The sequence below is a fragment of the Halomonas sp. SpR8 genome, assembly GCF_031010195.1.
Taxonomy (GTDB): Bacteria; Pseudomonadota; Gammaproteobacteria; order Pseudomonadales; family Halomonadaceae; genus Vreelandella.
Map to the genome: position 1 here is coordinate 56,989 of NZ_JAUAMC010000008.1, position 56,744 is coordinate 113,732.

Annotated in this window: 56 protein-coding genes and 4 tRNA genes (2 of these 60 only partly in view); 43 read left to right on the forward strand and 17 right to left on the reverse strand. The window is 53.5% G+C overall.

Annotation, left to right across the window (positions count from 1 at the left end; all coding sequences use genetic code 11):
* Positions 1-208, reverse strand: the 5' portion of a protein-coding gene (gene gcvH / locus QT230_RS15790) for a glycine cleavage system protein GcvH (protein ID WP_308322959.1). It extends 182 nt beyond the left edge of the window; the window shows 208 of its 390 coding nt (coding positions 1-208); it begins with the start codon at positions 206-208; its stop codon lies off the left edge, out of view.
* Between the two features lie 349 nt (positions 209-557).
* On the opposite strand from gcvH, the gene QT230_RS15795 reads away from it, so the two are divergent.
* Both QT230_RS15795 and gcvT read left to right on the forward strand, forming a co-directional pair.
* Positions 558-1,967: a sodium:alanine symporter family protein gene (locus QT230_RS15795; protein WP_308322961.1), complete on the forward strand. Its 1,410-nt coding sequence runs from the start codon at positions 558-560 to the stop codon at positions 1,965-1,967.
* A 159-nt stretch (positions 1,968-2,126) separates the two neighbouring features.
* Entirely contained in the window at positions 2,127-3,239 is a 1,113-nt protein-coding gene (gene gcvT, locus QT230_RS15800) for a glycine cleavage system aminomethyltransferase GcvT (protein ID WP_308322963.1), read from the forward strand.
* A gap of 116 nt (positions 3,240-3,355) precedes the next feature.
* On the opposite strand, the gene QT230_RS15805 is transcribed toward gcvT, so the two are convergent.
* The 3 genes from QT230_RS15805 to QT230_RS15815 all read right to left on the reverse strand — a co-directional run bounded on the left by QT230_RS15805 (position 3,356) and on the right by QT230_RS15815 (position 6,136).
* Positions 3,356-4,132, reverse strand: a complete 777-nt coding sequence (locus QT230_RS15805) for a LysM peptidoglycan-binding domain-containing protein (protein WP_308323224.1) — start codon at positions 4,130-4,132, stop codon at positions 3,356-3,358.
* A gap of 119 nt (positions 4,133-4,251) precedes the next feature.
* Positions 4,252-5,133: an acyltransferase gene (locus QT230_RS15810; protein WP_308322964.1), complete on the reverse strand. Its 882-nt coding sequence runs from the start codon at positions 5,131-5,133 to the stop codon at positions 4,252-4,254.
* Positions 5,134-5,239: 106 nt separating this feature from the next.
* Complete coding sequence (locus QT230_RS15815; protein WP_308322965.1) at positions 5,240-6,136, reverse strand: LysR family transcriptional regulator; 897 nt, start codon at positions 6,134-6,136, stop codon at positions 5,240-5,242.
* A 196-nt stretch (positions 6,137-6,332) separates the two neighbouring features.
* On the opposite strand from QT230_RS15815, the gene QT230_RS15820 reads away from it, so the two are divergent.
* Positions 6,333-7,031, forward strand: coding sequence for a CoA transferase subunit A (locus tag QT230_RS15820; protein ID WP_308322966.1), 699 nt, complete (start codon positions 6,333-6,335; stop codon positions 7,029-7,031).
* 60 nt (positions 7,032-7,091) lie between these two features.
* Positions 7,092-7,757: a CoA transferase subunit B gene (locus QT230_RS15825; protein ID WP_308322967.1), complete on the forward strand. Its 666-nt coding sequence runs from the start codon at positions 7,092-7,094 to the stop codon at positions 7,755-7,757.
* A 69-nt stretch (positions 7,758-7,826) separates the two neighbouring features.
* Here the strand turns inward: QT230_RS15825 and QT230_RS15830 are convergent, their stop codons facing one another.
* Together QT230_RS15830 and QT230_RS15835 are read right to left on the reverse strand one after the other, a co-directional pair.
* The gene (locus QT230_RS15830; RefSeq protein WP_308322968.1) at positions 7,827-8,594 is read right to left on the reverse strand and encodes a DUF1338 domain-containing protein; all 768 of its coding nucleotides are present in this window, start codon (positions 8,592-8,594) and stop codon (positions 7,827-7,829) included.
* A 140-nt stretch (positions 8,595-8,734) separates the two neighbouring features.
* Positions 8,735-8,998, reverse strand: a complete 264-nt coding sequence (locus QT230_RS15835; protein ID WP_308322970.1) for a GrxA family glutaredoxin — start codon at positions 8,996-8,998, stop codon at positions 8,735-8,737.
* Positions 8,999-9,232: 234 nt separating this feature from the next.
* Here QT230_RS15835 and hybE point away from each other — a divergent pair, with 234 nt between their 5' ends.
* Together hybE and QT230_RS15845 are read left to right on the forward strand one after the other, a co-directional pair.
* The gene (gene hybE, locus QT230_RS15840) at positions 9,233-9,658 is read left to right on the forward strand and encodes a [NiFe]-hydrogenase assembly chaperone HybE (protein ID WP_308322971.1); all 426 of its coding nucleotides are present in this window, start codon (positions 9,233-9,235) and stop codon (positions 9,656-9,658) included.
* 52 nt (positions 9,659-9,710) lie between these two features.
* Positions 9,711-10,484, forward strand: coding sequence for a 3-hydroxybutyrate dehydrogenase (locus QT230_RS15845; RefSeq protein ID WP_308322972.1), 774 nt, complete (start codon positions 9,711-9,713; stop codon positions 10,482-10,484).
* Between the two features lie 53 nt (positions 10,485-10,537).
* Here the strand turns inward: QT230_RS15845 and QT230_RS15850 are convergent, their stop codons facing one another.
* Genes QT230_RS15850 through QT230_RS15860 form a run of 3 tightly spaced genes read right to left on the reverse strand, consistent with a single transcriptional unit; the run spans position 10,538 to position 12,830 of the window.
* On the reverse strand, positions 10,538-11,077 hold the full coding sequence (locus QT230_RS15850) for a response regulator transcription factor (RefSeq protein WP_308323225.1): 540 nt from the start codon (positions 11,075-11,077) through the stop codon (positions 10,538-10,540).
* 57 nt (positions 11,078-11,134) lie between these two features.
* Positions 11,135-12,406: an ATP-binding protein gene (locus tag QT230_RS15855; protein WP_308322973.1), complete on the reverse strand. Its 1,272-nt coding sequence runs from the start codon at positions 12,404-12,406 to the stop codon at positions 11,135-11,137.
* A 7-nt stretch (positions 12,407-12,413) separates the two neighbouring features.
* Positions 12,414-12,830, reverse strand: coding sequence for a hypothetical protein (locus QT230_RS15860; RefSeq protein WP_308322974.1), 417 nt, complete (start codon positions 12,828-12,830; stop codon positions 12,414-12,416).
* A gap of 201 nt (positions 12,831-13,031) precedes the next feature.
* Here QT230_RS15860 and pyrC point away from each other — a divergent pair, with 201 nt between their 5' ends.
* Positions 13,032-14,069 (forward strand): dihydroorotase, encoded by a 1,038-nt coding sequence (pyrC, locus tag QT230_RS15865; protein WP_308322975.1) that lies wholly within the window; start codon positions 13,032-13,034, stop codon positions 14,067-14,069.
* A gap of 82 nt (positions 14,070-14,151) precedes the next feature.
* Here the strand turns inward: pyrC and mtnN are convergent, their stop codons facing one another.
* Both mtnN and folD read right to left on the reverse strand, forming a co-directional pair.
* Positions 14,152-14,859, reverse strand: coding sequence for a 5'-methylthioadenosine/S-adenosylhomocysteine nucleosidase (gene mtnN / locus QT230_RS15870; RefSeq protein WP_308322977.1), 708 nt, complete (start codon positions 14,857-14,859; stop codon positions 14,152-14,154).
* A 40-nt stretch (positions 14,860-14,899) separates the two neighbouring features.
* Complete coding sequence (folD, locus tag QT230_RS15875; RefSeq protein WP_308322978.1) at positions 14,900-15,766, reverse strand: bifunctional methylenetetrahydrofolate dehydrogenase/methenyltetrahydrofolate cyclohydrolase FolD; 867 nt, start codon at positions 15,764-15,766, stop codon at positions 14,900-14,902.
* A 215-nt stretch (positions 15,767-15,981) separates the two neighbouring features.
* Here folD and QT230_RS15880 point away from each other — a divergent pair.
* The 7 genes from QT230_RS15880 to QT230_RS15910 all read left to right on the forward strand — a co-directional run bounded on the left by QT230_RS15880 (position 15,982) and on the right by QT230_RS15910 (position 20,616).
* A tRNA-Pro gene (locus tag QT230_RS15880) sits at positions 15,982-16,058 on the forward strand.
* 89 nt (positions 16,059-16,147) lie between these two features.
* Positions 16,148-16,224 (forward strand) — tRNA-Arg (locus tag QT230_RS15885).
* 65 nt (positions 16,225-16,289) lie between these two features.
* A tRNA-His gene (locus QT230_RS15890) sits at positions 16,290-16,364 on the forward strand.
* 34 nt (positions 16,365-16,398) lie between these two features.
* Positions 16,399-16,473 (forward strand) — tRNA-His (locus QT230_RS15895).
* 326 nt (positions 16,474-16,799) lie between these two features.
* On the forward strand, positions 16,800-18,041 hold the full coding sequence (locus tag QT230_RS15900) for an FAD-dependent oxidoreductase (protein WP_308322979.1): 1,242 nt from the start codon (positions 16,800-16,802) through the stop codon (positions 18,039-18,041).
* A 197-nt stretch (positions 18,042-18,238) separates the two neighbouring features.
* Positions 18,239-19,828, forward strand: a complete 1,590-nt coding sequence (locus QT230_RS15905) for a peptide chain release factor 3 (RefSeq protein WP_308322980.1) — start codon at positions 18,239-18,241, stop codon at positions 19,826-19,828.
* 20 nt (positions 19,829-19,848) lie between these two features.
* Positions 19,849-20,616, forward strand: coding sequence for a TatD family hydrolase (locus tag QT230_RS15910; RefSeq protein ID WP_308322981.1), 768 nt, complete (start codon positions 19,849-19,851; stop codon positions 20,614-20,616).
* Between the two features lie 5 nt (positions 20,617-20,621).
* Here QT230_RS15910 and QT230_RS15915 read toward each other — a convergent pair whose 3' ends face one another.
* Positions 20,622-21,593: a folate-binding protein gene (locus QT230_RS15915; RefSeq protein WP_308322982.1), complete on the reverse strand. Its 972-nt coding sequence runs from the start codon at positions 21,591-21,593 to the stop codon at positions 20,622-20,624.
* Positions 21,594-21,770: 177 nt separating this feature from the next.
* Here QT230_RS15915 and QT230_RS15920 point away from each other — a divergent pair, with 177 nt between their 5' ends.
* From QT230_RS15920 to QT230_RS15945, 6 genes are all read left to right on the forward strand, one after another.
* Positions 21,771-21,968: a hypothetical protein gene (locus QT230_RS15920; RefSeq protein WP_007114205.1), complete on the forward strand. Its 198-nt coding sequence runs from the start codon at positions 21,771-21,773 to the stop codon at positions 21,966-21,968.
* Positions 21,968-22,375, forward strand: coding sequence for an OsmC family protein (locus QT230_RS15925; protein ID WP_308322992.1), 408 nt, complete (start codon positions 21,968-21,970; stop codon positions 22,373-22,375). Before QT230_RS15920 ends, QT230_RS15925 begins: the two co-directional genes overlap by 1 nt.
* Before the next feature lie 22 nt (positions 22,376-22,397).
* The gene (gene uvrB, locus QT230_RS15930; RefSeq protein WP_308322993.1) at positions 22,398-24,422 is read left to right on the forward strand and encodes an excinuclease ABC subunit UvrB; all 2,025 of its coding nucleotides are present in this window, start codon (positions 22,398-22,400) and stop codon (positions 24,420-24,422) included.
* Positions 24,423-24,653: 231 nt separating this feature from the next.
* Positions 24,654-26,159: a fumarate hydratase gene (locus tag QT230_RS15935; RefSeq protein ID WP_308322995.1), complete on the forward strand. Its 1,506-nt coding sequence runs from the start codon at positions 24,654-24,656 to the stop codon at positions 26,157-26,159.
* 109 nt (positions 26,160-26,268) lie between these two features.
* Positions 26,269-27,687, forward strand: a complete 1,419-nt coding sequence (gene cls / locus QT230_RS15940; protein WP_308322997.1) for a cardiolipin synthase — start codon at positions 26,269-26,271, stop codon at positions 27,685-27,687.
* 61 nt (positions 27,688-27,748) lie between these two features.
* Complete coding sequence (locus QT230_RS15945) at positions 27,749-28,666, forward strand: LysR substrate-binding domain-containing protein (RefSeq protein ID WP_308322998.1); 918 nt, start codon at positions 27,749-27,751, stop codon at positions 28,664-28,666.
* Positions 28,667-28,705: 39 nt separating this feature from the next.
* On the opposite strand, the gene QT230_RS15950 is transcribed toward QT230_RS15945, so the two are convergent.
* Positions 28,706-29,800 (reverse strand): bifunctional nicotinamide-nucleotide adenylyltransferase/Nudix hydroxylase, encoded by a 1,095-nt coding sequence (locus QT230_RS15950; RefSeq protein ID WP_308323000.1) that lies wholly within the window; start codon positions 29,798-29,800, stop codon positions 28,706-28,708.
* A 168-nt stretch (positions 29,801-29,968) separates the two neighbouring features.
* Between QT230_RS15950 and QT230_RS15955 the strand changes: the two genes are divergently transcribed.
* Entirely contained in the window at positions 29,969-30,868 is a 900-nt protein-coding gene (locus QT230_RS15955) for a YihY/virulence factor BrkB family protein (protein ID WP_308323001.1), read from the forward strand.
* A gap of 45 nt (positions 30,869-30,913) precedes the next feature.
* Positions 30,914-31,189: an acylphosphatase gene (locus tag QT230_RS15960; protein WP_308323002.1), complete on the forward strand. Its 276-nt coding sequence runs from the start codon at positions 30,914-30,916 to the stop codon at positions 31,187-31,189.
* Positions 31,190-31,199: 10 nt separating this feature from the next.
* Here the strand turns inward: QT230_RS15960 and QT230_RS15965 are convergent, their stop codons facing one another.
* Positions 31,200-32,138 carry a D-2-hydroxyacid dehydrogenase gene (locus QT230_RS15965; protein ID WP_308323004.1) on the reverse strand — a complete coding sequence of 313 codons (939 nt, stop codon included), beginning with the start codon at positions 32,136-32,138 and terminating at the stop codon, positions 31,200-31,202.
* Between the two features lie 235 nt (positions 32,139-32,373).
* Between QT230_RS15965 and QT230_RS15970 the strand changes: the two genes are divergently transcribed.
* From QT230_RS15970 to QT230_RS16030, 13 genes are all read left to right on the forward strand, one after another.
* The gene (locus QT230_RS15970) at positions 32,374-32,673 is read left to right on the forward strand and encodes an FmdB family zinc ribbon protein (protein ID WP_064232825.1); all 300 of its coding nucleotides are present in this window, start codon (positions 32,374-32,376) and stop codon (positions 32,671-32,673) included.
* Positions 32,674-32,738: 65 nt separating this feature from the next.
* The gene (gene aspS, locus QT230_RS15975) at positions 32,739-34,520 is read left to right on the forward strand and encodes an aspartate--tRNA ligase (RefSeq protein ID WP_308323007.1); all 1,782 of its coding nucleotides are present in this window, start codon (positions 32,739-32,741) and stop codon (positions 34,518-34,520) included.
* Between the two features lie 74 nt (positions 34,521-34,594).
* A complete protein-coding gene (ruvC, locus tag QT230_RS15980) occupies positions 34,595-35,158 on the forward strand; it encodes a crossover junction endodeoxyribonuclease RuvC (protein ID WP_308323009.1) in 564 nt (187 codons plus the stop codon).
* Between the two features lie 113 nt (positions 35,159-35,271).
* Positions 35,272-35,892 (forward strand): Holliday junction branch migration protein RuvA, encoded by a 621-nt coding sequence (ruvA, locus tag QT230_RS15985; RefSeq protein ID WP_308323011.1) that lies wholly within the window; start codon positions 35,272-35,274, stop codon positions 35,890-35,892.
* A 70-nt stretch (positions 35,893-35,962) separates the two neighbouring features.
* Positions 35,963-37,000, forward strand: a complete 1,038-nt coding sequence (ruvB, locus tag QT230_RS15990; protein WP_308323013.1) for a Holliday junction branch migration DNA helicase RuvB — start codon at positions 35,963-35,965, stop codon at positions 36,998-37,000.
* A gap of 32 nt (positions 37,001-37,032) precedes the next feature.
* The gene (ybgC, locus tag QT230_RS15995) at positions 37,033-37,446 is read left to right on the forward strand and encodes a tol-pal system-associated acyl-CoA thioesterase (protein ID WP_308323227.1); all 414 of its coding nucleotides are present in this window, start codon (positions 37,033-37,035) and stop codon (positions 37,444-37,446) included.
* A 58-nt stretch (positions 37,447-37,504) separates the two neighbouring features.
* Complete coding sequence (gene tolQ / locus QT230_RS16000) at positions 37,505-38,200, forward strand: protein TolQ (protein ID WP_308323015.1); 696 nt, start codon at positions 37,505-37,507, stop codon at positions 38,198-38,200.
* A gap of 11 nt (positions 38,201-38,211) precedes the next feature.
* A complete protein-coding gene (gene tolR / locus QT230_RS16005) occupies positions 38,212-38,655 on the forward strand; it encodes a protein TolR (protein WP_308323016.1) in 444 nt (147 codons plus the stop codon).
* Between the two features lie 7 nt (positions 38,656-38,662).
* Positions 38,663-39,835: a cell envelope integrity protein TolA gene (gene tolA / locus QT230_RS16010; RefSeq protein WP_374694476.1), complete on the forward strand. Its 1,173-nt coding sequence runs from the start codon at positions 38,663-38,665 to the stop codon at positions 39,833-39,835.
* Complete coding sequence (gene tolB, locus QT230_RS16015; protein WP_308323020.1) at positions 39,835-41,121, forward strand: Tol-Pal system beta propeller repeat protein TolB; 1,287 nt, start codon at positions 39,835-39,837, stop codon at positions 41,119-41,121. Before tolA ends, tolB begins: the two co-directional genes overlap by 1 nt.
* Before the next feature lie 40 nt (positions 41,122-41,161).
* Positions 41,162-41,701 (forward strand): peptidoglycan-associated lipoprotein Pal, encoded by a 540-nt coding sequence (gene pal, locus QT230_RS16020; protein ID WP_308323022.1) that lies wholly within the window; start codon positions 41,162-41,164, stop codon positions 41,699-41,701.
* Between the two features lie 81 nt (positions 41,702-41,782).
* Positions 41,783-42,580 (forward strand): tol-pal system protein YbgF, encoded by a 798-nt coding sequence (gene ybgF / locus QT230_RS16025; RefSeq protein WP_308323024.1) that lies wholly within the window; start codon positions 41,783-41,785, stop codon positions 42,578-42,580.
* Between the two features lie 33 nt (positions 42,581-42,613).
* Positions 42,614-43,375 (forward strand): YciK family oxidoreductase, encoded by a 762-nt coding sequence (locus tag QT230_RS16030; RefSeq protein WP_308323026.1) that lies wholly within the window; start codon positions 42,614-42,616, stop codon positions 43,373-43,375.
* Between the two features lie 61 nt (positions 43,376-43,436).
* Here QT230_RS16030 and QT230_RS16035 read toward each other — a convergent pair whose 3' ends face one another.
* Complete coding sequence (locus QT230_RS16035; RefSeq protein WP_308323028.1) at positions 43,437-44,105, reverse strand: HAD-IA family hydrolase; 669 nt, start codon at positions 44,103-44,105, stop codon at positions 43,437-43,439.
* Complete coding sequence (gene ubiG / locus QT230_RS16040; RefSeq protein WP_308323029.1) at positions 44,106-44,849, reverse strand: bifunctional 2-polyprenyl-6-hydroxyphenol methylase/3-demethylubiquinol 3-O-methyltransferase UbiG; 744 nt, start codon at positions 44,847-44,849, stop codon at positions 44,106-44,108.
* Between the two features lie 151 nt (positions 44,850-45,000).
* Between ubiG and QT230_RS16045 the strand changes: the two genes are divergently transcribed.
* The 7 genes from QT230_RS16045 (at position 45,001) to QT230_RS16075 (ending at position 54,558) form a co-directional block, all read left to right on the forward strand.
* Entirely contained in the window at positions 45,001-45,177 is a 177-nt protein-coding gene (locus QT230_RS16045) for a hypothetical protein (RefSeq protein ID WP_308323030.1), read from the forward strand.
* Between the two features lie 12 nt (positions 45,178-45,189).
* Complete coding sequence (locus QT230_RS16050; RefSeq protein ID WP_308323031.1) at positions 45,190-46,482, forward strand: nucleotide sugar dehydrogenase; 1,293 nt, start codon at positions 45,190-45,192, stop codon at positions 46,480-46,482.
* 9 nt (positions 46,483-46,491) lie between these two features.
* Positions 46,492-47,325, forward strand: a complete 834-nt coding sequence (locus QT230_RS16055) for a hypothetical protein (protein WP_308323033.1) — start codon at positions 46,492-46,494, stop codon at positions 47,323-47,325.
* A gap of 59 nt (positions 47,326-47,384) precedes the next feature.
* Positions 47,385-49,238: an autotransporter assembly complex family protein gene (locus QT230_RS16060; protein WP_308323035.1), complete on the forward strand. Its 1,854-nt coding sequence runs from the start codon at positions 47,385-47,387 to the stop codon at positions 49,236-49,238.
* A 93-nt stretch (positions 49,239-49,331) separates the two neighbouring features.
* Positions 49,332-53,333, forward strand: coding sequence for a translocation/assembly module TamB domain-containing protein (locus QT230_RS16065; protein WP_308323228.1), 4,002 nt, complete (start codon positions 49,332-49,334; stop codon positions 53,331-53,333).
* An 11-nt stretch (positions 53,334-53,344) separates the two neighbouring features.
* Positions 53,345-53,989 (forward strand): peptide-methionine (S)-S-oxide reductase MsrA, encoded by a 645-nt coding sequence (gene msrA / locus QT230_RS16070; protein WP_308323037.1) that lies wholly within the window; start codon positions 53,345-53,347, stop codon positions 53,987-53,989.
* A gap of 41 nt (positions 53,990-54,030) precedes the next feature.
* The gene (locus tag QT230_RS16075; protein ID WP_308323039.1) at positions 54,031-54,558 is read left to right on the forward strand and encodes a cytochrome c; all 528 of its coding nucleotides are present in this window, start codon (positions 54,031-54,033) and stop codon (positions 54,556-54,558) included.
* A 26-nt stretch (positions 54,559-54,584) separates the two neighbouring features.
* On the opposite strand, the gene can is transcribed toward QT230_RS16075, so the two are convergent.
* A complete protein-coding gene (can, locus tag QT230_RS16080; protein WP_308323041.1) occupies positions 54,585-55,232 on the reverse strand; it encodes a carbonate dehydratase in 648 nt (215 codons plus the stop codon).
* A 186-nt stretch (positions 55,233-55,418) separates the two neighbouring features.
* Here can and gorA point away from each other — a divergent pair, with 186 nt between their 5' ends.
* On the forward strand, positions 55,419-56,744 hold the 5' portion of the coding sequence (gene gorA, locus QT230_RS16085; protein ID WP_308323043.1) for a glutathione-disulfide reductase. Its footprint extends 57 nt past the window's final position; only the first 1,326 of its 1,383 coding nucleotides appear in the window; the start codon lies at positions 55,419-55,421; its stop codon lies beyond the right edge, outside the window.

Sequence of the window (56,744 nt, forward strand, 5' to 3'; positions counted from 1 at the left end):
GGTCTGACGCGGCTTTGACCGATTCGATCACGCCAAACTCTTGGCCTTTGCTCAAGGTGGAACCCACTTCAGGCAGCTCAACAAACACAACATCACCGAGCGCCTGCTGAGCGTGATCGGTAATACCGACGGTAACGGTGCCATCTTTGTTGTCAAGCACCCACTCGTGGCTTTCAGCGTAACGAAGATTGGCAGGAAGGTTGCTCATGATATTTTCCTATATGAAACAGTTTTCTGGATTTGAGCATACTAGCGGTTGTCGCTCGCCTTGGCGATCATCGACTAGTGCTCAGGAAGAGATTAATGCTGCATGTTAACGTGTTTCCTATCGGAAACAAATTTCTTCAACGTGACCTGGCTATCGGAAGCATTTAACCCTTCTGATGCTATCGAGGCTGTTAGATTATAAAAAAGGCGGCATCCTCTATGCGCAAGCGACATTACCCTAGATGCTTGCTAAGTTCATGGTGTAAAACATGCTAATCGTGGGCTAATCAACGCTAACGACGCTATGAATAACCAATAACGGCAATACAAAATCCAGTAAGGAGAAGCGCGTGGAAACATTAACTAGCCTGTTAGGGGCGATCAATGGCGTGGTCTGGGGCCCCGTCATGTTGGTTCTGCTGCTTGGTGTGGGGATTTACCTGCAGCTTGGCTTGAAACTGATGCCGATTAGAAAGCTCGGTATGGGTTTCAAGCTAATGTGGGCGGGACGTGACGCTAAGCCGGGTGTGGGGAAAGCGGCGCCAACTAAAGAGGGAGATGAAGGAGAGATATCACCCTTTGACGCTTTGATGACCGCACTCTCTGCGACCATCGGCACCGGCAATATTGCCGGTGTTGCCACGGCGATTGCGTTAGGTGGCCCCGGCGCTGTGTTTTGGATGTGGATTACCGCGTTGGTTGGGATGGCGACCAAGTTTGCTGAAGCGGTGCTGGCGGTACGTTATCGTGAAACCGATAGCACCGGTTTCCATGTGGGCGGCCCAATGTTCTATATCAAAAACGGCCTGGGCAAAAAATGGCTGTGGCTGGGCGGGTTGTTCGCTTTCTTTGGCGCCGTAGCGGCGTTCGGTATTGGTAATACCGTTCAGTCCAACTCCGTTGCGGATGCCATGGATGCCACCTTCGGCGTGCCGCACTGGTTGACGGGCGTCATTATTATGGTGTTGGCGGGCGCGGTGATTCTGGGCGGTATCAAGCGCATCGCTAAAGTAGCGGGCAAGCTGGTGCCCATCATGGGCATTGCCTACGTAGTGGCTGGTCTGCTGGTCTTGATTGTTAATGCCGGGCAGATCGGTGAAGCCTTTGGTTTGATCTTCTACTACGCCTTTAATCCCATGGCGGCGGCCGGTGGTTTTGCCGGGGCGGCGGTGATGGCTGCAATTCGTTTTGGTGTGGCACGCGGTATATTTTCCAATGAGGCGGGCTTGGGTAGTGCACCTATCGCACACGCGGCGGCCAAAACCAAAAACCCGGTACGCCAGGGCTTAATCGCTATGCTGGGTACCTTTATCGATACCATCGTTGTGTGCACGATTACCGCCCTGGTGATTTTGACTTCCACGGTATGGATCGAAGGTGAAGCCGGGGCGTCGCTCACAGCGCTCTCGTTTGATGCAGCGCTACCCGGCTTTGGTAATCAGATCGTTGCGGTCGCGTTGGCCATTTTTGCCTTTACCACCATCCTGGGCTGGTCATTTTACGGTGAGAAGTGCTGCCAATTCCTGTTTGGCACCCGCTCAATTATGATCTATCGCGTGCTGTTTGTATTGGCTATCCCGCTAGGGGCCATCGCACAGCTGGGCTTCATTTGGCTAATGGCGGATACCTTCAATGCCATGATGGCTATTCCTAACTTGATTGCCTTGGCACTGCTTTCGCCGGTAGTCTTTAAACTAACCAAGGACTATTTCGACGGCAAAGACGTATTGCCGGGTGAAGAGCTGGATCACGACCAATAATGCCTGTGGCGCGCTGATAAGCGCTGGAGGTGAAGTTAGTACGTGAATAGCAGTAGAGTCGGGAAGGCACTTAACCAGTGGCTTCCCGTCTTATTTTTAAATGAACAGTTTTTAAGTAAGCATTTTTTAAGTAAGCAATTTTAAGTGAGGAAAGCCTCCATGTCCGAATTAAAGCAAACGCCGCTTCACGCCTTACACCTTAAGCTCGGGGCCAAAATGGTGCCCTTTGCAGGCTATGATATGCCGGTGCAGTATCCGTTGGGGGTTAAAAAAGAGCACGAGCACACTCGTCAAAAGTGCGGCCTGTTTGATGTCTCCCATATGGGGCAAATTAACGTTTCTGGGGACAATGTGGCCGAAGCCCTAGAGACTCTGATACCCGCTGATTTGGTGGGGCTGGAAAAGGGCGCGCAGCGTTACGGACTTTTCACCAGCAACGAAGGGGGTATTATTGACGATCTGATGGTCGTGAACGCGGGCGATCACTTTTATTTGGTGGTCAACGCCGCCTGTAAAGACCAGGATTTGGCACACCTGCGTCTTAATTTGGCATCAACTCATACAATCGAGCCGTTAGATCGCGGTTTGCTGGCGCTGCAGGGGCCTAAGGCGCGGGATGTTATGCAGCGGCTGTGTCCGGAAGCTTGCGAGCTAGTGTTTATGCAGCATGGCCGTTTTACCATTGCCGGGCAGGAAGTGTGGGTGAGCCGCAGCGGCTATACTGGTGAAGACGGTTTTGAGATTTCCGTCGCCGCCGACGGCTGTGAAGCCTTTGCTGAGCAGTTGCTTGCCGAGCCCGAAGTAGAAGCCATTGGCCTCGGCGCACGAGATTCGCTGCGGCTAGAGGCCGGTTTATGCCTCTACGGCCACGATATGGATGAGCAAACCACCCCGATAGAAGCAGGCCTAATCTGGGCGATTGGTAAGCCGCGTCGCTATGGTGGAGAGCGTCCCGGTGGTTTTCCAGGCGCCGACGTTATTCTTCATCAGATCGATGCGAAAGATCACACCCGCAAGCGCGTTGGGCTGTTAGCCGAAGGCCGTGCGCCGGTGCGTGAAGGCGCCACGTTAGTTGATGAGGCCGGCAATGAGGTCGGTGTGGTGACTTCTGGCAGCTTTGGTCCAAGCATTGGTAAGCCGGTGGCGATGGGGTATGTAACCCGCGAGCTAGAGGCTCCTCAAAACGCTGTGTTTGCCGTGGTGCGCGGTAAGCAGTTGCCCATGGCGGTTGCCCCCACCCCGTTTGTAAAGCCGGGCTACTATCGAGGCTAACATCGTGGTTAACATAACTAGCTAGCCTCTGTTGTTTTAACTCGATTTTTTGACTGGCGGCCCCTGCAAAAGCAGGGGCCGCGCCGTTTAAGCACAAAGTGAGTTTTTTAACGTAGTTAGCGCAGCACCTGCCTGGGGTCGACAGGTTTACCGCCTTGGCGCAGATCAAACAGCAAGTCGTAACGCTGAGTTGCGTCGCTTTGGCCTACCTCGCAAAGCGCGTCCCCTGTGCTCACCTGCTGCCCTACGTCGACCAGGATTTGCTCGCATAGGGCGTACACGGTTTGTAGATTATCGGCATGATGCACGATAACGACTTCGCCAAGCTGGCGCATACCATCGGCAAAGCGTACCTCGCCAGGGGCGACGGATTTTGCCTGAGCGCCGGCTTGCGTGGCGAGCAGCATCGGTTGAAGGGTGCCGCGGCTATCCGGTCCGAAGCGGCGCACTACGCGATAATCCTCCAGCGGCCATGGCCAGCGGCGCGCAGAGGCGGGTAGGGCCTGACTCGGTGTGCTTGCTGTGGGAGCGGCAGTTGGTCGTGGTGAGCCGCCACTGCTAGCGGTGCTGCGGGCTGCTGAGCTGCTTAGGGGTACACTGATGACTTGGCCGACCTTCAAGTTCGTGGGCGAGGCGCTGGTGTTGGCGCTCTGAATACGTCCACTGGTGGTGCCAAAATGCCGGGCGATACTTGAGAAGGTATCGCCAGGGCGGATTTGGTAGCGATAAGGGCCGCCTGAAGGTGCGCGCTCTTGCTGGGTGGGAATCAACAGGCGTTGGCCGACTTCAAGACGGCGTGCATCCACACTGGGATTAAAGCGCTGCAAACGCTCTAACGGCACATTGGCCCTAGCTGCCAGCTTACCCAACGTGTCGCCGCGCTGAACCTGCACCCAATCCCCGCTAATTTGGCTAGCACCGCTAGGCGTCGCTGCCTGCTGGGAAGACGACCCAGGGCTGCTGGCACAGCCTGAGAGTATTCCGGCGAACAGGCAGGCGCCGAACAACGCTATTAGTCGTGATCGGTGCGGGCGTCCAGCAGGCCATCTTTTTCCAGCCAGAGTGAGTTGATCCATGTGTGGAAACGTTCCTTATGCTGCTGTTCTTCGGGGTTATCTGGCGCATACATCCAAACAGGAATGTCGAGTTGTCGCACGTGCAACCTGACGGGTGCTTCTTTGCCACACAAGAATCCCCAAAAAGTAGGCGAGGGGTTGGTGTAGCTAATTGTCACATCCAGGATACCATCTAGTTGATTTCCCAGTAGGTTAAGTACCTGGGCAATGCCGCCCGCTTTTGGGCGCAGCAAATGGCAGTAGGGGCTCTGCTGCGCATCGCGCTTAGCGACGGTAAAACGCGTACCCTCAACAAAATTGAAAATCGCAATGGGTGTACTGCGCGCCTGGCGACACATTCGTTCAGTGGCGGTGCGATCAATGCTGGCTAATTTAGGGTTGTTAGCAATTTGCTCACGACTGAAGCGGCGCATGAAAGGAAACTCTAACGCCCAAAAAGCCAGACCGACAATCGGAATCCAGATTAGCTGATGCTTAATAAAAAAGCGCGGCATGGGGATACGCCGATGCAACGCCATTAACAGCATGAAGATATCGGTCCAACTGCGGTGATTGGATATTACCAGCCACCACTGCTGCGGGCTCAAATTATCGGGCACGCTGGCATCTAGCACCGGCTTAAGCCAGTGCCGCATCCACCAAAGGTTAACACCTATCCAGTTCAGCGCGACCCAGTTTAGGCTTTGTAACACAAGCTGTTTCAGCCGCCGCCCAGGGGCAATGACTTTCAAGAGGGTCAGCAGTATAAGTGGTACGCCCCAGAATAGCGTGTTGAGCGTCAGCATCAGTGCGCTAACCAGCCCTTTTACAATCGGCATACCGCGGTTCCTTAGCGTTAGACCAATAGCTTAATACTGAATGCTAAAGGATCGTAGTCATGCTGCCCAGTATAAACCTAATACTGATAGTCTTGATGACAGGGTTTTAGTGCTCAGGTAACGAGGGCGCTTGGACGGTTTTGAGGAGTACGGTTCGCAGCGCATGAGCGGCAACGGAAAGCTCTTGCTGGGTCAAAATACCCACCCGACAAGAGATTGAAGGCGCGGTTAAGGGTATACAGTGTGCACCCAGTTCATGCATTTGCCGAATACACATGGAAGGCACTGCGCTGACCCCCAGACCATCGGCGACCATCCGGCCTACCGTTGAAAGCTGGTGGCTTTCAAACGCTACCGGCAGCTCCATTTGCTGTTTGCTCAGTTCCTGCTCTAATAAGCGGCGTACCATTGAAGGGCGTTGCAAGGTGATAAAATCGTGCTTCAAAAGTGTTGCCCAGGCTAATTGTGTGGCCTGGGTTAATGGCGAGCCTGGCGGCACAACGGCCACATAATGATCTTCGAACAGCGGTGTAAATAGCAGGCTGCCGGTGCCTTCAGGAGAGAAGGCAATGCCCATTTCAACCTGGCGTGAGCGCACCATCTCGGTGACTTCTTCATTAATCACATCGTGCACAGTGATGTTGATTTTGGGGTGCTGCTGACGAAATTTCACCAGCGCGGCAGGGAGCAGGCTACAGGCGAACGCAGGCATAGCGGCGACGCTGAGTCGCCCAAGCTGCAGTGTGAAGCGCTGACGCAAACGCTCTTCGGTATTATCCCACTGAGCCAGCAGATGCTTGGCGAGTGGTAGCAGCGACTCACCTTCAGGGGTTAACCTGACGCTGCGGGTACTGCGAATTAATAATTTGCCGCCCAGCGACTCTTCTAGGCCTTTAATGGCTAAGCTGAGTGCGGGTTGGGATAAATGTAGCCGTTCGCAGGCCTGGGTAAAGCTGAGGGTTTGAGCGACCGTAAGAAAGGCGCGTAGCTGTTTAACGGTCATAATAAACCTTTTATAATTTTTTTAAATAAATTGATAAGAAAAACAAACTTAACAAATATATCATCTCGCACAACACTAACACTAGCGTAAAATCCAGTTCATCTAGCAGTGACAGTTCATATCACTGCCAGCCCAGTTCACAGACAGCTTATATGACAACCAACGCATATTAATGACAACAAGGTGAGGCATAACAATGGCAGGATTCGATAAGCGAGTAGCTTCCTACGAAGAAGCAATGGAAGGTATCGAAAGCGGCATGACCGTCATTGCCGGTGGTTTCGGCCTGTGCGGCATACCCGAGAACTTGATTGCCGAAATCAAGCGGCGGGGCGTTAATGACCTCACCGTCGTTTCCAACAACTGCGGCGTTGATGGTTTCGGACTGGGAATACTGCTTGAAGATCGTCAAATCAGTAAGATATTGGCCTCTTACGTAGGTGAAAATGCCCTGTTTGAGAAGCAAATGCTCAACGATGAAATCGAGGTGGTATTAACCCCTCAAGGTACTCTGGCTGAAAAAATGCGCGCTGGCGGAGCGGGTATTCCAGCATTTTATACCGCGACTGGTTATGGCACGCCGATTGGTGACGGCAAAGAAGTGCGTGAGTTTAATGGCCGCCATTATATTTTAGAAGAAGCGATCATTGGCGATTTTGCCATTGTAAAAGGCTGGAAAGCGGATCGCTATGGCAACGTTATGTACCGTCATACGGCCCAGAATTTTAACCCCATGGCCGCTACTGCGGGGAAAATTACCGTGGTTGAAGTTGAAGAAATCGTTGAGCCGGGTGAGCTTGAGCCTAGCCAAATTCACACACCAGGTATTTATGTGGATCGCATTATCCAGGGCACGTTTGAAAAGCGTATAGAAAAGCGCACGGTGCGTAGCTGAAGCAGCGCCACTGTTAAAAACGCCTCACTCGCCTATTAACGATTACAAGAGGAAGTCACCATGGCTTTAACACGAGAACAGATGGCTCAACGCGTCGCCCGCGAACTGCAAGATGGTTTTTACGTCAACCTCGGGATTGGTATTCCTACACTGGTTGCTAACTACATTCCTGATGGCATCGATGTCATGCTGCAGTCCGAAAACGGGCTATTGGGGATGGGCCGTTACCCTACCGAAGACGAACTTGATTCGGATATGATCAATGCGGGTAAAGAGACGGTCACCGCTCGCCCCGGCGCGGCGATTTTTTCGTCAGCGGAATCGTTTGCCATGATCCGCGGCGGTCATGTCGATCTCACCGTGCTGGGGGCTTTTGAGGTGGATCAACAGGGCAACATCGCCTCATGGATGATTCCCGGCAAATTGATCAAAGGTATGGGCGGTGCCATGGACCTGGTTGCCGGTGCTGAAAACATTATTTGCACCATGACCCACGCCTCTAAACATGGCGAGTCCAAGTTGCTAGAAAAATGTGAGCTGCCGCTGACCGGCGCTGGTTGTATTAACCGCGTTTTGACAGATTTGGCTTATCTCGAAATCAAGGATGGGGCTTTTGTTCTCAAAGAGCGTGCACCGGGCGTTAGCGTTGAGGAGATCGTCGAGAAAACGGCGGGTAAGCTGATTGTTCCCGACCATGTTCCCGAGATGACCTTTGATGCTGAGTAAGGGCATTTTGATTGCCTGATTCATGTAATGGCGTTGGTACGGCTTAGGTGGGTAACTGCCTAATGCGTATCACGCCATTTCACAGCGGGTGTGGTGAGGCAAAAGAGCTTCAGCAACTCGGTCATGGTCATCCTCAACGTGCTTTTGGACCAGTGCTAGGCCGCCCAGACAGAGGCGATGTTCGTCACCATCGCTGAATACGATTTTTTGCGGCATGGCCGGATAAAAGCGATGATCCAGCAACGATGACACCGTGAAGACGCCGTTTTGCTGGCCGTGAAGGCTGGGCATGCCGACTTCATCGAGTCGCTGATCCAGTGTAGCTAAAGGCTCGCCTAACTGACCACAGTCAAAACCAGCGTGATGTAAGCGCGGTCCCATCACGGCTATCCATGCGGCAAGCGGGTGAGCATGCTGCAACTGTTGGTGAAGCGCCCATGAAGGCATGGGCCATGGCCGCCCCCGGCAAAGTAAATTATGTCCTTTGCAGTCTTGCGGGTGTGATTGCTGAACCAGCTCTTCAATGGCTTCCCGTGGCGCTTTTGGCAATGTGCCCATTTGCAGTTCAGCCAGCACTAACCAGCTACTATCGTCGCTGGGCGCTAAAAGATGTATGAGCAGCCCTTTATCCGCCATGGCGAAATGACCGTTTGTACGATATCCCATGTGCGCTAAATTACTGGTGAGGGCGGTGGCGGCAAAAGGGCCATAATTGAGGGTTACCAGGGTTAAATATTCGGCGGCCGTTGCAAGTGGCCAAAGTCGAAGTGATCCGATATCTGGGTGCATGTGTATATAGTCAAGCCACAGTTGTTGAACAAACTCCTGACGCTGCATGGTGAACTCCTTGCCCAAAAGTGGCACACCCTAGCGTGAGCCATTGAGTAGTTCCTTAGTATAGGCATACGCAGCAGGCAAGGGTTCAACGGCGACTAACGCGCTTTTTAACGGCGTGTGTGTTGCAATGTTCTAGGCACTTAAACGGCGAGTAGCTGCTTGTCGCGGATAAATTGATCGAACTCAGTAAAACCGCCGACATGGGTTTGATCGACAAATACCTGAGGCACGGTATGGATAGGTTTACCGGCTGTTTGGGCGATATCTTCTTTTGTCACGCCTTCAGAAGGCATGTCGACATAGCGGTAACCATCAATCCTGCCAGTTTTTTCTAAATGCTCGGCAAGGTGCTTTGCACGTACGCAGAAAGGGCATGACATTCGGCCAAAAATAACCACAAACATAGCTGATGCTCCTATAGATTAATCAGGGTAAGTAAAATAGTAAGTGAAAATAGTGAGATAAAGTGGTGTGCCATCGAAAGTAGATAGCGAGCTGGCAAATAGTCTATTGCTAGGTGCTAATTTTGCGCTCATTGTGGCTGAGCAGAATACATTTCGCCAATAGCGACCCACTACGTTGGCCATTAATACCTGTTATCAATAGCTGTTATCGCCTGGAGAGAACGAAAAACGTCTATGCAAACGCTTACAGCTAACGAGTATGCTTTTCTTGCTGAGCTGGCGAAAGCTTACCGAGATACTTATCTGCCAGCCATTAAGCAGATTGACTGCTGGAACCCGCGTTTAGGAGTAGATGCAATCTGTTTTCAACCGCAAGGGGGTGAGTGCATGGTGGGGGCATTGATTACGCCCTGTGAGCTTTGGCTAGTAGCAGTGCCTGACCAAACTCGCCTAACTGAGCCCTTGGCTGATGCGTTGACGTTGTCACTGCCTTCCGGCGCTTATCAATTGACTCTTGACCGCCTGCTAGGCGGCTATAACCTTTATAAGCGTGCCATTTTGTTTGATTTAAGCGAACTCGACAGTATGCAGGAAGCTGCAAGATTGGCGCAGCAAATGATGGCGCGTTTAATGCAGCCGGTTGAAGAGCTCCACCAGTAGGTGCGTGTGACTACACTGATTAAATTTTTCCTCTCACATAAAGGAAATGTCTATGACTTCTCAAATCGCTTCAACGCCGCGTATTGCGCTGGTAACAGGTACTAGCAGTGGTATCGGAGCCGCCGTGGTTAAGCACTTCTGTGAACTAGGTCATCAAGTTCTCGCGGTTGATTTTAATCCTGCTGGAAAAGCCGTTGCTGAGCAGTCGGGCGCTGCCTTTTTTGAAGCCGATCTGACCGATCCTGACGCCTGCCGAGCGGCAGTGACCGATGCAATCAGTCGTTTTGGTGGTATCGATATATTGGTCAATAACGCCGGTATTCAGCATGTTGCTTCAATTGAGACCTTTTCCGAAGAGAAGTGGCGTCAAATTATAGATCTGATGCTGACGGCGCCGTTCTTGCTCACCCAAGCGGCATGGCCGCATATGCGTAAAAATGGCTGGGGACGGATTGTTAACGTGGCATCAATCCATGCTCAGGTCGCCTCGCCGGGTAAAGCCGCTTACATCAGCGCTAAGCACGGCATGATTGGTTTAACCAAAACCGCGGCTTTGGAAGGTGGTGAGCAGGGCATTACCGCTAATGCGGTCTGCCCGGCCTATGTGAAAACGCCGCTGGTGGATAATCAGATTGCTGATCAAGCGAAGCTGAATAATATGGATGAGAAGGAGGTAATCGAAAAAGTGATGCTCAAGCAGGCAGCGATTAAACGCTTAATCGAGCCTGAAGAGGTTGCACAGTTGGTCGCCTACTTAGCATCCGACGCTGCTGGCGCAGTGACAGGATCAAGCTTCAATATTGATCTAGGTTGGACAGCGCATTAAGTGCTTAAGCCCCCTACAAAAATGTTTCGCACCTGCTTGGGGGCTTAAATAAACTATCGACGCACAGGACGCTTTTGTAATTTGCGCTGCAGGGTGCGGCGATGCATGCCCAGCGCTCGCGCGGTGGCGGATATATTGCCATCGTGCTCCTGCAGCACTTTCTGAATATGCTCCCAAGTAATACGGTTTATCGATGGTGGGTTGTCAGCCAACTCAATATCCGGGTCACCACCTTGTTGTTCAAAGGCGCTCAAGACGTCATCCGCATCCACTGGCTTGCAGAGGTAATTAACGGCGCCAAGTTTAATGGCTTCAACCGCCGTGGCAATGCTGGAGTAGCCGGTAAGTACCACGATGCGACACTGGGGCGCGGTGGCAAGCAACTCAGGAAGCAGTTTTAATCCTGAGCTGTTTTCCAGCTTAAGGTCGAGAGTTGCCATTGTGGGCATGAACTGGGCGGCCATGGATAGCGCTTGCTCAGCATCGTGGGCGACAATGATCTCATAGCCACGCCGTGTCAGCGCGCGATTAAGCACATGACAAAACATTTCATCGTCATCAATGATCAGCAGGCGTTGCTCTCGGGTTTGCATCATGTCCTCAATCCCATTTACTCAATCTATTGCCGGAAGTGCTTGGGGCGTCTGTGTTTAATTAGGTGGCGCACAGCGGGGTAGCGTTACTTCTGTCAACGTACCTCCTTCTTGATGATTATACAGGCTTACGCCGCCACCAAAGCGATTGATAGTCGCGTGTGTTAAGAACAAACCGATGCCCATGCCTTTGCTTTTGGTTGAAATAAACGTCTCCCCCAACTGGTCGGCAATTGACATGGCGACTCCAGGGCCGTGATCACGAATATCAATCACCACGCTTTCGCCCTGCCAGTCTAAGCGGATGGCAATCTGTTCAGGGTTGGCGTCCGCGGCGTTATTCAGCAAGTTCGTTAACGCTTGATCAAGAGTAGCATCGACAGCAAGCCAGGGGCGGCCACGTTTTTCGGCTACATCAAATTGATGGCTAACATCCGGACGTAACACCAGCCAGCGCTGGACAACGCCGGCCAGCCAAACCTGAGCGTCGAGCACTTCGGGCTCAGCCATACGGCGCCGGTCAGCATTAGAGACTAAATTTTGCAGGCGTGATTTGCACACGTCTACCTGCTGGCGTAATAGGCTTATGTCCTGTCCCAGCGCAGAGTCCGTTGGCGCGTCTGCCTGCATCTCTTTTAGCAGCACTGCCATGGTAGACAGCGGTGTCCCCAGTTCGTGGGCAGTACCTGCGGCTTGCGTAGCCACCGCCAACACCTGCTCGTTACGTAGCGCAGCTTCACGGGTCCGAGATAGCGCCTGGTCTCGGCTACGTAGCGCGTGAGCCATTTTGTAGATAAAAAACGTGACGAGTCCCGCCGAGAGACCAAAGTTAAGCCACATGCCTAATATGTGCAGGCTCAGGGGGCTATCGCTGTTGATATGACCCAACTGAGCAATCGGGTAGTAGGAGAACATTAAAAAGGTATAACCCGCCATTGAGCAGGCGGCGATGACCCAGGCGTGGCGCCATGGCAAGGTGGCAGCGGCAATCGTTACGGGCACAAGGTAATAAGTAATAAAGGGGTTGGTGGAGCCGCCCGAGAAGTAAAACAGTAGTGTTAAACCGCTAATGTCTGCGAGCAAGTGCAGCAGGTACTCCAAGTGGGTAACGGCGCGAGGGCGACCCAGCCGCCACCAGGTGGCGATATTGAGAACGCCCATGGCAATGATGACGATCAATACCGCCGTGACCGGTAAGTCAAAAGCGAGTAGTTCAACACCGACAATGATGGCCAGTAAAAAACCTGTCCAGGTGATCCCTCGCACTATGGTTAGGCGAACCAAGTTGCGATTGGGTGTTGAGAGCGGTAGTGGAAGGGCTGTGGGCATGATGAGCTTACTTCGCTTTAGCTTTAAAGCCGTGAATGACAAACTTAATAAATAACGTCATGACATAGGTGGTCCAGCCTGCTGTCGCCAGTATGTTGAACAGCAGCATTTTCGGCGGTAGCCAGGCGCTGCCTAGTAAAGCGTCAAGCATGATATGGAAAAACATCGCCAGTAGCAGCGGCAGAGCAAGGGTGTGTATCCACATATCCGTGCGTCGTTTGCGGATATGGTACCGGCGCAGTAAATAGCGTAGTGGCCGATGCGCCCAGCTAAAGAACACCAAAGCGCCAATCGCCAATAGGCTGGCAAGGGTGGGTTCAGTGCTGCCGATATGAACGGAGAGCGAAATGGACCAAGCAAGGCTTAGCCACATCACACCTTCCAGGCTGGCAATGATATCCGCGTAACGTCGCACATTCTGCATAAACAACTTGTTCCTTTCCGCTGAAACTTGCCAGTAAAAAAGCCCCGTCATGATACGACACTTGGGCAAAGCTGTGGGGGCTTAGACGGCGGATTTATCCAATCGCCCAATGGCGTATACTGTACACACCTTTTTTATTGATTTGACGTCAACACAACGACGTAACCCATCACAGAACCTACCGTGGTTAAAGGACATAATGTGGATATAGTAACACTGACCCGCCCCGATGATTGGCACCTGCATTTGCGCGACGATGAGGCGTTAAAAGCGGTAGTAGGCCATACCGCTGCTCAAATGGGGCGCGCTATTATCATGCCTAATTTAACGCCCCCGGTGACCACCACGACCCATGCGTTGGCGTACCGCCAGCGTATCTTAGATGCGTTGCCAGCGGGCAGTGCTTTTGAACCTTTAATGGTGCTTTATCTCACCGATACCACGCCGCCTGAAGAAATTGAGCGTGCCGCACAAAGTGGCATTGTCAAAGCGGTCAAGCTTTATCCTGCAGGGGCAACTACAAACTCTGATTCGGGGGTCACCGACTTGACCCTGTGCGATGCCACAATCGCGATGATGGTTAAAGTGGGTATGCCGCTCTTGGTGCACGGTGAAGTCACCGATGCAGAGATTGATATTTTTGACCGTGAAGCGGTGTTTATTGAAAAAGTCATGAAGCCACTGCTGGAGCGCCACCCGACGTTAAAAGTGGTGTTTGAACATATCACCACCCAGCAGGCGGCAGAGTTTGTGGCCCAGGCCCCCGATACCATTGCGGCAACGATTACCGCACACCACTTGCTGTTTAATCGCAACAAAATGCTGGTAGGTGGAATTCGTCCGCACTATTACTGCCTGCCGATCTTAAAGCGCGAGCAGCATCGTCAAGCGTTGCTAAAAGCAGCTACCAGCGGTAGCCATAAGTTCTTTTTGGGCACCGATAGCGCGCCCCACTCCCAGGGGGCCAAAGAGTCAAGCTGTGGTTGTGCCGGTGCCTACACGGCTCCTGCGGCTATTGAGCTTTACGCGATGGCCTTCGATGAAATGAACGCGTTGGATAAGCTTGAAGCGTTTGCTAGCCTAAACGGCCCGCGTTTTTATGGGCTGGCGCCTAATGCGGACACCGTAACGCTTGAGCGACGCGAATGGACGCTGCCCGATAGCTACGCCTATGCCCAGGGAGAGAAAATTATCCCCCTCCTGGCGGGTGAAACGCTTAGCTGGGCGCTGAAAAGCTAGTTTATAAGATCGTTAATAAGATCGTTTATTGATGCCGTCGACGCTTTACTGGTCGGCGGCATCAAACGTTTAGCCAAGCCTATTAAGTGTTGCCAAGCTGCTTCAGCATTTGATCAACCATACGCGATGAGTGATCGGCGGCTATTTCAAGGAACTGATCAAACGAGAGGTGATTGTCGCCATTGCCGGGGATGTCGGAGAGCGCGCGAATGACGACGAAAGGGCAGCCATAGAGATAGCAGGTTTGGGCTATCGCAGCGCCCTCCATCTCAACGGCGAGCATGGTGGGGAACTGGGCGCGGGTCGCTTCTACGCGGGCAGGGTCTGCCATAAAGGCGTCTCCTGTTGCGATCATGCCTTCGCGTACCTGGACTTCGCCAAGCGAGGCGATGGCATTACGCGCGACATTGCGTAGCTGTGTATCCGCCAGGTACGCGGCGGGCATGCCCGGGACTTGCCCCATTTCGTAGCCGAAGACCACGGCGTCAACATCGTGATGGCGCAACTCATCTGAAATGACTACGTCACCAATATTTAAGTCGGTGGCAAATCCGCCTGCTGAGCCGGTGTTGATAATGGCATCGGGTTGGTGGCGCTCTAACAGAATAGCCGTGCCCACCGCAGCGTTGACTTTGCCAATTCCTGATTGCAGTACGATGACTTCAAGGCCGTAACGCGTGCCGGTATAAAACACAGAACCTGCATGTTCATAGCGTTGAGTGTTATCTAGCTGGGCCACCAGCGTGCTTACTTCCTGCGCCATTGCGCCAATAATACCAATACGCTTCACTGCGCAATGCTCCTGCATAAAAGAGGTGGGTGAGATTGAATCATGCGTGAGATGCCGTGTCATGCTGCTCCGCGGCTTCTAATGTATTTTCCAGCAGCGTTGCGACCGTCATCGGCCCAACGCCCCCCGGCACTGGGGTGATAAAGCTGGCGCGTTCGGCGGCAGCCACAAAATCGATGTCGCCGATTAATTTGCCATCTTCTTGGCGATTGATGCCGACATCAATGACGATAGCCCCTGGCTTAATCCAGTCGCCCTTAACAATTCCTGGTTTGCCCACTGCGACGACGACAATATCAGCGCGTTTAATGTGGGCCTCAAGGTTTCGGGTAAAGCGGTGACATATCGTGGTGGTGCATCCCGCTAGCATAAGTTCGAGTGCCATAGGGCGGCCGACGATATTAGAGGCGCCCACCACGGTGGCATCCAGGCCGCGTAGCGCGATATCGCTTTGTGCTAGTAAGGTCATGATGCCTTTTGGTGTGCAGGGTCGCAGTGCAGGCATGCGCTGGGCTAATCGGCCGAGGTTATAAGGGTGGAAACCATCGACGTCCTTGTCAGGACGAATACGCTCTAAAATGGGATTAGCATCCATATGCTCAGGCAGCGGCAATTGAACAAGGATGCCATCTACGGCAGGGTCGCTATTGAGCTGGTCGACAAGGGCTTCTAAGTCATGTTGTGAGGTTGTGGAAGGCAGCGCATGTTGAAATGAGGTAATGCCTGCTTGTTCACAGGCGCGGTGCTTATTATTGACATAGACGTGAGAGGCAGGATCGTCCCCAACCACAACCACGGCTAGTCCTGGTGCCCGTCCGCCTGCTTGACGGCGTGCGGCGATTTTTTGGGCAACCTGTTGGCGGACAGACGCGGCGATGGCTTTGCCATCGATTAGTTGGGCGGTCATGTAATGGAATCCCTGTAGACATGGACGTGGAAAAGGCTGGAGCAATCATACGCTCACGCAACACTGCCTTTGAAAGGGGGCAATTTTCGCATGCTAGGGCATTTAGGCAAAGCGCCTAAACTCATAATCACTTTAATGGTTGACTTTAAAATTAAAAATAGTAATATATGCCTCGCTTGAGACGGGCCAAGCGGTAGCGTCTAAGAGTGATAATTCGGGATGTAGCGCAGTCTGGTAGCGCGCCTGCTTTGGGAGCAGGATGTCGGGGGTTCGAATCCCTCCATCCCGACCACACTTAACGCGAAAGGTAGACGTTTGCTTTTCCAAGTTTTGGTTGTGGTCTGTGCTCATCAGTATTCGTTACTTCTGAATGCTTCATGTGCGCCCATAGCTCAACCGGATAGAGCAACGGCCTTCTAAGCCGTAGGTTGCGGGTTCGATTCCTGCTGGGCGTGCCACCTAATTCAGTGGTTGCAACCTGTCAGAATCACATCTTTAAGCATTTTTCGTAAGATTGTCTATGGTGGGTGTAGCTCAGGGGTAGAGCCCCGGATTGTGACTCCGGTGGTCGTGGGTTCAAATCCCATCATCCACCCCAGTGACAATATTTGCGTTCCCAGTTTTAGGTTGTGGTGGGTGTAGCTCAGTGGTAGAGCCCCGGATTGTGACTCCGGTGGTCGTGGGTTCAAGTCCCATCATCCACCCCATTTCCCTTGCTTCCATCTCTTTTCTTGTTTTCTTCTGATTTTTGCCTTCCACGCTTTATTTCAAGATCCATGCCCTTGCCAGGGATTTTTGCGTTTTCAACTTTTAAGTTGTTGTAAGCGCGCTATAGTTTGCAATAGAAATGAGGCAATTATTATACCGCTACTAGTGCTGTCATCCCTTTTGGCTTTTTTGCAGCGTTTATTGCTGTTTTTTGAAACTAAAATAGCGTTATCTACTGTATTAAAGCAGATGATTTGGTGATATTTTTCAATAAGTTGTTATTCATCAATGACGATTTAAAGCAAGCAATGGGGAGTGCATCACAATGGCGCGTCGAACGGTGGTTTTAGGAGCGGGCATGGTCGGTGTCAGTATTGCGTGGCATTTACGCCAACGTGGACATGACGTCACTATGGTGGATCGCCATTCGCCTGGCCAAGAGACCTCGTTTGGCAATGCCGGCATTATTCAGCGTGAAGCGGTACGGCCATACCCATTTCCTCGTGACGTTAAAACGCTCTTGAGCGTATTGCCCAATCGCCGAGTAGATATTCGCTATCGCCCAGCGGGTATGGTAAACGCAGCCTCTCCGCTGTTGCGTTATTGGATGAACTCGTCGCCGAAGAACTATCAGAAAATTGTTCCGGAATACGCTTCGTTGATTCAGCTTTCATTGACGACCCATGGGCCGATGATTGAGGCCGCGGGAGCAGAACACTTGGTGCGTCGTCAGGGTTGGCTTGAGCTTTATCGTAGTCCTGCAAAACTGGCGGCACGATTAACTGACGCTGAAGAGGCGTGCCGCCTATATGGCGTTCAGTTCGAGCAGTTGGATAGGGCCGCGCTATTAGCGAAAGAGCCTAACTTGAGTGACTCGATTACAGGCGCGATTCATTGGCTTGATCCATGGACGGTGGCCGACCCCGGCGCGCTGGTAGAGGCGTACGCGCAAGCGTTTAGCAATGATGGTGGACATATTCTTCAGGCAGACATCAAGTCTGTTCAGCAGATGGGGAGCCGCTGGCAGGTTCACACCAGCGCTGAAACGTTAGAGGCAGATGAAGTCGTCGTGGCGCTAGGGCCCTGGGCAGGAAGTTGGCTGAAAGGGTTAGGTTACCACTTTCCTACCTTTGTAAAACGCGGTTATCACATGCACTACGCACCACCGGCAGTAGCCAAGTTAAATTACTGGGTGATGGATGCAGAAGTGGGGTATTTGCTGGCACCGATGAACGCGGGTGTGCGTCTGACAACGGGCGCGCAGCTTGATCATTTGGATGCGCCTGCTGATGTCAAACAATTGGCTGCTGCTGAGAAAGTTGCACGCAGTGTCTTTCCGCTAGGAGAGCGTCGCGATGAAGCGCCTTGGAAGGGCGCGCGGCCATGCTTACCTGATATGAAACCAGTGATTGGTCCCGCGCCCCGTCATCCCGGTCTATGGCTTGCTTTTGGGCATGGTCATCAAGGATTTACTTTAGGGCCCGCTACAGGTCAGCTATTGGCAGACATGATGGAAGGGCAGACGACTGCCATCGATATGGCGCCATTTCGTGCTGATCGCTTCTGATGATTCTTAAAAACGCTGACTTGTTCAGCGTTTTTTTTGACCTGTATTCCGAGCAGGGAACCTTGATGCCACCCGCGACAACAGCTGTCTCCAAGCGTTACAATTGCCGCATTGGAAATTGCTCATTGCGCGGTGCCTCGTTAGTTGAAAGCGGCTAATTGAGCGCAGCGCTGAGACTACCTATTCGAAGAGGCACAATGAAAGAGACTCAATTAGCCCGTGAAGCCGAGCTTCGCAGGACATTCGCTATTATCTCGCACCCCGACGCCGGTAAAACCACGATCACCGAAAAGATGCTGCTGTTTGGCAATGCCATCCAGTTAGCCGGTTCGGTGAAGAGCAAGCGTAACGACCGTCACGCTACCTCGGACTGGATGAAAATGGAGCAGGAGCGGGGTATCTCGGTGACGACCTCGGTGATGCAATTCCCCTACGGCGGACGCATCGTTAACCTGCTGGACACGCCCGGTCACGAAGACTTCTCTGAAGATACCTACCGCACGCTCACGGCGGTTGACTCTGCCTTGATGGTCATCGACGGTGCCAAGGGTGTTGAGGATCGCACCATTAAGTTGATGGAAGTGTGTCGCCTACGTACCACGCCGATCCTCACCTTTATCAATAAAATGGACCGCGATATCCGCGACCCCATTGAGGTGATGGATGAAGTCGAAACGGTATTGAATATCCAGTGTGCGCCGATGACCTGGCCGATTGGTATGGGGCGCCATTTCAAGGGCGTTTATCACCTCTATAACGACGTGATTCATCTTTATACTCAGGGCCAGGGCAGCCGGATCCCCGATGATAAACGCATTGAGGGCTTGGATAGTCCCGAAGTGGATGCCGTGCTTGGTGAGGAGCAGGCCGAAGAGCTGCGCATGGAAGTAGAGCTGGTGCGTGGGGCGTCCCATGAGTTTGATCTGGATGCTTATCGCCGGGGTGAGCTTTCGCCGGTCTATTTCGGTACCGCCATGGGTAACTTTGGGGTGCGCGAGATGATGGATGGCTTTGTGGAGTACGCCCCGCCGCCCCAGGCCCACGAAACCGATACACGGGTAGTCACTTCCGATGATGAGCGCTTCACCGGCTTCGTGTTTAAGATCCAGGCCAACATGGATCCGAATCACCGTGACCGCATCGCCTTTTTGCGGGTCTGTTCGGGTAAGTACGAAAAGAACATGAAGATGCGTCATGTGCGTATCGGCAAGGACGTTAAAATTGCCGATGCGCTGACCTTTATGGCCTCTGATCGCTCCCAAGTGGAAGAAGCCTGGCCAGGCGATATTATTGGTCTCCATAACCACGGTACGATTCAGATTGGCGATACCTTTACCGTGGGTGAAGATATGCGCTTTACCGGCATACCGCACTTTGCTCCCGAGCTGTTTAAGCGCGTGCGGTTGAAAGACCCACTGAAAATGAAAGCGCTGCAAAAAGGCTTACAGCAGCTTTCCGAAGAGGGCGCTACCCAGGTCTTTATGCCCATAGACAATAACGACTTGATTCTCGGCGCCGTGGGTACTCTGCAGTTTGATGTGGTCGCTCACCGCTTGAAAGAGGAGTACAAGGTCGACTGCTTGTACGAAGGCGTTAATGTACAGACGGCCCGCTGGGTTTACTGTGAAGACGCTAAGAAACTTGAAGAGTTTAAGCGTAAAGCCAGTGCCAATCTGGCTGTCGATGGCGGTGGTTATCTTACCTATATCGCGCCGACCCGGGTGAATCTGCAGATGACCCAGGAGCGCTGGCCGGACATTCGCTTCCAGCCGACCCGCGAGCACTAACGTTTATAGGGTAAGCCTCTATGCTGGTTGATGCCCATTGCCATCTCGATTTTGCCCAGTTCGATGATGATCGAACTGACGTATTTGAGGCCGCTAAGGCAGTGGGCGTAGTGCGTTTTGTGGTGCCGGGCACTACCCGTTCGCGCTGGCAGCAGGTGCTGGCGCTGGGTGCACGGGCGGATACCTCGGTATGCCTGGGCATGCACCCTTACTTTGTGGATCAGCATCAAGAGGCAGATATTGCTGCGCTGGATAACCTGCTCAGCGAGCACCCAGAGGTGGTAGCCGTCGGCGAGTGCGGTATCGATGGCCGCTTTAGCAACACCCTTGAGGCCCAGTGGTACTATTTTGACGCCCAGTTAAAGCTGGCTAAGCAGCATGGGCTGCCAGTAGTGGTGCACTGCGTCCACGCCAACGACAAGGTCGCTAAACGGCTTCGCCAGTTAGCGTTGCCCAACGCAGGGTTGATCCATGCCTTCTCGGGGTCAATTGAGCAAGCGAACAAGTTTCTCGATCTAGGTTTCAAGCTGGGGTTGGGTGGAGCGATTACCTATGAGCGCGCCAAACGCTTGCGGCGAACCGTTGCGGCGCTTCCTGACGATGCGTTTGTGCTGGAAACCGACAGCCCCGATATGCCGCTTAGTGGCTATCAGGGGATGCGGAATGAGCCGCGTCGAGTGGCCGAGGTATGTAACGTTGTGGCCACCCTGCGCGGGCAAACAGCGCAGCAGGTTGCGGCCCAGAGCAGTGATACCGCTGCGACGCTGTTTGGCTTAGCTAGTGCCTAGAAACCCTAGCCATTAAGGCTAACCGCCAGTTGCTCTGGATCAACGCGCTCGATCGCATAGGGTAACGGGAGAAGGGTCGCTGGCCCGCCTGCCAGAAAGAGAGGCGTCTGTTCTTCGGCTACTTTGGTGTTCATGACCGCCAGTAACTCGACGCTGCCTTGTGGTGCCGTCGCGCTGACGACCACTTCGCCGACCGCTTTATCGTCACCATTGACTACGCTAGCGCCCACCTCAGGCAGTGTGTCTGTGTCCAGACTGACGCGCATTAGGCGTTTTTTTACTTGGCCACGAAAGTGGGCTCGGGCAACAACTTCCTGACCGGTGTAACAGCCCTTTTTAAAGCTAATCCCACCCAACGCTTCCCAGTTAAGCATCTGGGGTAGGAAATGATCCTGCTGGGCATCGGTTAGCCACGCCAAGCCGCTACGAATATCTTCAAGCTGCCAAGCGTTGCGGCTCGCTTGGTCATCTTGAACCGACGCTACATCGACGTTGTGGTCTTTATCGAAACACAGCAGCCAGCGCGATGTCTCACCTGGGTAGCGGAGTACGCTGGCTTGGTCGTTGTGGGTATGGGTGCCCACTTGATCGGGTAGCTCCAGATCCAGCTGATTCGCCAGCGATTGGGCATCATCCCTGGCGCCAATCACAATAAGGTCGGGTAGCGAGACCAGCTCAGTCTTATAAAAAGCGGCAAATTTTTTAAGATGGTTGGCTAAACTCTCTAACAGGGTAACGCTTAGTAGCAAACGGAAATGCTCTTCGCCCAAGCGCACCAGTTGGGCGTTGGCTAACATTCGCCCCTTGGGCGTACAAAAACAGGTTAGCGGCGCAAAACGCCCATCGGCCAAGCTGACTTGGGCGCTGGTCTGGCCCTGCAGGAACTTTTCTGCATCCGCCCCTTTCACATCCAGGGCGGCTAAATGGTTAAGGCGGACGCTGCCAAGGGCCGGGGTGCTAGCGGTAACGGTCGCCATAAAAACTCCTGAAAAAGTGAGAAAGCGTTCGGTAGTAATGTATTCAGTACGAAAGCGTGAAGCGTATCTTTACTGCTATTAGGTGTGGGCAGTTGGCGCTGATTGCAAGGCACCATTAGCGTGCTAGACTCTTTCTCTTGTATCAGTTTTGCACAGGTCAACAGGCAGGGAAACGCTATGGCGCAGCAGTCGTTAACATTCCAAGGTGTTAAATCGGTCGATCAGGTCAACAAAATTACCACGGCTCTGATGATGCTTGACGGCGTTGATAGCGCCGAAGTGGGGCGGCATGGTGCTGATGTGGACGGCCGGGCAAAGCGCGAGACGCTGATTAATGCCATTGAAAAACTCAAGCTAGGCGTAAAGGTATCCTAATGCATCCTCCGATTACCGTGATCAGCGAACGCAACCATGCCTTTAGGCAGCGAGTTGAAGTCAATGGGCTGGAAGATCTATATGCCGACGTGCCACCCATCGTCGGCGGAGAGGGAAGCGCTCCAGATCCCCACGACTATTTCGATATCGCCTTGGGCACCTGCAAAGCGATTACCGTGCAGATGTACGCCAAGCGTAAGGAGTGGCCCCTTGAGGGCATTACCGTCACCGTTCAGCGGGATGACAGCCAGGAAAAAAAGGGCATCTACAAACTAGACGTGGCCTTAACGCTGCACGGTATTGAAGACCCAGAGCAGCGCGCCAGGCTTGAAGATATTAGCCACCGCTGCCCCATTCAGCGCCTTATGACGCAGTCAACGGTCGAGATCGCCACGCGGTTAGTTTAATTTATTTCTTTTAGGAGCACCGATGAGCAAAGCCTTCCGATTGCAGTCAAAATTTCAGCCCGCTGGCGACCAGCCTGCCGCCATCAAGGGGCTGATTAGTGGCCTGGAATCTGGGCTTGCCCATCAAACCCTGCTGGGTGTCACCGGGTCGGGCAAAACCTTCACCATGGCCAATGTGGTCGAGCAACAGCAGCGCCCCACCATTGTGATGGCGCCGAACAAGACCCTGGCGGCCCAGCTGTACGGTGAGTTTAAGGCGTTCTTCCCCGATAACGCGGTCGAGTATTTTGTCTCCTACTATGACTACTATCAGCCCGAGGCCTACGTGCCTTCCTCAGACACCTTTATCGAGAAAGACGCCTCAATTAACGACCATATCGAGCAGATGCGGCTTTCGGCCACTAAGGCCCTGCTGGAGCGCCGCGATGCGTTGATTGTGGTATCTGTTTCAGCCATTTACGGCCTGGGTGACCCCGATCAGTACTTAAAGATGCGGCTGCATTTTACCCGCGGTGAACTGATTGACCAGCGTGCCTTCTTGCGCCGCTTGGCCGAGCTGCAATATACCCGCAACGATATGGATTTCCGTCGTGGCACCTACCGGGTGCGCGGGGATGTGATCGATATTTTCCCTGCTGATTCCGACGAAGAGGCGGTGCGGGTAGAGCTGTTTGACAGCGAAATCGACACCATTCGGCTGTTTGATCCGCTCACCGGTGCCGTGCGCGGGGAAGTGCCGCGGATGACCATCTATCCCAAGTCCCACTACGTCACCCCGCGGGAAACGATTCTGGGCGCCATCGACGCCATTAAACAGGAGCTCAAGGAGCGCCTTGAGTGGATGCGCAAGCACGAACGGCTGGTAGAGGCGCAGCGTCTAGAGCAGCGCACCCTTTACGACATTGAAATGATGCTGGAGCTGGGCTACTGCAACGGTATTGAAAACTACTCCCGCTACCTCTCTGGCCGTGCGCCGGGCGAGCCGCCGCCTACCTTCTTCGACTACCTGCCTGATGACGCATTACTGTTTATCGATGAGTCCCACGTCAGCGTGCCCCAGGTGGGCGGTATGTATAAGGGCGACCGCTCGCGCAAAGAGACCCTGGTGGAGTACGGTTTCCGGCTGCCCTCGGCGCTGGATAACCGACCCATGAAGTTTGAAGAGTGGGAGGCTATTTCCCCGCAAACGATTTTTGTGTCCGCCACCCCCGGCCGCTACGAAGGCGAACACGCTAGCCAGACCGTTGAGCAGGTGGTGCGTCCTACCGGGCTGCTGGATCCCGAAATCGAAGTGCGCCCGGCCAGCACCCAGGTAGACGATCTGCTTTCGGAAATTGGTCTGCGCACCGCAGTCGGCGAGCGGGTGCTGGTGACCACGCTAACCAAGCGCATGGCGGAAGACCTGACCGAGTATTTTGACGAGCACGGTATACGGGTGCGCTACCTACACTCGGATATCGATACCGTCGAGCGGGTGGAGATTATCCGCGATTTACGCCTGGGCAAGTTTGATGTGCTGGTAGGCATCAACCTGCTGCGCGAAGGCCTGGATATTCCCGAAGTGTCGCTGGTGGCGATTCTCGATGCCGATAAAGAGGGCTTTCTGCGCGCCGAGCGTTCGCTGATCCAGACCATTGGTCGCGCGGCGCGTAATGCCCACGGCAAGGCGATTCTTTACGGTGATCGCATTACCGACTCAATGCGCAAGGCGATCGATGAGACCGAGCGTCGCCGCGCCAAGCAGACCGCTCATAACGAAGAGCACGGTATTACCCCGACCACCGTGACACGCTCGGTGGCCGATATACTTGAAGCTGCCCAGGCCCCAGGCAAGAAGAGCAGCCGTCGCCGTGGTAGCGAGCGTAAAGTGGCGGAGAGCGCCGCGGAGTATGATGTCACCACCATGAGCAAGCAAGACTTGCTGGGCGCCATCAGCAAGCTTGAGGATGCCATGTTCGAAGCGGCGCAGAATCTCGAATTTGAAGAGGCGGCGCGACTGCGCGACCAGCTCCATCAAATGAAAGAAAAACAGCTGGCGCTGGGCTAACGGTATGTCGGAAGGCTCAGATATGGCTTTAGGGTATTCGACGATGGTTTATACCGTTATCTTCTCATTTAAAACGCACTTACATCAAAATTTGGCGAAGTAATCGGTTCTGCACGGCAGAGTGCTGCTGCGTAAGGGCCAATACGGTATACTTGGGTCACGCTAAGACGGCACCTCCGCAGGCGCGGATGAAAGCCGCTGACTAGACGATAACCTAGGAGCTACTAGTTCATGACCGTGATTCGCCAGGACGACGTTATTCAAAGCGTTGCCGATGCTCTGCAGTACATTTCTTACTACCATCCCAAAGATTTTATCGATGCCATGGCGGCCGCCTACGAGCGTGAAGAGAACCCCGCCGCCAAAGATGCTATTGCGCAAATTCTGATTAACTCGCGCATGTGCGCCACCGGGCACCGCCCGATTTGCCAGGATACCGGCATCGTTACCGTGTTCGTTCACGTGGGCATGAACGTTACCTGGGAAGCGGACATGAGCCTGGACGATATGATCAATGAAGGTGTCCGTCGCGCTTACCTGCTACCGGATAATATCCTGCGCGCCTCGGTGCTGGCGGATCCAGACGGCAAGCGAGCCAACACCAAAGACAACACCCCGGCCATTATTCACCATTCAATCGTGCCCGGCGACAGCGTCGAGATTCACGTGGCGGCGAAGGGCGGCGGTAGCGAAGCAAAATCCAAGTTTGCCATGCTCAACCCTTCCGACAGCGTCGTTGATTGGGTGATGGAACAACTGCCGAAGATGGGCGCTGGCTGGTGTCCGCCCGGTATGCTGGGAATTGGTATCGGCGGGACCGCCGAAAAGGCCATGATGATTGCCAAAGAAGCGCTACTCGATCCTATCGATATTCAGGATCTGCAGGCTCGTGGCCCCAGCAATCGTGCCGAAGAGCTGCGTTTAGAACTGTTTGATAAAGTCAACAAGAGCGGTATCGGTGCGCAGGGTTTAGGTGGCTTAACGACCGTGCTGGATATTAAAGTCAAAGACTATCCGACCCATGCGGCTAACAAGCCGGTAGCAATTATTCCCAACTGCGCGGCGACCCGTCATGCCCACTTTACCCTGGATGGTTCAGGCCCTGCAGCGCTAAAAGCGCCGAAGCTTGAAGACTGGCCGGAAATTACCCGTGAAGCGGGCGACAACGTCAAGCGCGTTAACCTGGATACGGTGACCCCCGATGAAGTCAAAACCTGGCAGCCCGGGGATACGCTGCTCTTGAACGGCAAGCTGCTAACCGGCCGCGATGCCGCCCATAAGCGCATGGTCGATATGCTGGCCAAAGGCGAGCCGCTACCTGTCGATATGCGCGGCCGCTTTATTTACTACGTCGGCCCCGTGGATCCGATTGGCGATGAAGTCGTTGGCCCGGCAGGTCCCACTACCGCCACGCGGATGGATAAGTTTACCCGCACCATGCTCGAAGAGACCGGCCTGTTGGGTATGGTCGGTAAGGCAGAGCGCGGCCAAGCCGCTATCGATGCTATTCGTGATAATGAAGCCGTTTACTTAATGGCGGTCGGTGGGTCGGCTTATCTGGTTGCCCAAGCGATTAAACAATCGCGTGTTGTGGGTTTTGAAGACCTTGGCATGGAAGCCATCTACGAATTTGAGGTCGAAGATATGCCGGTGACCGTGGCTGTTGACAGCCTGGGTACTTCGGTGCACCAAACCGGCCCAGCGAAGTGGAAAGAGATTATTGCCCAGTCGGCATAATGGAGTGGTACGGTTAATAAGGCTTTAAACGCATAAGTTTTTAAGCGCATAAGGGCCTCGCTGACGGCGAGGCCCTTGTTCTTTGTTAGGGCTTTATGAGGATGTTGATATGGCCTCCTGGTTGCTAGGGACCGGCATCTTACTGATACACCTTTTGGGCATTGTCTCCGCGATAATGGCGCTGATGTCCAGCCGCACCTCCCAGGGGGCCGTGGCATGGATCATCTCGCTACTGACGTTCCCCTATGTGGCGCTTCCCGCGTACTGGTTTTTCGGGCGACCACGATTTTATGGCTATGTATCCGCCCGAGGTCAGCGCGACACCGTACTGCGCCGGGTGCTGGCGCGCTATCGAGCCAATATTCAGCCTTATGTGGCGCCCTCCAGCAATGCGGATATTCAGGCGGTAGAGCAGCTTGCCATGATGCCTCTCACCCATGGCAACCAGGCGACACTGCTTATCGATGGCCCCGCGACCTTTGAAAGTTTGTTTGACGGTATTGACCGCGCTGAGCAGTATGTTCTGTTGCAGTTTTTTATTGTCCGCAATGATGCCCTCGGGCAGCGCCTGAAGGATCATTTACAGCGCGCTGCACAGCGCGGCGTACGGGTGTATTTTCTCTACGATGAGGTGGGTAGCCGTAAATTAGCCGATAGTTACCTGAATGATTTAATCAGTGATGGGGTGGCCGTGAGTGCCTTTCGCTCATCGCGAGGCCTTAAACACCGTTTTCAACTTAACTTCCGCAACCATCGTAAAGTGACTGTGATTGATGGCAAGGAGGGCTGGGTAGGGGGCTTGAATGTCGGGGTCGAATATCTCGGCGAGAATCCGCGTCACGGGGCTTGGCGAGATACCCATCTAAAGCTGGAAGGTCCCAGTGTGTTGGGCTTGCAGGAGGCCTTTTGGGAAGATTGGCACTGGGCCACCGATGAGGTGATTAGCCTGAACTGGTACCCGGATACATCTCCCGCCACCGATCATCATGTGGTTATCGTGCCCTCTGGGCCCGCTGACCGTCAGGATACTGCCAGCCTGTTAGTACAGCAGGTTATTCATAGTGCCAAGCAGCGGCTGTGGGTGACCAGCCCCTATTTTGTTCCCGACCAGGGCGTTCAGGATGCACTGCGCCTTGCGGCGATGCGCGGTGTCGACGTGCGGGTCATGATCCCCGAGCGTCCTGACCACCTGTTAGTGTTCCTCTCTGCGTTCTCATTCTTACCGGATATGTTGAGAGCAGGTGTTAAAATATACCGTTATCTTCCTGGTTTTTTACATCAAAAAGTCATGCTCGTCGATAACAGCGCAGCGACAGTAGGTACTATCAATTTAGATAATCGTTCGTTTCGGTTAAATTTTGAGATTACTGCATTTATTCCTAGCCGCAATTTTGCTATCAGCGTGCAGGAAATGCTGGAAAAGGACTTTACATACTGCCGCCGTGTGACCATGGATGAAATTAACCAACGTCCGGTATGGATGAAAGTCGTCTCGCGCGCGGCCTATTTAATGGCTCCGGTTCAATAGATAAAAACATCTACAAGGAAAGCCAATATGCGTGAAAGCAGGGTGGCACAAGGAGTTAAGGGTGAATCTTGAAACAAAATGGCTGGAAGATTTTGTAGCGCTTGCCAACACTCGCAGCTTCTCCGCGTCGGCGCGCCAACGACACGTTACCCAACCGGCATTTAGTCGCCGTATCCGCGCGTTAGAGCAGGCCGTTGATGTCACTTTGGTGGATCGTTCTACCACCCCGGTTGGGCTAACACCAGAAGGGCAGCTGTTTTTGGTCACCGCGCGCAATCTGGTCGAGCAGTTAAACGAATCACTTAGCCACTTGCGCGGTCTTTCCATCGCCAATGAGGCATTGGATATTGTCGCGGCGCACTCCCTGGCACTGAGCTTTTATCCCCCATGGATCTCACGCCTGCAACAGGGCTTGGGCGAGCTGCCGACTCGCCTGGTGGCGATGAATGTGGGCGAAGCGATACATGTGCTGCGGGAGGGCAACTGCGATTTAATGCTCGCCTATTACGACCCCTTTGCGACGATGCAGTTGGATGCTGAGGTCTTTCCTTCCTTCTCGATTGGTAAGGTCAATATGCTGCCCGTTTCGTTGCCAGACGAACACGGCAAAGCAAAGTTTTCACTCCAGCATGACACTTCGATTCCCTACCTTTCTTATACCCAGGGGGCGTTCTTAGGACGCAGCGTGCGCATGTTGCTCAAGAACGACCCACTCCGTATGAAGCTGCGCACCGTGTACGAAACCGCCATGGCCGAAGGCTTAAAGGGGATGGTGCTACAAGGTGTTGGGGTGGCGTGGATACCCGATTTTTGTATCCGCGAGGAGTTAAAAAGCGGCCGTCTGGTGAGAGCGGGTGCCCCGAACTGGGATATTCCCCTGGAAATCCGTTTATATCGCTGTTCTATGGTGCATAAGCCGGGCGTGGAGCGTCTTTGGCGGCAGATGATGAAGCTGCCGCGGGACTTTCTCCAGGCCTAAGTAGTGAATGGTGAATGGTGAATGGTGAATGGTTGGAGTTTAGCCACTGCCGAAATCAGCAGGCAGCCCCAGGAAGTTCTGAATAATGAAGAAGTGATCTTCAAACAGGCTGTCGGGTTCAAGGTCGGCAAGCGCTACCCAACGTGCATGATCACCGCCTTTGACAGGTTTTAAGCGCGGTAGCTGCTGATCAGGGCGTAGCGCAAAGTAGAATGCTTCAGCCAAGGTGCGTCCGCGCCAACTGCGGTGAGGCTCATCGAACAGGCGTTGGCCGCGCAGCGAGCCTTTGAGCACCGGTTCAGGGACTTTTAGCCGCAAGCGCTCTCGTAGTTCTCTTAGGCAGGCGTCGAGTAAGCGCTCGTGAGGATTAATAAACCCACCGGGCAGCGCATAAAGCCCTTTACCCGGCGCAGCCGTGCGGCGTACCAGCAACACGTGCCCAGACTGAACAACAACGGCGTTAACCGTGACAAAAATTGGTGGATAGGGCGCTTGGGCCCAGGCCTGGCGATATTGGTCCAGCAGTTGCTGCTCTTCAAGCAGCTGCTGGTAAGCTCTCATCTTGCAAAATCTCTTCACACTCTCTACCACGCCGGGCGGTAAGTCGTGATAAGCCCCGGTAGTTAAATAGTCATCGGTTGCACCAGAAGAGCGGAACAAGCGTTCGCGGATTTGGCTGGCAGAAATACCTTCGACGGGTTGTACGCTCACCGACTCCCACTGGGGAAAGAGCGAAAGATAGTAGCTAGATTGGCCTCGGCTAGCCCCGATCAAACCTATGCGAGGTAGGCGGGCATTGGCGGGAGCGGCTAAATCGCGCACTTTGCGCTGCACATCCCGCACCCACACGTCGTCGTTGTAAAGGGCATCCAGTAGCGGGGTAATTTCTAAGCGCTGATTGTCATCGTCGTCAAAGCCTGTCCTGAGCATGGCTTGACGCTCTTCAAATTGCCATGGGTTGCGTAGCGAACGCGCCTGCCAGGAAGAACCAACCAGAACAATCACCTGCCGCGTGCGTTTAAGGGCCTCGCGGATAATGGCCAAGTGTCCCAGATGGGGGGGCTGAAAACGGCCAATAAATACCAAGCAGTCGAAGTCACAGGCGGTGGCAGTGCTCGCAATATCAGTAGCCATCCAAGCTTCCTTTCGTTTGGTGGTATTAGTGAGCCATTGTGAGTGGCCGGATAGGGAAGTACGCAACGTACCAGAAAACTGCGCGAAACGCTGTGGTTAGGTATGCTAGGGATAGCTTATTAATAAAGCTTTAAAAACGCCTCTTTAATAGCGATACAGGGAGTGATCATGATTAAGCGTACGGCTAATTTCTGGTGGGGGGTGGTGCAAGATGCCACTGCGCTGTGGCTTGAGCGCAACGCGTTTAGTTATGCGGGCTCGCTGGCGTTTTATACGCTTTTCTCACTGGCACCGACAATTATTATTGCGGTCACGGTTATCGGCGTAGTGATGGGTGAAGAAGCGGCTCAAGGCCAAATAGTAGCTCAGTTGCAAGGTACGTTAGGGGTGGATGCCGCGGTTGCTGTTCAAGATGCCGTCGCTCAATCGCGGATAGAAGAGTCTGGTCTAATGCCAACCATCTTAGGTTTTGGGGCGCTTATCATTGGCGCTACTACGGTCTTCGCCCAGATGCAGTTTTCGCTCAATACCATTTGGGGCGTAACAGCAAAACCGACCTCCAATAGCGCCCTTCTTTTTATTAAAAACCGGCTGTTATCGCTAACAGTTGTGCTCTCGATAGGGTTCATACTACTCGTTTCGTTAGTGCTGGGCGTTGTGCTGAGAGGGGTGCTGCTCGTTGCTGACAATTTATTCCCGTTCGCGAGTCTCTTTACCACCACGCTTGAGTCGCTTATTTCAGTCGCCATGGTAACCCTGCTCTTTGCGACTATTTTTAAAGTACTCCCCGATGTGGTACTGCGTTGGAAAGATGTACTTATTGGCGCCGTCGTGACGGCCGTGCTATTCACGTTAGGCCGCAGTGTCATCGCAGTTTATCTGGCCTATACGGCAACGGCATCGACCTACGGTGCGGCAGGGTCGGTCGTGATGATCTTGTTATGGGTTTATTACAGCTCGCTAATACTGCTGTTTGGCGCGGCATTTACCCGCTCGCTTCTGCTGCGCCGTGGCCGTAAGCTCATCCCGCGCAATAGTGCGGTGCTTATTAAGCATGAATTCGTCTAAGTTTTTAGGCTAGAGAAGTGAGGTGTAAAAAGTGAGGAGGAGAGTATGACCGACTGCTGCGTACGTGCTTTGGTAACTGGTAAGGTGCAGGGCGTCTGGTACCGCCGCGCTACCCAAGAGCAAGCGCTTCAGCTAGTTATTACGGGCTACGCCAAAAATTTGCCCGATGGGCGCGTTGAGGTGCTGATGTGTGGGCACCCCGACTCGGTGAAACGATTGAGTGAATGGTTATGGCAAGGCTCAGAGGGCGCGCGGGTGACCCATGTTGAACTTGAAATTTTGGATCAATGGCGCGCCCCTAGCCATTTCGCCACTCACTAATACAGAGTGCTTAAGCGTTTTGCCAATCGGCAATATTTTGCGCCGTCAGGCTAACGATGTTTTGCCGTGCTTCGGGAGTTATCCAGGCGTTATGTGGCGTGACGATTAAGTTAAGTGGCTCGCCTAGGGCATCCAGCAATGGGTGGCCCTCTTTAGGCGGTTCAGCGGGGAGCACATCGACCCCCAAGCCGCCAATCTTGCCACTGCGCAGCGCCTCTAATGCAGCTTCTTCATCGATAACACCGCCCCGGGCGCAGTTGACCAGCAGCAGCGATGACTTTACACGAGCTAAACGTTCTCGATTAACCAAGTGTTTGGTCGCTTCGCTTAATGGGCAGTGTAGACTGATTATGTCGGCGTCAGGTAGCAGCTCATCTAAGGCGGGGCGCTTATCATTCGCCTCGTTACCTGGGCGAGCGGCAAATGTCACGCGCATTCCAAAGGCCTCGGCCAAGCGGGCCACTTCAGAGCCTAATTCGCCTTGCCCGACCATAACAAGGTGTTTACCCGCTAACTGTAGCGTCGGGTAGTCCTGTAAGCAGAAGAACGCACTGCGCTGCCACTCGCCAGCGGCCACATCGCGTTGGTAGTGGGGAAGCCGGTTGGCCAATGCCAGCATCAGCATCAGCGTATGCTGGGAAACGCTGGCGGTGCCGTAAGCTGCCACGTTTTTAACCGCAATGTTTCGAGCTTTGGCGGTTTCAATATCAATGTTATTAAGCCCCGTGGCTAGAACACAAATTAACCGTAGTTTGGGCAGCTGCTTGAGCGTGTCGGCATTCAATACAACCTTGTTGACAATTGCAATATCCGCAGCGGCGAGACGTTCAAGCGCTTGCTGCGTCGAGCTTTGCTCAAACACCTCAAGATGTGTGACCGACTCTTTAATTGCGGTTAAGTCGATCTCGGGACCGAGGCTTTGCGCATCCAGTATCACCGCATGGGGCATTTTATTCTCTCCATTCGCTGCCAGAGGTTGCATAACCTTGCTCGGCAGGGGGCACAAAAGGGTATAATGGCGTCGCTTTATCAACCGCAGCCTTGGAATTTACCCCGACTGGCCACATATTGCATCCTGGCAGCGTTTGTGTCCGCCACTGTTCTCTAAAAGAACCGATCTTTAAAAGAACGATCTTTAAAAAGAACTAAGCTTGTCAGGGTTGAGCTTATTAGGAGTCATCAAGATGCCCATCTACGAATATGAGTGCAAGGCCTGCGGCCATCGCATGGAGAAGCTGCAGAAAATTAGCGCCGATCCTCTTAAGGATTGCCCTGCATGCCAAAGCGATGGCTTAGAACGGCTTGTCTCGGCAGCGGGTTTCCGGCTAGCCGGCGGCGGTTGGTACGAAACCGATTTCAAAACGGGTAGCAAAAAGAATCTCGTCGCTGATGGCAAAACTGCTTCTGCAGATGCCGGTAAGTCAAGCGATTCAAGTGCTACCGCTAAAAGCGTTACTCCCAAAGACAAGGGCGCCGCGGCTTAGCCGCGGTAGTCAGGGTCGGGACACCCGCGACACACTCATTGCCACGTAACAGAACAGGATTTGACATGCGCAGCCATTATTGCGGCCAGCTAAACGAAACTTTGGTGGATCAAACGGTTACGGTATGCGGATGGGTTCATCGCCGCCGTGACCATGGTGGGGTAATTTTCCTCGATATGCGCGATCGTGACGGCATTGCTCAGTTCGTGGTTGACCCGGATACCGCCGAGGCGTTCGCTAATGCCGACCGTGCCCGCAGTGAGTATGTACTGCGTATCACTGGCCGTGTTCGTTTGCGTCCTGAAGGCACTCAAAACCCCAACATGCCGACAGGCATGATTGAAGTTTTGGCCAAAGACGTTGAATTGCTTAACACCGCCGTTACTCCGCCATTCCAACTGGATGAGCATGGCAAAGTGGGTGAAGAGGTGCGTTTAAAGCACCGCTATATTGATCTGCGTCGGCCGGACATGATTGAGAAGCTGCGTTTGCGTTCACGTATTTCTCATAACGTGCGGGCTTTCCTTGAAAACCAGGGTTTCTTGGATATTGAGACACCGGTACTTACCCGCGCCACACCTGAAGGCGCGCGAGATTACTTGGTGCCTAGCCGTACTCACGCCGGCAGTTTCTTCGCACTTCCCCAGTCTCCGCAGTTATTTAAACAGCTGTTGATGGTGGCGGGCTTTGATCGCTACTACCAAATTGCCAAGTGCTTCCGCGATGAAGACCTACGCGCCGACCGTCAGCCTGAGTTCACCCAGATTGATATTGAGGCGTCGTTTGTGGAAGAGAACGACATCATGGGCATTACTGAAGCCATGATTCGTCAGCTTTTCCAGGACGTGCTAAAAGCCGAACTGCCCGAGTTTCCGCGCATGACCTGGCAGGAAGCGATGGAACGTTTCGGTTCAGATAAGCCGGATCTGCGCATCCCGTTGGAACTGACCGATGTCGACGACCTGATGCAGCAAGTCGATTTCAAAGTCTTCTCTGGCCCGGCCAGCGCAGACGATGGCCGTGTGGCCGCGCTGAAAGTACCCGGCGGCGCCAAGCTATCGCGTAAAGAGATCGACGAGTACACCAAATTTGTCGGCATCTACGGCGCCAAAGGCTTGGCGTGGATCAAGGTCAACGAACGTGCCAAAGGGCTTGAGGGTCTGCAGTCGCCGATCGTCAAGTTTATGGAAAATATCGTTGAAGAGCTGCTCGACCGCGTGGGTGCAGAAGATGGTGACATTATCTTCTTCGGTGCCGATAAAGCCCGTATCGTCAATGAAGCCATTGGTGCGCTGCGCGTCAAACTGGGCGCTGATCTTGAGCTCTACACCCAAGAGTGGGCACCACTGTGGGTGGTCGATTTCCCGATGTTTGAAGCTGACGACAATGGTCGTCTGAGCCCGTTGCACCACCCCTTCACTGCGCCTTCCTGCACGCCGAAAGAGCTCAAGGCAGACCCTGCCAAGGCGCTTTCACGCGCTTACGATATGGTGCTCAACGGCACTGAGCTAGGCGGTGGCTCGATCCGTATCCATGACCAAGCCATGCAGAGCACGGTGTTTGAGATTCTTGGTATTGGTGAAGAAGAAGCCCAAGAAAAATTCGGCTTCCTGCTGGATGCGCTTCAGTATGGCGCACCGCCTCATGGTGGCTTAGCCTTTGGCTTGGATCGTTTGGTGATGCTGATGGTCGGCGCCAAAACGATTCGTGAAGTGATTGCTTTCCCGAAAACCCAAAGCGCTGCTTGCTTAATGACGAATGCGCCGGGTGAAGTCAGCCCTGAGCAGTTGAAAGATTTGAACATCCGCCTACGTCAAAAAGCCAAGGCAGAAACTGCGGCTGAATAAATCGCTTCAGTGATGGCTTAACGACGATGCCCTACACCGACGCCCTGGCGTCGGTGTTTTTATAGGTTAATGCTATGGATGCAACGCCACCAGTCGTACCGATTCGTATTTTGGGCATTGACCCAGGCTCGCGCGTGACCGGGTATGGGGTGATTGATGTCGTCGGGGTTAAACCTTGCTATGTGGCAAGTGGCTGTATTCGCACCGCAGATGGGGCGTTGGAGCAGCGCTTAGCGCAAATCTATGCCGGTTTAAGCGAAGTCGTCGGCTTGCATCAACCTTCTCAAGTGGCCATCGAGCGGGTTTTTATGGCCAAAAATCCTGATTCAGCGCTTAAGCTCGGGCAGGCTCGCGGGGCTGCGATGGTGTGTATGGCGAACCATGGTCTAAGCCTTGCTGAATACGCTGCGCGTCAGATTAAACAGGCGATCACCGGCCAGGGCGGCGCGGATAAAGAGCAGGTGCAGCATATGGTCACTGCGATTCTGCAGCTTTCTGCCACTCCTCAAGCGGATGCTGCGGACGCGTTAGCCATTGCGCTAACTCATGCTTATAACGGCCACACCTTCAGCAACCGCGGCCTGCCTGTCGCGCCATCTCGAGGGCGGCGTCGCTCTACGGGACGCTGGCGGCTTTAATTAGAACTGTGCTGATGGCTGAACTACTGGTCACCTGTACAGAGTCGCTTTATAGTAAACGTTTGTTTTCACCCTGTTGTTTTTCACTCTTTTTCAATGGCAAGAGCGACTTTATGATTGGACGTCTGAGTGGTCAGTTACTGGCAAAGCACCCCCCCTGGATTGTGATCGACGTTCATGGCGTAGGTTACGAGCTAGAGACCTCAATGAATACGCTGGTGGCCCTTCCTACGATCGGAGAGAGCGTGTCGCTATTCACTCATTTGACCGTCCGTGATGACGCCCATTTACTTTATGGTTTTGGCAGAGAGCATGAGCGTGCGCTTTTCCGCGCGTTGATTAAAGTCAACGGCGTAGGCCCCAAGCTCGCGCTGGCCATCCTATCGGGTATGGACGAAGACGCCTTCATGCGCTGCGTGCGCGATGACGATAACAAAGCGCTAACAAAGCTACCGGGCGTGGGCAAGAAAACCGCTGAGCGGCTGATTATCGAAATGCGTGACCGCTTTCCGGAATGGCAAGATCATCGGGCAGATGGAAGTGATGCGTTACTGCCTCTTGAAGCTGCGAGTGGTCGTGCATCTAGCCGTGATAGCCTTGCTGATGCTGAAGCCGCCCTGGTAAGTTTGGGGTATAAATTGACCGAAGCGTCGAAAATGCTCGCTGATATCGACCCTAATCAGTCCACCGAAGCGCTGATTAAAGCCGCGCTCACCCAGCGTATGCATGGTTAAGAATTGACGAGTTTGGGTTGCGGCTTGGTTTGAAATCATCACTGTGAAATCGCCTTAAAGAAGAGCATTTATGCTAGAACACGATCGGCTGATCGCCGCTGAACCTGAACAAGGCGAAGGGCGCATGGATTACGCGATTCGCCCTAAGCGACTTGATGACTATATTGGCCAGCCGCGTGTCCGCGAACAGCTGGAAATCTTTATTGGCGCGGCACGGCTGCGCGAAGAGAGTCTGGATCACACCTTAGTGTTCGGCCCGCCAGGGTTGGGTAAAACGACCCTGGCGCATATTATTGCCACTGAAATGGGCGTCGGCATGAAGTCGACCTCTGGCCCGGTGCTTGAGCGAGCAGGCGATCTAGCCGCCATGCTCACCAACCTGGAAGCAGGCGACGTACTGTTTATCGATGAGATTCACCGCCTATCGCCGGTGGTCGAAGAAGTACTTTATCCGGCCATGGAAGATTTCCAACTGGATATCATGATTGGGGAAGGGCCTGCGGCACGTTCCATTAAGCTCGACTTGCCGCGCTTTACGCTGGTGGGTGCGACCACGCGGGCGGGGCTGCTGACCTCACCACTGCGCGACCGCTTTGGTATCGTTCAGCGGCTTGAGTTTTATAACCTCGAAGAGCTAACCGAAATTGTTTCACGCTCGGCGCGTTTGCTTGGCGTTGAGACCAGCCATGAAGGGGCGATTGAAGTCGCCCGCCGCTCCCGCGGCACGCCGCGTATCGCCAACCGGTTGCTACGCCGGGTACGTGATTACGCTGAAATGAAAGGCAACGGTGTAGTCGATGTCGCCATGGCCGATGCGGCGCTTAATATGCTCAACGTGGATCATCACGGTTTAGATCATATGGATCGCCGGCTTTTGCTGGCTATGATCGATAAATTCGACGGTGGGCCGGTGGGCATTGATTCACTTTCTGCGGCTATCAGCGAGGAACGCGACACCATCGAAGATGTGATCGAGCCCTACCTCATTCAGCAGGGTTTAATCATGCGTACGCCCCGCGGCCGTGTGGTGACCCGCCAGGCGTGGCTGCACTTTGAACGCGTGCCTCATGAGCAGGCGACCGATATGGAAGGGGAGCGGCGCCCGTGAGTGAGCCTTTGAATCGTTCTGCAAGCGAGTCTTTGAGCGCGCCTTTAAATAACAGCTATCGACTGCCACTGCGCGTTTATATGGAAGATACTGACGCAGGTGGTATTGTCTACTACGTTAACTACTTGAAGTTTATGGAGCGTGCGCGTAGCGAATGGCTTCGCCAGTTGGGCCTTGATCAGCAAACGCTGCTAGACGAAGGTACGCAGCTAGTGGTATACCGCTTGGCCTGCCACTATGCGAAACCGGCATGTTTAGACGATGCGTTGGAAATTAGCGCTCACGTTAGCAACGTGGGGCGTTGTCGGATGACATTTGAACAACAGGTTTGGCGAGATGAGGAACTCCTTTGCTCTGCCACAGTCGAGATAGCCTGCTTGAGTTCCGAGCGTTTGCGACCCAGAGCATGGCCAGCAGCGCTTAACGTTTTGACCCAGGCCTCTTAACCAAGAGGTCATTCACTGAGTCGGCAATACCGACCCTAATAGATTGATGAGGGCACCTGTGAACGATAACACCATGTCCATTCCCCATTTGATAATGAATGCCAGCACCGTGGTACAGCTGGTAATGCTGCTACTGCTGGTGGCGTCGGTTCTCTCTTGGGTGGTGATTTTTCAGCGCAGTATCGCGCTGAACCGCGCTAAGAAAGAGTACAACCAATTTGAGGAATCTTTTTGGTCAGGTGTCGACTTAAACGAGCTCTACCGTGAAATCCCAGCCGATGACCCGCGCCATGGCGCCGAACATATTTTTCAAGCCGGTTTTCGCGAGTTTAACCGTTTAATGCCCAAAACCCGCGACCCCGATACCGTACTGGAAGGCGTACAGCGCAGTATGCGCGTTGCTTGGTCACGGGAAGAGGATCGCTTAACACAACACTTGGTGTTTCTCGCCACCGTTGCATCTGCTAGCCCTTATATCGGTCTGTTCGGCACCGTGTGGGGCATCATGGGATCGTTCCAGGCGTTGTCACTGACACAACAAGCGACTCTGGCAACGGTTGCGCCCTGGATTGCAGAAGCGCTGATCGCAACAGCGATGGGCTTATTTGCCGCAATCCCAGCGGTCATTTTTTATAACCGCCTGTCCAATTCAGCGTCTCGTCTGCTCGGTAAATACGAAGATTTCGCCGAAGAGTTCCACGCTATTTTGCACCGTAATTTGCAAGGTCGTGACGGCAAACCGAGCGCAAGTTAAGGGAGACAGCCATGCAAGGACCGTTCAATCGTAGTAGTAAAAGCAAGCCGATGGCGGAAATTAATGTTGTTCCTTTCATCGACATTATGCTGGTGCTGCTGGTGGTGTTCATGATCACCGCGCCTATGCTAACCCAGGGCGTACAAGTTGAGTTGCCGCAAGTAACTTCCGAGCCAATTGAAAACCCGGAGGAGAATGATCCGATTGTTATCTCTGTCGACCGTGAAGGGGGGTATTTCATATCCCTGGGAGAAGATTCTACTTCCGTCACGCTGGATGAAATGTCTCAGCGTGTGATTACGATTTTAGGACGCCGCCCAGGTACACCGGTAATGGTGCGCGGAGACCGCAATGTTCCCTATGGGCAGATTGTGGTGTTGATGAGTACGCTGCAAGGCGCGGGTGTCGCTAACGTGGGGCTGCTTTCTGAGCCGTCGCAAGATGGGGAAGGGTAAAGCGCACATGGCAGTGAAATCCTCTCGTGATCCTCAGGATGTTGGCTATCAATGGCCAACTGTTCTGGCGATTGCCGTGCATGTCGCTATTGTGCTGTTTAGCTTGATTAGTCTACCCAGCCGAACGGCTGAGCCTGATAGCTCCTCCATTGTTCAAGCGACGCTGGTGAGTACCGAAACGTTTACCGATCAGGCTCAGCAAGCAACGGAGCAACAGGCGGCAATGAACGCGCCTGCCGCAGAGCCTGAAGCGCCAGAAGAACCGGTAACTAGTGAAGAGCCCTCAGCAAATGAGGAGCAAGTCGCCGCCGAGCTGGCAGCCGAAGAAGCTGCTCAACAGGCGGAAGAGGCTGAGGCGCAGGCGTTGGAAGAAGCGCGTGCGGCTGCAGAAGCAGATGCCCAGCGGCGTGCTGCAGAAGCCGCAGAACAGGCCGAGCAGCAGGCAGCAGAAGCCGCCGAGCGCGAGGCCGAAGCGGCAGCAGCCGCTGAGCGACAGCGTGAAGTTGAAGAAGCTCAGCGTCAACGAGAGGCTGAAGAGCAGCAGCAACGTGAAGAGGAGGAAGCTCAGCGCCAACGAGAGGCCGAAGAGCAGCAGCGCCGTGAAGAGGAAGAGGCTGAACGCCAGCGTGAAGCCGAGGAGCAGCAGCAACGTGAAGAGGAAGAGGCTCAGCGCCAGCGCAAGGCCGAAGAGCAGCGTCTCCGTGAGCAAGAGGAAGCTCAGCGGGAGCGTGAGGCCGAAGCACAGCGACAGCGTGAAGCCGAAGAGCAGCAGCGTCGTGAAGCAGAGGCAGAGCGTCAACGCCAGGCTGAGGCGGCTGCAGAAGAAGCCATGCAGCGCCAGTTGGCAGGCGAAGCCGAAGCAGCGGCTAATGCTCAACAGGCTGAGCAGGCGGCCAACAGCTTTATCAATATTGTCCGTCGAGCCGTCGAGCAGGCATGGTTGATTCCTGCCGGTGCAAGTGATTCGATGAGTGCTACGCTTCAAGTGCGGCTAGGGCCATCAGGCGAGGTATTGGCTACGTCGATTGTGTCATCAAGCGGCGATAGTGCTTTTGATCGGTCTGTTATGCAGGCCGTTGAACATGCTGCACCGTTTGGTGAATTGCGAGATTTACCAGCCGATCAGCAGCGTAATTTACGTCAGTTTAATCTGCGATTTACCCCGGGGGATGTTCGCTGATGCAAAGCTTGAACAAAATATGGCTATTCTGTGTGCTGCTATTTGTGAGCAGTGTGGCAAGTGCCAACTTAACGATTGAAATTACGCGAGGCAGCGATCAAGCGCTGCCGATAGGCGTTGTGCCCTTCGCAGGCTCAGACGGCCTGCCTGAAGACGTCGCACAGATTGTTCAAGATGACCTTGAGCGCAGTGGCTATTTTGCCCCATTGGCGCGCGGCGATATGTTTGAGCAACCTAGCCAGTCTGACGATGTGCAGTTTGGCACTTGGCGTTCTCTTGACGTGCGCTATTTGGTGGTAGGCACGGCAGAGCAGACTGATGGCGGCTTTGAACTGCAGTTTGAGCTAATGGATATTAGCGGCCAGCGCCGGATGATGGGTGAAACTGTTACCGTTAGGGGTAATGATCTGCGCGGGGCTGCTCACTACATCAGTGATCAAATTTTTGAAGAGATCACCGATATCCGCGGTGCGTTCTCGACTAAAATCGCCTATGTCACTGCCCAAGGTGTCGGTGACGATATGCAGTTTGGTCTCTACGTTGCCGACGCCGATGGCCGCCGTAGCGAGCAGGTGCTGACCTCTGACGAGCCGATTATGTCGCCCGCGTGGTCACCCGATGGCACCAAGCTCGCTTATGTCTCTTTTGAAACTGAGCGTCCGGCTATCTATATTCAAGACGTAGCGACAGGCCAGCGTGTTAAAGCGACGTCGTTTGAAGGTATCAACGGTGCGCCAGCGTGGTCACCAGATGGGCGCAGCATCGCTATGTCGCTGTCTAAAGATGGCCAGCCTGAAATCTACATTATGGATGTCGCTAATCGCTCAGTTGAACGCATTACCAATAATAACAGCATTGATACCGAACCCGCTTGGGCGCCGGATGGCCAGAGCTTGCTGTTCACGTCTGATCGCAGCGGTGGCCCTCAGATTTACCAGTACTCAATGGGTGGTGGTGAGGCTCAGCGCATGACATATACCGGCAACTACAACGCGCGTGGGCGCTATTCGCCTGATGGTGAGCAGATATTTCTGATCCACCGTTCTAGTCGCGGTTATCAAGTCGCAAGGCAAGACCTAAGCGGTGACCGCTTAGTGGTATTAAGTGAATCAACAAGAGATGAATCTCCTAGTGTTGCGCCGAACGGGACCATGGTAATCTTCGCTACCCAACAGGGTAATAGCGGTGTGCTCAGTGCTGTTTCTGCCGATGGCCGGTCGTCGTTTAGACTGCCATCAGCACAAGGTGATGTACGTGATCCAGCTTGGTCACCCTTCTTAAATTGATTAACATCGAAATTTTAGTTTTCAGGCAAGGAGTCTGATTATGCAACTCAAACCGTTGGCTCGCTCATTAGCAGCAGCGCTTTCTATCGTAGTAATCGCTGGCTGTTCCAGCACCGGCGGAACCCAAGACGGTGATTCGTACGGTAGCCAGGATGGTAGTACGACCGGTTCCAGCACTTCGGGTACTGGCACGGGCAGCCAGTATGGCTCCACTTCTGGCTCAGGTGCTGGTCAGCAGGCTGATTCACGCATCCCAGAAGTACGCACGATCTATTTCGATTATGATCGCGATACGATTAAGAGCGAATACGAGTCCGTGGTCATGGCCCATGCGCGTTATTTACGTGCCAACCCCAACGCCCGAGTGGTTCTCCACGGGCATACGGATGAGCGCGGTACCCGTGAATACAATATGGCGCTGGGTGAGCGCCGTGCCGGTGCAGTAGAGCGCTTCCTGAATATTCAGGGTGTCTCACCTTCACAGATGAGCGTTGTCAGCTACGGAGAAGAGCGTCCGGCCGTCAATGGCCAAGGTGAGAGCGCCTACGCTCAGAATCGTCGCGTCGTATTTAACTACTGAGTATTTAACAGTTGAATGCTTAACCACTGATGAATTCGGCGTGCGGCTAACTGCACGCCGTTTAACATCTCCGGAGTTATCATGAATCTCAGTCTCAAGCGTTACATTGAGAGGCTGTGCGGTGCGGGAGCCTTAGCGCTCCCGCTGTCCGTATTGCCTCTTGCGGCGATCGCCCAACAGCCTCTCGTTCAAGACCTTAATGCTTCTTCAAGCAGCAGCGGTTTCTACGACCAGACGCAGCGACAAGAAGCATCCACTGGCAATCTTGTACTGTTTAATCAAGTACAAGAGCACCAGCAGGAAATCCAACAGTTGCGTGGTCAGATTGAAGAGCTGCGTCACCAGTTGGAACAACTGCGTCGTCAATCGCAGCAGCAGTATCTTGATATCGAAGATCGTCTGATGAGCAGTGGCCCAACCCAGATTGAGCAGTCAACCCCAGCGGTAGAGCCTGAAGCCGCTGAGGAAGTGGTCAATGCGCCCTCTAGCCGTAATGTCAGTGAAGACGCCCAAGCCGATTATCAAGCGGCTTTTGCGCATGTTCAGGCGCGCCGTTTTGACGAGGCGATTGCGGCTTTTGAAGCCTTTGTTAGCGACCACCCTGATACTAGTCTAACGGCCAATGGTCACTACTGGTTGGGTGAGCTATACGCGGCAGAGGGTGAGCTGGATGCCGCCGACCAAGCATTTAGCCGTGTGCTTGAGGAGTATAGCGGCAGCAGTAAAGTGCCTGACGCGATCTATAAATTAGGCTTGGTGAAGGCGCGTAAAGGCGAAGCAGAGCGTAGTCGAGAGCTACTTGAGCAAGTGCGTGATGACTACCCGCAAAGCAGTGCAGCGGGTCTTGCCAATGATTTTTTACGCCAGTCAACTAGTTAATATTTTGATCTATTTTTGCTTCAAGGAATCAGCATGAGCTGCAAGATCGACTATCAACCAGCGCCCAACCTTTTGGAAAATCGCATCGTGTTGGTAACCGGCGCAGGGGACGGAATTGGCCGTGCGGCAGCATTAAGCTATGCCCAGCATGGGGCAACCGTGATTCTATTGGGGCGCACTATCGCCAAGTTAGAGCGAGTGTATGATGAAATTGAAGCGGCTGGTGGGCCTCAGCCGGCTATTTTTCCACTCAATTTTGAAGGCGCTACGCCCAAAGATTTTCATGATATGGCAGAAACGCTCGATAAAGAATTCGGACGCTTAGATGGCCTGTTGCATAACGCAGGACTGCTAGGCCGAATCACGCCGTTTGAACAGTATAACCCCGAGCTCTGGCAACAGGTGATGCAGGTTAATATCAACGGGCCCATCTGGATGACCCAGGCACTGTTGCCGCTATTACAGCAGTCAGAAGACGCCTCGGTAATTTTCACTTCATCCAGCGTTGGGCGTAAAGGCCGAGCCTATTGGGGCGCTTATTCAGTTTCTAAGTTTGCCACTGAAGGGTTTGTCGACGTGCTGGCCGATGAGCTGGAAAATCAATCCAATATCCGAGTCAATTCGCTCAATCCAGGCGCTACGCGTACCCAAATGCGGCGAACCGCGTTCCCCGGTGAAGATCCCTTCACGCTGCGCACGCCAGAAGAGATTATGCCAACTTACTTATGGCTAATGGGGCCGGACAGCACCGGTACCAGCGGCCAAAAGCTCGACGCCCAACCGCCACGGGTTTAATGGTTACCACGCTGTCCATGGCGAATATTGATGTCCGCGAGTTGTTGTGAATTTAGGTTCGTTAGCGTTTGAACGCACCGAGGGCATCAACCAAGGCCTTACACTCTTCGAACCATAAATCGGCAGGCCACTGCCGGTAGTTATCCTCTTCGCTAATATAGCCATAACCTACTGCCACGGCGGTCATGCCTGCCGCTAAGGCAGCTTCAATATCGCGTGAATGATCGCCAACATACCAGCACTGTTCGGGTTTAACATCCAGACGCCGTGCTGCCTCCCATAGTGGTTCAGGGGCGGGTTTTCTAACGCTAAGATCATCAGCGCACAGAAGCGCGCCTGGCTGCAGCGCCAGTGCCTCTAGCAGTGGCAGTGTATAACGGCGCGGTTTATTGGTCACAATACCCCAGGGCCGTTGATCGCTATGCCAGTCGTTCAGCCACACATCCAGCGGTGAGAAAACACGGCTATGAACGGCCACGGCTTTTTCATAAGCATCTAGCAGATACTGTCGTGCTTGGGCATGGCCATCGGCTGTGGCTTCCAACCCTAGCGCCAGGGTGACCAGCGCACTGCCACCGTTAGAAACCTGACGACGAATCACCTCATAGGGCAGCGGTGCTAAGCCATGATAAAGACGCAGTGCATTGGTTGCGTTAGCCAAATCGGGAGCCGTATCGACCAGGGTGCCATCCAAATCAAATAGGATCGCTTGGGGCTCTTGCATCGGCATTTAAGCGCTCACTTTGCGGCAATACATCATATAGTTGACCGATACATCATGGCTGACCAAGCGATAACGACGCGTTACCGGATTGTACGTAAGACCCGTTTGCTCTCGCACTTCCAAACCGCTCTCCCGGGACCACCCGGCCATTTCTGATGGCCGGATAAACTTGGCGTAATTATGCGTGCCTCGCGGTAGCAGTTTAAGCACGTACTCAGCGCCTAAAATGGCAAACGCGTAAGATTTGGCCGTGCGATTCAGCGTCGAAAAAAATACATAACCACCTGGGCGAACCAATGCGCTGCAGGCACGAATTACCGAGGCTGGGTCTGGAACGTGTTCAAGCATTTCCATGCAGGTCACCACATCGTAAAACCCCGGCTGCTGAACGGCCATGGCTTCCACGCTGATATGTTGGTAATCAACGTTAACGCCGCGCTCTTCGGCGTGGAGTCGGGCAACCGCTAAGGGCGCCTCGCCAAGATCAATCCCGGTTACCTTGGCGCCACGATGCGCCATCGATTCGCTTAAGATGCCTCCGCCGCAGCCGACATCGATGACTTTTTTTCCAGCGAGTCCCGCACGGGCATCAATAAAATCAAGGCGTAGGGGGTTAATGTCATGAAGAGGCTTAAATTCACCCTGCGGATCCCACCAGTGGCTAGCGAGTGCTTCGAATTTGGCAACTTCCGCTGTATCTACGTTGCCTTGCAGGTGATCAGCAGTGCTATCCTGTGGTGTCGCTTGCATGTTGTGACTCCTGTTGTCATTGAGTATTTAGCGGTGCAGGAACGCGTAAGCACTCGTTATCATTCAATAGCGTGGTGGCATCCATCCACGCCTTCAGTATTATGGACATTCTAACTACTCCTGTGTCGGAACGCATGAAAAGGACCTCGCTATGATTCGTAAGGCCGTACTTCCAGTCGCCGGGTTTGGCAACCGCTGCTTACCGGCGTCGAGCCATACCGGCGATTGTCGCCAGCCACTAGGCTATCTTGAAGCCATCGTGGCTTACGCCCGTCGTCATCCTGGCGTTGGCCAAGCCTTTCAAACTTTTCTATCACGTTACCACTAAGGAGAGTGACGCATGCGGGTGTTACTTCACGGTAGCGAATTAAGTGCGGCCACGGCTGCCGCAGCGTTGGCTTGGGTAGGCCATCAGGTGCAGTGGTTACCCCATTCTGATGCGCCATGGTCAACGCTTTCTCAAGTGGAATGGTTACGCAGCGAGCCTCACCTCATGGAGTATCTCGAGCAGGGCATGACAGATGGCACGCTTACAGTGATTGAGCAGATCGCGGATGCCGTCTCTCCTGAAGTGATCTGGCTGGCGTTATCACCGGGACAACGGAGCTCGGCTAGCACACTGCTTGAAAACCCTCTGTTGGCTGATCAGTATGGTATTGTGCTGATCAATAATTCTACGTTTCCGGTGGGGGAGACCGAGCGGTTACACGCCTTGATGGGCGCTCAACACACTAGCGTAGCGCTTCCCGACACGCTGGAAGAGGGCCGCGCCTGGGACTCTTTTACTCGCCCCACCAGGCGGCTATTGGGCTGCGATGATGCGACTGGTGAGCAGGTGGTCCGGGAGCTATTACGCGCCTTTAATCGACGCAGCGAAGTCTTTCAGTGCATGCCAAGACGGGCGGCAGAGCTCACCAAGTTAGCGATTAACGGCATGCTGGCCACACGTATCAGTTATATGAATGAAATTGCTGGCTTGGCTGATACCCTAGGAGTGGATGTCGAGCATGTTCGTCAGGGAATGGGCGCTGATTCACGCATTGGCTTTGAATATTTGTACCCAGGCTGTGGTTTTGGCGGGCCTAATTTCTCACGGGACTTGATGCGCTTAGCCGATGTACAGCTGCAAAGCGGGCGTTATTCAGCGCTGCTTGAGCAGGTAATGGATATTAACGAACATAAAAAAGAGACCCTGTTTCGCAAACTATGGTCTCACTTTGCAGGCGAGTTAGCCGGTAAAACCGTAGCGATTTGGGGTGCCGCATTTAAACCAGGCACTGCTCGCATCGATCAAGCCCCTGTTCTAACGCTATTAGAAGCACTTTGGGCGCAGGGCGTTAAAGTGCAGTTGCATGACCCGGCTGCAGTGCCCGCACTGCATGCTTTGGTAGGCGACCGAGAAGATCTGCACACGTTTATCCATGATCCTTATCAAGCCTGTGAGGGGGCCGATGCCCTGATGCTGGTCACTGAATGGAAAACTTATTGGAACCCTGACTGGCACCGACTAGGCTCGCTGTTAAACGCTAAACTCATCTTGGATGGGCGTAATATTTACGATCCAGAGTTTGTTGCCAGCTGTGGATTAATGTACCGAGGTATAGGCCGCCGTGCCGACCCGAAGACTTTTTGAGGAAATGTCATGCCAGACGCCACCGGATCCTCTCGCATTGTGCCCGATGTGGATCAAAGCTTGACGGCCCAACACTTGCGTCATCGAAAAGGCCCGACGCTGTGGCCTTTGTGGCTATGCTTGCTATTAATTACGGCACTATTAGTCGCAGCGGCGGCTGGACTTTGGTACGAACGCGAGCGACTGATAAGTGAACTGCATCGGGTCAGTGGCGAAGTGTCCAACGTTCACGCTCGCTTGGATTCGGATGACACTGACGTACAAGATACGATAACCTTTGTGCAAGCTCAGATGTCAACCCTGTTTCAAGAGCAAGAGCAGCTGTCTATTTCGTTAACCGATACCCGTGAAGAGCTGTATAGCTTGCTCACCATGAATGAAGACATGGCTTCCAGCGATTCGATAAATTCCCTGCTGCAGCAACTTGACCAACTCGAAGAGCAGGCGGAGCTACGCGACAGCCAACTGCTGGCAATGCGGGAATCGCTTGATGCGTTAGAGCAAGTGGGGACATCGGGTCGGCGAAACCTTGTCGAGGAAATTGCCCACCTAGAACAGTTGAATGACCAGCGCTTATCCGCACTGAATAATCAGATAAACAATGTCAGCAGCGAATGGGAGGAGCAGTTAGCAGCTCAAAGAGACGCGATCGGAGCACGTTTTGACGATTTAGAGGCCTCTTTCGCCGCATCAATGGCAAATTTAGAGGCGCCTGCCGATCAACAAGCCCTAAAAACATTAGAGCAACAGTGGTCACAACGTCTCAATTCGTTAGAAAGCGATGTGCGCCAAGTGCGTCAAGCACAGCTTGCCTTCAGCGCTCAGTTGGAAATGTTACGTTAAACGCCACGTTGCAATGCTAAAGCGATGAAAACGTTGATTTAGGTTAGGATAAATTAAGTATGGGAACACAACGGCAAGGAATACTAGCCACGGGACGCATATTTTTTGTAGCGCTTCCATTGCTATACGCATCACAAGGAGTGTGGGCACTAGATGCAACCATTGAAGGTGTTTCTGAGCGCGTTGAAAGCAACATCCAAGCCTATCTTGAGGGCATTGATGCAGAGCAATATACCGAGGTGCGTCTAGAAGGTGAGATCCGTCGCCGCACTGAGGAAGCCATGCGAGTATATGGCTATTACGAGCCAGAAATAAGCTTCAAAAGTGTCAATGACGAACGCGTAGAGCTTGTAATAGAGCCAGGGCCTCAGGTGAAAATTGAAATCCTGTCGATAAATGTAGAAGGTGACGCCAGTAGTGACCCTCCATTTCAACAAGCCGTTGAAGACTTTCCTCTTAAAGAGGGCGATGCGCTGAGGCATGCCCCTTGGGATAGACTGCGCGGACAATTTTCAGGCTTGGCGATTGAGCGTGGCTACTTTGATTGGGGCTTTACCGATCGGCGTATGGAGGTGCGTCCATACTTGAAAAGTGCGCGTTTGTATATGGATTTTAACAGCGGGCCTCGCTACAAATTTGGCAAAACATCAATCACTGGCAGCCATATTGAAATCGATCGGCTAAGGAGCATGCAGCCATTTGAAACGGATGAGCCTTATTTGGCCGAGACGCTGGCAGAGTATAATCAACGCCTCGCAGAAACCGGTTGGTTTAGTTCTGTCTCGGTGCGCCCCCGTCTTGAGACGGCCCAAGAGCTGGTTATATCACCCTCCGGTGGCGGCGCCCCTTGGTGGAGTGAAGCAACCGCATCGCAGCCTGAGCGTCCCCGTGTCACTGCGGCTGCTTTAACCAGCGCACTAAGCCTTAATAAGCCTAGCGACACGCAACTGCCTATTGATGTCAGCGTCGAGCCTGCCGATCGTCATCAGTTTGAAGTGGGTATTGGTTACGCCACTGATGTCGGCCCGCGGTTACGCTTTGGCTGGGAGCAGCCGTGGATCAATCGTTACGGTCATAGTCTTGACCATGACCTCTATCTCTCCGCCCCGGAGCAGCGTTTTACCGGGGTCTATAACGTTCCCCTTGAAGATCCCCTTCGCGATAGCTATCGGCTTCAGTACGGTGTACGCAATATCGACGATAGCGATACCCAGTCGTTAGAGGCGACCGTCGAAGTGGCGCGGCGCTGGGAGTTTGATAATGACTGGGTTCAATCGATCTATTTCCGTACTACCTATGAGGATTTTGAACAGGGGGGCGAAGCCGATCAGGTATGGCTTTTCTATCCTGGCATTCAGTGGTCACGGACGCGCACACGCCCTCAGCGGTTTCCTTTATGGGGTGACCGCCAACAGCTCTCGTTAGAGTACTCGGATACTGTGTGGGGCTCTGACGCTCAGTTTGCTCGAATGACAGGGGATACCGAATGGATACGCACAATCGGCGATGATAATCGCTTCTTGGCGCGTATTAGTGTGGGCGCCATCGAAACCGATGATTTTGATAAGCTGCCCCCATCGTTACGTTTCTTTGCCGGCGGTGACCGCAGTGTGCGTGGCTACTCCTATGAAAGCCTCTCACCGCGCAACGAAGAGGGGCGTCTGCGTGGTGGACAGCAAATGCTGACCTCAACCCTTGAGTATCAGCGTCGCGTAACAGGCAATTGGTGGGGGGCCACGTTCGTCGATAATGGCGATGCCTTTGACAACTGGGGGCCGGATGATCTGAAAACCGGCGCAGGGGTCGGTGTGCGCTGGGTCTCGCCAGTGGGCCCTATTCGCTTTGACGTTGCTCATCCCTTTGACCATGAAGACCCTTGGCGTTTGCACTTTTCCATCGGACCGGAATTTTAGGAGAACGACTTGTCTCAGGTTGAACCATCTACGTCTGATAAGCGCCACAAATTATCTCCTAAACATCGCACGTGGCTGTTCATTTGGAGCCTTATACGCCTCGTGATCGTAGTGCCTATTTGGCTGTTTGGGATTGCAGCGTTAATCGTCGGGGGAGCGTTGTCGCCCTGGGGCACCAGCGTGTTGCTATCCCAAGGTGAGCAGCGTGATTTTTTTGCCTATTCGCATCATGAGGGCGGTCTGCTCGATCATTTTCAGCTTGAAGACTTTCAATTGGAGCTGGGAGGAACTCGCATTGCCGTCGATGAGTTTGAATTGCAGTGGGCGGATGACTGCGTGCTTTCCGGGCGGTTATGTATCGACACCCTCAGAGTGGTAGGCGCAGATATTCGGTTAGCGCCATCAAGTGAGCAGGCGCCGCCGGAAGACGAGGGCGCACCGCTGGCTATCCGCTTTCCATTCCCGATCGAGTTACGCTCGTTGCGACTTGATGACGTCAGTCTGCGACTTGCCAACGGTACCGAGGTTGAGTGGCAATCGTTAAGCTCAGCGGCAGTGGCCGAAGGTAATGAAGTACGTTTAGCGCCAACGCATCTAGAGCAGCCACGGGTCTTTTTGCCACCCTCAGCAGGCGTGTTGCTAACCCAAGGCGTTGAAACGCCGCTTTATGCCGAGGCCATTGATAGCGCTCTATTGCTTAATCAGTCCCCAGAAGAAGCGGTGCTCGCAGTCGAGTCACCCGAGGAGCAGCTTGAAGCCCGAGAGCGTCTGGAGTTACCCGATATCACGCTGCCAGTAGATATTCAACTGCCTGAATTCACCCTTAATGATTTCCGCCTGGAAGGGGCCGCTGAGTATCGCGTTGAACGTCTGCAGTTCGGGCTTCTCACCCAAGGCAGTGACGTTGAGATTAAGCAACTTTCTGTCGTGACGCCGGATGCTCAGGCGGAGTTAGCCGCAAGTGCCACGCTAACCGACAGCTACCCGCTTGAAGCGCGCTTAAACGTTGAGTTTTTCTTGCCAGAGCTGATGCCTGAACTCTTTCAGCAGCAGAGCAACGAAACGCTTGAGTTAACGCTTTCGGGCTCACTGGATGCACTCGAAGCGCAGCTAGATGCCACGGGCCCGATCAACGCGTCTTTGCGTGGTCAAGTGGATGCGTTAGCGCCTACGCTGCCTTTTCAACTGAATGTAAAAAGTGACCAAGTGCAGTGGCCGCTACCGGCCAAAACGCCAGAAACTGAAGGCGAGAGCACCGAGCAGAGCAGTTCAGACCAGGTCGATTCACAACAGGGCAATGCAGAGGGCGCAGACCCTTACGTAGTCGATGATCTGGATTTGCAGCTGACGGGCAATCTCAGCGATTATCGCGCCCAGCTCGCCATGGCCGTTGAAGGCCCCAGTCTGCCGCGCACTCAAATAGACTTAGCTGGCGAGGGGAATCTAGAGCAGTTTAGTTGGCAACCGCTCACCTTAGCTGTGGGTGAAAGCTCGCTACGCAGCGAAGGCAGTATTAACTGGCTAACGCCGTTACAGGTCAACGCCCGCATTCGCCTGGACCAGTTTGACCCTGCGCACTTCGTTGATCAGCTTGACGGCGATTTGGATGGCGATATTGAGCTAGCGCTTCGCCAACAAGAAGATCAATGGGCGATTAGTGTGCCCAACTTAGCCATTGACGGTGAATTACGAGAATACCCGTTAACGCTGCAGGCAGCGTTTGATGCTAACAGTAACCTGGAAGTGGATATTGATGAGCTGCTGTTTACCCAAGGTGATAATCGCGTAGAGGCAACTGGACAAATCAGTGAGCAGGCCATGTCGTTGAACGCGGATATTGCCTTGCGACAGCTGCAAACTCTATCGCCCGACTTAGCAGGCACTATTATCGGCACGCTAGAGGCTAGCGGTAGCGTTAATCAGCCGCAGTTAATCGCTGAACTACAGGGCAATGGCGTGCGCTTTGCTGAAAACCGTGTAGAGCAGCTCAGCTTAGAGGCCAATGTTGAGGGCATCGACGATCCCGCTCTCGATATTCAACTGGCCCTACAAAACGTTAATGCGGGCGGCCAGTCACTTTCCACCCTGCAAGCCAACCTCTCAGGGCGACTCTCTCAGCATCGGCTTGAGGTTGACGCTCAGGGAGCTGAAAACAACGTACTAAGTCGTGCATTGCTTGCCCTTGACGGCCGTTTTGACCAGCAGGCTCAGCTCTATCAGGCGCAAGTTACGCCGCTGGAAGTCGACTCTGATGCGGGCAATATTCGGCTCGAAGCGCCATTAGACCTGCGCTACAACATGGCCAATGGCCAAGCACGTTTGTCACCGTTCTGCTTGCGGCGCGAAGAGGGTGGCCTGGTTTGCTCCGAAGAGGACATCAATGCCTCGGCTCAACAGGGCAATGCGGTGCTCACGGTGCGTGAAGTACCTATGGAAATGCTGGAGCCCTTTTTGCCGGAAGAGTGGCAGTTGGAGGGCGACACAACCGCGGACCTCACCGCCAACTGGCGTAATGGAGGGGCTCAATGGCAGGCCAATCTGCAAGTTCTAAGTGAGCTGGCGATCACTGCGGTCAATGACTTCGGCCAACCCGTAGCGCTTCCTGAAATCAGTTTAGATGCTCAGATTGAGGCTAACCAAGCGCAGGCGGATGCTGATGTGGCACTATCCCTGGCTGAGGCGGGAAACCTGAACCTAACTCTATCGGTTAGTGACCCTATGGGAGTAGGAGAATTAAGCGGTGAGCTGCGCGCCGAGGGTGTGTCCCTTGAGCCGTATCGGCCCATGGTGGTAGGTATGGATCGGCTAGAGGGCGATCTCACCGGCAATGTTCAGATTAGTGGCACGACGACGCAACCTGATTTGCAAGGCCAGCTTGGTCTGCGTGGTATCAGTGTCAATGGCCCTGATATCCCTGTCGATGTTCAAGATGGTGAACTTGTAGTTGCCTTTGATGGCGAACAGGGCGATATCGACGGGTTTCTAGCAGCGGAGCGCGGACGTTTAGAAATAACCGGCGACGCCTACTGGCCAAGTGATGACGATTGGCGGATTGGGGTTGATCTCAATGCCGTTCAAGAGCCCATTTTGATTGTATTGCCGCAGTTTGGTCGCTTGGAAGCGGCGCCGGATATCCGCGTTCACGTGACGCCGGAGAGGTTGCAAGTCAGAGGCGATGTCAATCTACCCTGGGCACGGCTTGAAATTGGTGAAATGGGGTCCTCGGCTGTCTCGCCCAGCGGCGACGAGATCATTATTACCGAGCGCGATGATCGCCAGGCTGAAATAGAGGCCCAGCGAGCGGCCGCCAGCGGTAATGATCCAAGTGCCGCGGATGAACTGGCTGCTACCGGGATGGAGCTTGATGTTCTGGTGACGTTAACGCTGGGAAGCGATATGCAGATCTCGGCTTACGGCCTGGAGTCTGGATTGGGGGGGGCGCTTGAAATTCGCCAAAGCGGCGGAGCGTTACAGCTGTTTGGTGATGTGAACCTAGTAGACGGGCGCTTTCAGGCATTCGGACAAGACCTGCTCATTCGCCGCGGTGGGTTACTGTTCAGCGGCCCGCCGGCGCTGCCCATCCTCGACTTCGAAGCCATCCGTAACCCAGACATTACCGAAGATGAGGTGATCGCGGGCCTACGGGTAACAGGCAGTGCCGAAGAACCTAATGTGCTGATCTTTTCAGAACCGGCGATGGATGAGTCGCGCGCTTTATCTTACCTATTGCGCGGTCGTGCACCTGATGCTTCCGGCGGTGTTGACAGCGCACTGACAACGGCTTTGATAGGCATGTCATTAGGGCGTACTGGCGGTGCGGTTGGTTCGATTGGTGAAGCCTTCGGTATAGATGATCTAACTCTGGATACTGCCGGTGCTGGCGACAATAGCCAAGTTGCCTTAAGCGGGCAATTGACAGACGATCTTCGGATTAGCTATGGCGTGGGAATTTTCTCGCCAATTGCAGAACTAACTCTACGCTATACGCTATGGCGTAACCTCTATGTTCAGGCCGTGTCGGGTACCAGCCAAGCGGTAGATTTAATCTACACGTTCACCCGACCGGGTGATCCTGACATCATCCAACAGCAATAGGTAAGGACGATATGTCACTGTTTTCGAATACAGTTTCAAGTACGGTTTCAGGTGCGGACCGCGTGCTGCCTGGGCGAGACAAGCCTATTCAGACAAGCGATGTCCACACCATTAACGGTCACTCGCTACATCCTCCGTTCCCCAGTGGTTATGAAGAGATCGTCTTAGCGATGGGTTGCTTCTGGGGCGTAGAGCGGCTGTTTTGGCAGTTGCCGGGGGTTTATGTTACAGCGGCTGGCTATGCCGGTGGCGAAACGCGTAATCCTACGTATGAAGAGACCTGCACCGGGCGCACGGGCCACACCGAAGCGGTACGCGTGGTTTACGATCCGCAGCAAGTGGATATTGAAACCTTGCTGCAGGTGTTTTGGGAACAACACGACCCTACACAGGGAAACCGCCAGGGTAACGATATTGGCTCGCAGTATCGCTCAGCGATTTTTACCACCACTGAGGCTCAGCAAGCAGCCGCCGAGCAGAGCGCTGCAGCGTTTCAGCAGGCGCTCGACAAAGCGGGTAAAGGGCGTATCACTACCGAAATTAAACCGTTGGAAACATTTTATTATGCTGAGGCATACCATCAGCAGTATCTTGATAAAAACCCTGGCGGTTACTGTGGGTTAAAAGGAACCGGTGTTACTTGCCCAATCGGCTAAAAGCGTTTTTCCACCCGGCAACTTACCGACAGGAAGCCTCTATGCAGCAGCGCTATTCCTCGAACTGGGACTTCCTCCGTATCGCCATAGGCACTGCCTTGGTAGTGCTATGTGCGCCGCTTGCTTGGGCTGAAGAAGGGATGGAAAGTACGCTGGCAATGTCCGATGCCGTCAGCGATACACGCTTCACAAGCGAGCGCGAAGCTGTGGTATGGCGTCGTGAAGAGCTCAAAGATATCGAAAGCCTGGTGCGGCAACTGCGTTTTGACTTAGTTAACAATCAAGAAACTGAGGCTGCTGCACCACGACTCGCTGAGCTTCAAGAGCGCGCTACGGCAAGCAATCTACTACCCGCTTTTATCGCAGGCACCCATGGTGGTGGCTCCGAGGCGCGAACCTCTATTTGGGAAGAGTGGAATGACTTCTCCGCGGGTTTTATCGACCTCGAAGATAAAATTACTGCTTTAGTTAATGCAGCAGAGCAAGATGACCCGCGTAACTTAGCACGTGCGTTTTCAGAGGTCGGTGCGAGCTGTAAAAGCTGTCATCGCGCCTACCGCTACGACTAGCGAAGCGGCAGGCGTGGAGAAGATGTTTAGTCCCCTTTTTGGATACGATCAATGCGGTAGAGTGTTTCTACCTGTTCTAAGCCGGTAATGGTGCAATTGAGGTCTTTGACACGACCATCGCTTAACCCATAGACCCAGCCATGTACTGAGATTTGCTGGCCTCGCTGCCAAGCGCGCTGCAAAATCTTGGTACGGCACAAACTGTTGACCTGGGCCTTGACGTTAAGCTCACACATGCGGTCGATTTGATCTTCCAGCGAAAGATGGTCCAGCGAGTTGCGATGATGATTGTACTGCTCGCGTACTGAATGTAGCCAATAATCGACCACGCCGCATTCGCCTCCCATCATGGCTGCCTTAATGCCGCCACAACCATAATGACCGACAATCATAATATGGCTGACCTGAAGTACATCCACCGCATATTGAACCACCGAGAGGGCGTTCATATCCGTATGGTGAAGCAGGTTAGCCACGTTACGATGAACAAATACTTCCCCAGGAGGGAGCGCAATAATTTGGTTAGCGGGTACGCGACTGTCTGAACAGCCAATCCACAAATAGTCGGGATTTTGCTGATCGGAGAGGCGCTTAAAGTATTCAGGGTCCTCTTCACACATGCGCTCAGCCCAGGCTCGGTTGTTGTCCAGCAGGGTCGCAATAGGGTCAGACATAAAGTCTCCAGCAAGGTTAAATAGAGTTAAGTCGCTGATCGAAATGCGGAATATCAAATCCTAGTAAGTATAAGACATTGGACAGTATAAAATATCAGTAGATGGTTTTAACCTCCCCTAATAGTTAGTTCAACAGTTTTATATGGCCGTTAGGCGGCACGTATATTAACCCCACAGGAGCAAATGATGGCAGACGTTTCTGAATATGAGTACGACTTGCTGGTTATCGGTGCAGGCTCAGGTGGCGTGCGCGCCGCGCGTATGGCAGCAGCAACTGGCGCGAATGTAGCGATAGCTGAAGACCGCTACCTAGGCGGTACCTGTGTCAATGTTGGCTGCGTACCTAAAAAACTGTACTCCTACGCAGCCCATTTTCATGACAGCTTTGACGATGCAGCCGGGTTTGGCTGGCAATTACCTGGCCCTGCCAATTTTGATTGGGCGACGCTGCGCGATAACAAAATAAGCGAAATAAAGCGCCTGAACGCTATTTATCAGCGCCTATTAGAGGGTGCCGGGGTAACGCTGTTTAATGCTCGAGCAAGATTGGTCGACGCACACACGATCAAATTAACGAGCGAGCAAGGAGAAGTGACGGTGACCGCGCATAAAATTGTGCTTGCCACCGGCGGATGGCCGTGGGTTCCCAAATTTCCCGGTAGTGAATACGCCCTAGACTCAAATCAGATTTTTGATTTGGACACCTTTCCTAATCGGTTTCTGGTACTAGGCGGCGGCTATATTGCGGTTGAGTTCTCCAGTATCTTTAACGGGCTGGGTAGTGAGACGCACCTTATCTACCGCGGCGAGCTATTCTTGAAAGGCTTTGATCAACAGGTACGCGAATTCACCTGCGCCGAAATGGAAAGAAAGGGCGTTAATTTACACTTCAACACCAACATTGAGCGCATTGAGCCAAACCAAGGTGCCTATAACGTCCATCTCACTACCGGCGAAGTATTGGAGGTGGATGTGATACTGGCAGCGACTGGGCGTAGGGCCAATATCGAAGATCTCGGCCTTGACTCGCTTGGGTTGAGTGTAGATGAAACGGGCAAAATCCCTGTCAATGAGCGTTTTGAAACAGCGCTCCCGTCGATTTTAGCACTTGGCGACTTAATCGCTGGTCCTGAATTAACGCCCGTCGCGCTGGCCGAGGCGATGCAGCTTGTCGACTATCATTTTACGGAAAAAAACCCAGAACCCCTAGATTACACAACCATCCCAACGGCGGTTTTTTGCCACCCCAATATTGGAACCGTCGGATTATCCGAGGAAGAAGCACGGGAAAAATTCACCCATATTCGCGTTTACAGCACCGATTTTCGTGCCTTGAAGCACACGCTATCGGGTAGCCAAGAACGCACCTTAATGAAACTGGTGGTGGACGATGCAACGGATGTAGTAGTGGGCGCCCATATGGTAGGTGAGGAGGCGGGTGAAGTTATCCAGGGAGTCGCCATCGCCGTGCGTGCAGGCCTGACTAAGCATGATTTTGACCGCACTGTGGGT

Bases quoted from the DNA above. Each gene is read 5' to 3' on its own strand.
- gcvT (WP_308322963.1), top strand. From the start codon at position 2,127: ATGTCCGAATTAAAGCAAACGCCGCTTCACGCCTTACACCTTAAGCTC.
- QT230_RS15810 (WP_308322964.1), bottom strand. From the start codon at position 5,133: ATGCCGATTGTAAAAGGGCTGGTTAGCGCACTGATGCTGACGCTCAAC.
- QT230_RS15815 (WP_308322965.1), bottom strand. From the start codon at position 6,136: ATGACCGTTAAACAGCTACGCGCCTTTCTTACGGTCGCTCAAACCCTC.
- QT230_RS15820 (WP_308322966.1), top strand. From the start codon at position 6,333: ATGGCAGGATTCGATAAGCGAGTAGCTTCCTACGAAGAAGCAATGGAA.
- QT230_RS15825 (WP_308322967.1), top strand. From the start codon at position 7,092: ATGGCTTTAACACGAGAACAGATGGCTCAACGCGTCGCCCGCGAACTG.
- QT230_RS15830 (WP_308322968.1), bottom strand. From the start codon at position 8,594: ATGCAGCGTCAGGAGTTTGTTCAACAACTGTGGCTTGACTATATACAC.
- QT230_RS15835 (WP_308322970.1), bottom strand. From the start codon at position 8,998: ATGTTTGTGGTTATTTTTGGCCGAATGTCATGCCCTTTCTGCGTACGT.
- hybE (WP_308322971.1), top strand. From the start codon at position 9,233: ATGCAAACGCTTACAGCTAACGAGTATGCTTTTCTTGCTGAGCTGGCG.
- QT230_RS15845 (WP_308322972.1), top strand. From the start codon at position 9,711: ATGACTTCTCAAATCGCTTCAACGCCGCGTATTGCGCTGGTAACAGGT.
- QT230_RS15850 (WP_308323225.1), bottom strand. From the start codon at position 11,077: ATGCAAACCCGAGAGCAACGCCTGCTGATCATTGATGACGATGAAATG.
- QT230_RS15855 (WP_308322973.1), bottom strand. From the start codon at position 12,406: ATGCCCACAGCCCTTCCACTACCGCTCTCAACACCCAATCGCAACTTG.
- QT230_RS15860 (WP_308322974.1), bottom strand. From the start codon at position 12,830: ATGCAGAATGTGCGACGTTACGCGGATATCATTGCCAGCCTGGAAGGT.
- folD (WP_308322978.1), bottom strand. From the start codon at position 15,766: ATGACCGCCCAACTAATCGATGGCAAAGCCATCGCCGCGTCTGTCCGC.
- QT230_RS15900 (WP_308322979.1), top strand. From the start codon at position 16,800: ATGGCGCGTCGAACGGTGGTTTTAGGAGCGGGCATGGTCGGTGTCAGT.
- QT230_RS15905 (WP_308322980.1), top strand. From the start codon at position 18,239: ATGAAAGAGACTCAATTAGCCCGTGAAGCCGAGCTTCGCAGGACATTC.
- QT230_RS15910 (WP_308322981.1), top strand. From the start codon at position 19,849: ATGCTGGTTGATGCCCATTGCCATCTCGATTTTGCCCAGTTCGATGAT.
- QT230_RS15915 (WP_308322982.1), bottom strand. From the start codon at position 21,593: ATGGCGACCGTTACCGCTAGCACCCCGGCCCTTGGCAGCGTCCGCCTT.
- QT230_RS15920 (WP_007114205.1), top strand. From the start codon at position 21,771: ATGGCGCAGCAGTCGTTAACATTCCAAGGTGTTAAATCGGTCGATCAG.
- QT230_RS15925 (WP_308322992.1), top strand. From the start codon at position 21,968: ATGCATCCTCCGATTACCGTGATCAGCGAACGCAACCATGCCTTTAGG.
- uvrB (WP_308322993.1), top strand. From the start codon at position 22,398: ATGAGCAAAGCCTTCCGATTGCAGTCAAAATTTCAGCCCGCTGGCGAC.
- QT230_RS15935 (WP_308322995.1), top strand. From the start codon at position 24,654: ATGACCGTGATTCGCCAGGACGACGTTATTCAAAGCGTTGCCGATGCT.
- cls (WP_308322997.1), top strand. From the start codon at position 26,269: ATGGCCTCCTGGTTGCTAGGGACCGGCATCTTACTGATACACCTTTTG.
- QT230_RS15950 (WP_308323000.1), bottom strand. From the start codon at position 29,800: ATGGCTACTGATATTGCGAGCACTGCCACCGCCTGTGACTTCGACTGC.
- QT230_RS15955 (WP_308323001.1), top strand. From the start codon at position 29,969: ATGATTAAGCGTACGGCTAATTTCTGGTGGGGGGTGGTGCAAGATGCC.
- QT230_RS15960 (WP_308323002.1), top strand. From the start codon at position 30,914: ATGACCGACTGCTGCGTACGTGCTTTGGTAACTGGTAAGGTGCAGGGC.
- QT230_RS15965 (WP_308323004.1), bottom strand. From the start codon at position 32,138: ATGCCCCATGCGGTGATACTGGATGCGCAAAGCCTCGGTCCCGAGATC.
- QT230_RS15970 (WP_064232825.1), top strand. From the start codon at position 32,374: ATGCCCATCTACGAATATGAGTGCAAGGCCTGCGGCCATCGCATGGAG.
- aspS (WP_308323007.1), top strand. From the start codon at position 32,739: ATGCGCAGCCATTATTGCGGCCAGCTAAACGAAACTTTGGTGGATCAA.
- ruvC (WP_308323009.1), top strand. From the start codon at position 34,595: ATGGATGCAACGCCACCAGTCGTACCGATTCGTATTTTGGGCATTGAC.
- ruvA (WP_308323011.1), top strand. From the start codon at position 35,272: ATGATTGGACGTCTGAGTGGTCAGTTACTGGCAAAGCACCCCCCCTGG.
- ruvB (WP_308323013.1), top strand. From the start codon at position 35,963: ATGCTAGAACACGATCGGCTGATCGCCGCTGAACCTGAACAAGGCGAA.
- tolR (WP_308323016.1), top strand. From the start codon at position 38,212: ATGCAAGGACCGTTCAATCGTAGTAGTAAAAGCAAGCCGATGGCGGAA.
- tolA (WP_374694476.1), top strand. From the start codon at position 38,663: ATGGCAGTGAAATCCTCTCGTGATCCTCAGGATGTTGGCTATCAATGG.
- tolB (WP_308323020.1), top strand. From the start codon at position 39,835: ATGCAAAGCTTGAACAAAATATGGCTATTCTGTGTGCTGCTATTTGTG.
- pal (WP_308323022.1), top strand. From the start codon at position 41,162: ATGCAACTCAAACCGTTGGCTCGCTCATTAGCAGCAGCGCTTTCTATC.
- ybgF (WP_308323024.1), top strand. From the start codon at position 41,783: ATGAATCTCAGTCTCAAGCGTTACATTGAGAGGCTGTGCGGTGCGGGA.
- QT230_RS16030 (WP_308323026.1), top strand. From the start codon at position 42,614: ATGAGCTGCAAGATCGACTATCAACCAGCGCCCAACCTTTTGGAAAAT.
- QT230_RS16035 (WP_308323028.1), bottom strand. From the start codon at position 44,105: ATGCCGATGCAAGAGCCCCAAGCGATCCTATTTGATTTGGATGGCACC.
- ubiG (WP_308323029.1), bottom strand. From the start codon at position 44,849: ATGCAAGCGACACCACAGGATAGCACTGCTGATCACCTGCAAGGCAAC.
- QT230_RS16045 (WP_308323030.1), top strand. From the start codon at position 45,001: ATGATTCGTAAGGCCGTACTTCCAGTCGCCGGGTTTGGCAACCGCTGC.
- QT230_RS16050 (WP_308323031.1), top strand. From the start codon at position 45,190: ATGCGGGTGTTACTTCACGGTAGCGAATTAAGTGCGGCCACGGCTGCC.
- QT230_RS16055 (WP_308323033.1), top strand. From the start codon at position 46,492: ATGCCAGACGCCACCGGATCCTCTCGCATTGTGCCCGATGTGGATCAA.
- QT230_RS16060 (WP_308323035.1), top strand. From the start codon at position 47,385: ATGGGAACACAACGGCAAGGAATACTAGCCACGGGACGCATATTTTTT.
- msrA (WP_308323037.1), top strand. From the start codon at position 53,345: ATGTCACTGTTTTCGAATACAGTTTCAAGTACGGTTTCAGGTGCGGAC.
- QT230_RS16075 (WP_308323039.1), top strand. From the start codon at position 54,031: ATGCAGCAGCGCTATTCCTCGAACTGGGACTTCCTCCGTATCGCCATA.
- can (WP_308323041.1), bottom strand. From the start codon at position 55,232: ATGTCTGACCCTATTGCGACCCTGCTGGACAACAACCGAGCCTGGGCT.